Annotated in this window: 54 protein-coding genes, 1 pseudogene and 1 riboswitch (1 of these 56 cut by a window edge); of the genes and pseudogenes, 29 read left to right on the top strand and 26 right to left on the bottom strand. The window is 66.3% G+C overall.

The genetic code is table 11. The features are described 5' to 3' along the window. The 8 genes and pseudogenes from QX041_RS34400 to QX041_RS21245 all read left to right on the top strand — a co-directional run. Positions 1 to 111 (top strand): annotated as a pseudogene (locus QX041_RS34400) (response regulator); the annotation flags it as partial. Positions 112 to 137: 26 nt separating this feature from the next. Continuing rightward, complete coding sequence (locus tag QX041_RS21215; RefSeq protein WP_315714012.1) at positions 138 to 608, top strand: chemotaxis protein CheW; 471 nt, start codon at positions 138 to 140, stop codon at positions 606 to 608. Between the two features lie 68 nt (positions 609 to 676). Continuing rightward, the gene (locus QX041_RS21220; RefSeq protein ID WP_006613312.1) at positions 677 to 1,042 is read left to right on the top strand and encodes a PleD family two-component system response regulator; all 366 of its coding nucleotides are present in this window, start codon (positions 677 to 679) and stop codon (positions 1,040 to 1,042) included. Positions 1,043 to 1,116: 74 nt separating this feature from the next. Then, positions 1,117 to 2,307: a chemotaxis response regulator protein-glutamate methylesterase gene (locus QX041_RS21225; RefSeq protein ID WP_315714015.1), complete on the top strand. Its 1,191-nt coding sequence runs from the start codon at positions 1,117 to 1,119 to the stop codon at positions 2,305 to 2,307. Further along, a complete protein-coding gene (locus QX041_RS21230; protein ID WP_315752677.1) occupies positions 2,304 to 3,173 on the top strand; it encodes a protein-glutamate O-methyltransferase CheR in 870 nt (289 codons plus the stop codon). Before QX041_RS21225 ends, QX041_RS21230 begins: the two co-directional genes overlap by 4 nt. A 216-nt stretch (positions 3,174 to 3,389) precedes the next feature. Then, a complete protein-coding gene (kaiC, locus tag QX041_RS21235; RefSeq protein ID WP_316166473.1) occupies positions 3,390 to 5,144 on the top strand; it encodes a circadian clock protein KaiC in 1,755 nt (584 codons plus the stop codon). Continuing rightward, complete coding sequence (locus tag QX041_RS21240) at positions 5,141 to 5,437, top strand: circadian clock KaiB family protein (RefSeq protein WP_012046401.1); 297 nt, start codon at positions 5,141 to 5,143, stop codon at positions 5,435 to 5,437. The genes kaiC and QX041_RS21240 overlap by 4 nt, the downstream gene beginning before the upstream one ends. 11 nt (positions 5,438 to 5,448) lie before the next feature. Further along, positions 5,449 to 6,936, top strand: a complete 1,488-nt coding sequence (locus QX041_RS21245; protein WP_316166474.1) for an HWE histidine kinase domain-containing protein — start codon at positions 5,449 to 5,451, stop codon at positions 6,934 to 6,936. A gap of 13 nt (positions 6,937 to 6,949) precedes the next feature. On the opposite strand, the gene QX041_RS21250 is transcribed toward QX041_RS21245, so the two are convergent. The 6 genes from QX041_RS21250 to QX041_RS21275 all read right to left on the bottom strand — a co-directional run bounded on the left by QX041_RS21250 (position 6,950) and on the right by QX041_RS21275 (position 11,745). Continuing rightward, positions 6,950 to 8,071 (bottom strand): DUF2252 family protein, encoded by a 1,122-nt coding sequence (locus QX041_RS21250; RefSeq protein WP_315826146.1) that lies wholly within the window; start codon positions 8,069 to 8,071, stop codon positions 6,950 to 6,952. 36 nt (positions 8,072 to 8,107) lie between these two features. Continuing rightward, a complete protein-coding gene (locus tag QX041_RS21255) occupies positions 8,108 to 8,500 on the bottom strand; it encodes a hypothetical protein (RefSeq protein WP_315714020.1) in 393 nt (130 codons plus the stop codon). A 117-nt stretch (positions 8,501 to 8,617) separates the two neighbouring features. Further along, the gene (locus QX041_RS21260; RefSeq protein WP_316166475.1) at positions 8,618 to 9,781 is read right to left on the bottom strand and encodes a glutathionylspermidine synthase family protein; all 1,164 of its coding nucleotides are present in this window, start codon (positions 9,779 to 9,781) and stop codon (positions 8,618 to 8,620) included. A gap of 339 nt (positions 9,782 to 10,120) precedes the next feature. After that, a complete protein-coding gene (locus QX041_RS21265; RefSeq protein WP_315714023.1) occupies positions 10,121 to 10,513 on the bottom strand; it encodes a hypothetical protein in 393 nt (130 codons plus the stop codon). A 2-nt stretch (positions 10,514 to 10,515) separates the two neighbouring features. Next, positions 10,516 to 10,920, bottom strand: a complete 405-nt coding sequence (locus QX041_RS21270; protein ID WP_315714024.1) for a DUF350 domain-containing protein — start codon at positions 10,918 to 10,920, stop codon at positions 10,516 to 10,518. 69 nt (positions 10,921 to 10,989) lie between these two features. After that, a complete protein-coding gene (locus QX041_RS21275; protein WP_315767808.1) occupies positions 10,990 to 11,745 on the bottom strand; it encodes a GntR family transcriptional regulator in 756 nt (251 codons plus the stop codon). 204 nt (positions 11,746 to 11,949) lie between these two features. Between QX041_RS21275 and QX041_RS21280 the strand changes: the two genes are divergently transcribed. The 6 genes from QX041_RS21280 (at position 11,950) to QX041_RS21305 (ending at position 19,684) form a co-directional block, all read left to right on the top strand. Beyond that, positions 11,950 to 12,951: an ABC transporter substrate-binding protein gene (locus QX041_RS21280; RefSeq protein WP_316166654.1), complete on the top strand. Its 1,002-nt coding sequence runs from the start codon at positions 11,950 to 11,952 to the stop codon at positions 12,949 to 12,951. Between the two features lies 1 nt (position 12,952). Then, the gene (locus tag QX041_RS21285) at positions 12,953 to 13,762 is read left to right on the top strand and encodes an ABC transporter permease (protein WP_316166476.1); all 810 of its coding nucleotides are present in this window, start codon (positions 12,953 to 12,955) and stop codon (positions 13,760 to 13,762) included. Between the two features lie 2 nt (positions 13,763 to 13,764). After that, positions 13,765 to 14,541: an ABC transporter ATP-binding protein gene (locus QX041_RS21290; RefSeq protein WP_316166477.1), complete on the top strand. Its 777-nt coding sequence runs from the start codon at positions 13,765 to 13,767 to the stop codon at positions 14,539 to 14,541. A gap of 241 nt (positions 14,542 to 14,782) precedes the next feature. Further along, positions 14,783 to 15,511, top strand: coding sequence for an aspartate/glutamate racemase family protein (locus QX041_RS21295; protein ID WP_315826149.1), 729 nt, complete (start codon positions 14,783 to 14,785; stop codon positions 15,509 to 15,511). Next, positions 15,462 to 16,940 carry a dihydropyrimidinase gene (gene hydA, locus QX041_RS21300; protein WP_316166479.1) on the top strand — a complete coding sequence of 493 codons (1,479 nt, stop codon included), beginning with the start codon at positions 15,462 to 15,464 and terminating at the stop codon, positions 16,938 to 16,940. Before QX041_RS21295 ends, hydA begins: the two co-directional genes overlap by 50 nt. Positions 16,941 to 17,536: 596 nt before the next feature. Continuing rightward, a complete protein-coding gene (locus tag QX041_RS21305) occupies positions 17,537 to 19,684 on the top strand; it encodes a phospholipase D-like domain-containing protein (protein ID WP_315767798.1) in 2,148 nt (715 codons plus the stop codon). Positions 19,685 to 19,883: 199 nt separating this feature from the next. On the opposite strand, the gene QX041_RS21310 is transcribed toward QX041_RS21305, so the two are convergent. The 5 genes from QX041_RS21310 to ctrA form a co-directional block, all read right to left on the bottom strand. After that, on the bottom strand, positions 19,884 to 20,885 hold the full coding sequence (locus QX041_RS21310) for an SDR family NAD(P)-dependent oxidoreductase (RefSeq protein WP_315752689.1): 1,002 nt from the start codon (positions 20,883 to 20,885) through the stop codon (positions 19,884 to 19,886). Between the two features lie 12 nt (positions 20,886 to 20,897). After that, positions 20,898 to 22,589: an alginate export family protein gene (locus tag QX041_RS21315; protein WP_315767796.1), complete on the bottom strand. Its 1,692-nt coding sequence runs from the start codon at positions 22,587 to 22,589 to the stop codon at positions 20,898 to 20,900. 697 nt (positions 22,590 to 23,286) lie between these two features. After that, positions 23,287 to 23,691 (bottom strand): hypothetical protein, encoded by a 405-nt coding sequence (locus QX041_RS21320; protein WP_315714033.1) that lies wholly within the window; start codon positions 23,689 to 23,691, stop codon positions 23,287 to 23,289. A 50-nt stretch (positions 23,692 to 23,741) separates the two neighbouring features. Next, positions 23,742 to 24,095, bottom strand: a complete 354-nt coding sequence (locus tag QX041_RS21325) for a hypothetical protein (protein ID WP_315767794.1) — start codon at positions 24,093 to 24,095, stop codon at positions 23,742 to 23,744. 953 nt (positions 24,096 to 25,048) lie between these two features. Beyond that, positions 25,049 to 25,750, bottom strand: coding sequence for a response regulator transcription factor CtrA (gene ctrA, locus QX041_RS21330; protein WP_012046382.1), 702 nt, complete (start codon positions 25,748 to 25,750; stop codon positions 25,049 to 25,051). 423 nt (positions 25,751 to 26,173) lie between these two features. Here ctrA and fliI point away from each other — a divergent pair, with 423 nt between their 5' ends. The 4 genes from fliI to QX041_RS21350 all read left to right on the top strand — a co-directional run bounded on the left by fliI (position 26,174) and on the right by QX041_RS21350 (position 29,771). Then, positions 26,174 to 27,496, top strand: a complete 1,323-nt coding sequence (gene fliI / locus QX041_RS21335; protein WP_315714035.1) for a flagellar protein export ATPase FliI — start codon at positions 26,174 to 26,176, stop codon at positions 27,494 to 27,496. Positions 27,497 to 27,605: 109 nt separating this feature from the next. Next, positions 27,606 to 28,025, top strand: coding sequence for a flagellar export protein FliJ (fliJ, locus tag QX041_RS21340; protein WP_315714036.1), 420 nt, complete (start codon positions 27,606 to 27,608; stop codon positions 28,023 to 28,025). 153 nt (positions 28,026 to 28,178) lie between these two features. Then, positions 28,179 to 28,727 (top strand): sigma-70 family RNA polymerase sigma factor, encoded by a 549-nt coding sequence (locus tag QX041_RS21345; protein WP_315714037.1) that lies wholly within the window; start codon positions 28,179 to 28,181, stop codon positions 28,725 to 28,727. 51 nt (positions 28,728 to 28,778) lie between these two features. Beyond that, positions 28,779 to 29,771 (top strand): anti-sigma factor domain-containing protein, encoded by a 993-nt coding sequence (locus QX041_RS21350; RefSeq protein ID WP_315714038.1) that lies wholly within the window; start codon positions 28,779 to 28,781, stop codon positions 29,769 to 29,771. 131 nt (positions 29,772 to 29,902) lie between these two features. On the opposite strand, the gene QX041_RS21355 is transcribed toward QX041_RS21350, so the two are convergent. The 3 genes from QX041_RS21355 to QX041_RS21365 form a co-directional block, all read right to left on the bottom strand. Then, positions 29,903 to 30,103 (bottom strand): hypothetical protein, encoded by a 201-nt coding sequence (locus tag QX041_RS21355; RefSeq protein WP_315714039.1) that lies wholly within the window; start codon positions 30,101 to 30,103, stop codon positions 29,903 to 29,905. 372 nt (positions 30,104 to 30,475) lie between these two features. Then, on the bottom strand, positions 30,476 to 32,602 hold the full coding sequence (gene flhA, locus QX041_RS21360) for a flagellar biosynthesis protein FlhA (RefSeq protein WP_315714040.1): 2,127 nt from the start codon (positions 32,600 to 32,602) through the stop codon (positions 30,476 to 30,478). 955 nt (positions 32,603 to 33,557) lie between these two features. Further along, positions 33,558 to 33,878, bottom strand: a complete 321-nt coding sequence (locus tag QX041_RS21365; RefSeq protein WP_315714041.1) for a hypothetical protein — start codon at positions 33,876 to 33,878, stop codon at positions 33,558 to 33,560. An 83-nt stretch (positions 33,879 to 33,961) separates the two neighbouring features. Between QX041_RS21365 and QX041_RS21370 the strand changes: the two genes are divergently transcribed. The 3 genes from QX041_RS21370 to QX041_RS21380 all read left to right on the top strand — a co-directional run bounded on the left by QX041_RS21370 (position 33,962) and on the right by QX041_RS21380 (position 35,971). Continuing rightward, positions 33,962 to 34,177 carry a hypothetical protein gene (locus tag QX041_RS21370; protein ID WP_315714042.1) on the top strand — a complete coding sequence of 72 codons (216 nt, stop codon included), beginning with the start codon at positions 33,962 to 33,964 and terminating at the stop codon, positions 34,175 to 34,177. 132 nt (positions 34,178 to 34,309) lie between these two features. Then, positions 34,310 to 35,236 carry an alpha/beta hydrolase gene (locus QX041_RS21375; protein WP_315714043.1) on the top strand — a complete coding sequence of 309 codons (927 nt, stop codon included), beginning with the start codon at positions 34,310 to 34,312 and terminating at the stop codon, positions 35,234 to 35,236. Between the two features lie 219 nt (positions 35,237 to 35,455). After that, positions 35,456 to 35,971: a cytochrome family protein gene (locus QX041_RS21380; protein WP_316166480.1), complete on the top strand. Its 516-nt coding sequence runs from the start codon at positions 35,456 to 35,458 to the stop codon at positions 35,969 to 35,971. A 201-nt stretch (positions 35,972 to 36,172) separates the two neighbouring features. On the opposite strand, the gene QX041_RS21385 is transcribed toward QX041_RS21380, so the two are convergent. Then, a complete protein-coding gene (locus QX041_RS21385) occupies positions 36,173 to 37,183 on the bottom strand; it encodes an NAD(P)-dependent alcohol dehydrogenase (RefSeq protein ID WP_316166655.1) in 1,011 nt (336 codons plus the stop codon). A gap of 82 nt (positions 37,184 to 37,265) precedes the next feature. Between QX041_RS21385 and QX041_RS21390 the strand changes: the two genes are divergently transcribed. Both QX041_RS21390 and maiA read left to right on the top strand, forming a co-directional pair. Beyond that, complete coding sequence (locus QX041_RS21390; protein ID WP_315714045.1) at positions 37,266 to 37,613, top strand: MerR family transcriptional regulator; 348 nt, start codon at positions 37,266 to 37,268, stop codon at positions 37,611 to 37,613. Positions 37,614 to 37,694: 81 nt separating this feature from the next. After that, positions 37,695 to 38,366: a maleylacetoacetate isomerase gene (gene maiA, locus QX041_RS21395; protein WP_316166481.1), complete on the top strand. Its 672-nt coding sequence runs from the start codon at positions 37,695 to 37,697 to the stop codon at positions 38,364 to 38,366. Between the two features lie 21 nt (positions 38,367 to 38,387). Here maiA and QX041_RS21400 read toward each other — a convergent pair whose 3' ends face one another. The 9 genes from QX041_RS21400 to QX041_RS21440 form a co-directional block, all read right to left on the bottom strand. Next, entirely contained in the window at positions 38,388 to 39,557 is a 1,170-nt protein-coding gene (locus QX041_RS21400; protein ID WP_315752696.1) for a TAXI family TRAP transporter solute-binding subunit, read from the bottom strand. 348 nt (positions 39,558 to 39,905) lie between these two features. After that, positions 39,906 to 42,137: a tetratricopeptide repeat protein gene (locus tag QX041_RS21405; RefSeq protein ID WP_316166483.1), complete on the bottom strand. Its 2,232-nt coding sequence runs from the start codon at positions 42,135 to 42,137 to the stop codon at positions 39,906 to 39,908. A 353-nt stretch (positions 42,138 to 42,490) separates the two neighbouring features. Further along, on the bottom strand, positions 42,491 to 42,784 hold the full coding sequence (locus QX041_RS21410) for a DUF1330 domain-containing protein (protein ID WP_316166484.1): 294 nt from the start codon (positions 42,782 to 42,784) through the stop codon (positions 42,491 to 42,493). 182 nt (positions 42,785 to 42,966) lie between these two features. Continuing rightward, a complete protein-coding gene (locus QX041_RS21415) occupies positions 42,967 to 43,263 on the bottom strand; it encodes a copper-binding protein (RefSeq protein ID WP_316166485.1) in 297 nt (98 codons plus the stop codon). Positions 43,264 to 43,358: 95 nt separating this feature from the next. After that, the gene (locus QX041_RS21420) at positions 43,359 to 43,817 is read right to left on the bottom strand and encodes a cupredoxin family protein (RefSeq protein WP_315752700.1); all 459 of its coding nucleotides are present in this window, start codon (positions 43,815 to 43,817) and stop codon (positions 43,359 to 43,361) included. 47 nt (positions 43,818 to 43,864) lie between these two features. Then, positions 43,865 to 45,199, bottom strand: a complete 1,335-nt coding sequence (locus tag QX041_RS21425; protein WP_316166486.1) for a copper oxidase — start codon at positions 45,197 to 45,199, stop codon at positions 43,865 to 43,867. A gap of 13 nt (positions 45,200 to 45,212) precedes the next feature. Continuing rightward, entirely contained in the window at positions 45,213 to 46,625 is a 1,413-nt protein-coding gene (locus tag QX041_RS21430) for a TolC family protein (RefSeq protein ID WP_316166488.1), read from the bottom strand. A gap of 10 nt (positions 46,626 to 46,635) precedes the next feature. Beyond that, positions 46,636 to 46,926 (bottom strand): hypothetical protein, encoded by a 291-nt coding sequence (locus tag QX041_RS21435; RefSeq protein ID WP_315714054.1) that lies wholly within the window; start codon positions 46,924 to 46,926, stop codon positions 46,636 to 46,638. A gap of 69 nt (positions 46,927 to 46,995) precedes the next feature. Further along, positions 46,996 to 47,463 carry a hypothetical protein gene (locus tag QX041_RS21440; RefSeq protein ID WP_315752703.1) on the bottom strand — a complete coding sequence of 156 codons (468 nt, stop codon included), beginning with the start codon at positions 47,461 to 47,463 and terminating at the stop codon, positions 46,996 to 46,998. Between the two features lie 140 nt (positions 47,464 to 47,603). Between QX041_RS21440 and QX041_RS21445 the strand changes: the two genes are divergently transcribed. Next, on the top strand, positions 47,604 to 48,872 hold the full coding sequence (locus tag QX041_RS21445; protein ID WP_410051883.1) for an MFS transporter: 1,269 nt from the start codon (positions 47,604 to 47,606) through the stop codon (positions 48,870 to 48,872). A gap of 310 nt (positions 48,873 to 49,182) precedes the next feature. Continuing rightward, positions 49,183 to 50,499 (top strand): TAXI family TRAP transporter solute-binding subunit, encoded by a 1,317-nt coding sequence (locus tag QX041_RS21450; protein WP_316166492.1) that lies wholly within the window; start codon positions 49,183 to 49,185, stop codon positions 50,497 to 50,499. Positions 50,500 to 50,518: 19 nt separating this feature from the next. On the opposite strand, the gene proC is transcribed toward QX041_RS21450, so the two are convergent. Further along, positions 50,519 to 51,346 (bottom strand): pyrroline-5-carboxylate reductase, encoded by an 828-nt coding sequence (proC, locus tag QX041_RS21455; RefSeq protein WP_316166493.1) that lies wholly within the window; start codon positions 51,344 to 51,346, stop codon positions 50,519 to 50,521. Positions 51,347 to 51,508: 162 nt separating this feature from the next. Further along, positions 51,509 to 52,009 carry a YbjN domain-containing protein gene (locus tag QX041_RS21460; RefSeq protein WP_315714059.1) on the bottom strand — a complete coding sequence of 167 codons (501 nt, stop codon included), beginning with the start codon at positions 52,007 to 52,009 and terminating at the stop codon, positions 51,509 to 51,511. 394 nt (positions 52,010 to 52,403) lie between these two features. Continuing rightward, positions 52,404 to 52,597: riboswitch (FMN riboswitch) on the top strand. A gap of 77 nt (positions 52,598 to 52,674) precedes the next feature. On the opposite strand from QX041_RS21460, the gene QX041_RS21465 reads away from it, so the two are divergent. The 4 genes from QX041_RS21465 to QX041_RS21480 all read left to right on the top strand — a co-directional run. Further along, positions 52,675 to 53,280, top strand: coding sequence for a 6,7-dimethyl-8-ribityllumazine synthase (locus QX041_RS21465; protein WP_316166495.1), 606 nt, complete (start codon positions 52,675 to 52,677; stop codon positions 53,278 to 53,280). Positions 53,281 to 53,579: 299 nt separating this feature from the next. Then, positions 53,580 to 54,788, top strand: coding sequence for an MHYT domain-containing protein (locus tag QX041_RS21470; protein WP_315714061.1), 1,209 nt, complete (start codon positions 53,580 to 53,582; stop codon positions 54,786 to 54,788). 328 nt (positions 54,789 to 55,116) lie between these two features. Continuing rightward, positions 55,117 to 55,980 carry a xanthine dehydrogenase family protein subunit M gene (locus QX041_RS21475; protein WP_316166496.1) on the top strand — a complete coding sequence of 288 codons (864 nt, stop codon included), beginning with the start codon at positions 55,117 to 55,119 and terminating at the stop codon, positions 55,978 to 55,980. Positions 55,981 to 56,182: 202 nt separating this feature from the next. Beyond that, on the top strand, positions 56,183 to 56,548 hold the 5' portion of the coding sequence (locus QX041_RS21480) for a (2Fe-2S)-binding protein (protein ID WP_315714063.1). 135 nt of this gene lie beyond the right edge of the window; 366 of the gene's 501 nt are visible here — the first part of the coding sequence; its start codon is at positions 56,183 to 56,185; the stop codon falls past the right edge of the window.

Raw genomic sequence — 56,548 nt, forward strand, 5'->3', positions numbered from 1 at the left:
GCGGGCCTCTACGACTACATCGCCAAGTTCGACCGGCCCGGCCTGATCGCGGCGCTGAAGGAACAGATCGAGGAACGGGCCCGCGCCGAAGCCAACCGGCGGGCCGCGTGACAGCAAGCGGACAGGAGTAGCGTGCGATGAGCAGCAAGATCGAAACCACCGAGGGCGCCGCCGTCGAATACGTCACTGCGATGATCGGCGGCCAGCTGTTCGGCCTGCCGATCTCCCGGGTACAGGACGTGTTCATGCCGGAGCGGGTGACGCGGGTGCCGCTGTCATCGGCGGAGATCGCCGGGGTCCTGAACCTGCGCGGCCGCATCGTGACCGTCGTCGACATGCGGGCGCGGCTCGGCCTTGCCCGCGCCGAGGACGGCAAGCCGCCGATGGCGGTCGGCGTCGATCTGCGCGGCGAGTCCTACGGTCTCCTGATCGACCAGATCGGCGAGGTGCTGCGGCTGCCCGAGGAGGGCCGGGAGGAGAACCCCGTCAATCTCGACCCGCGCATGGCGAAGCTTGCCGGCGGCGTGCACCGCCTCGACGGCCAGCTGATGGTCATTCTCGACGTCGATCGCGTGCTCGAGCTCGCCGCCGACAAGATGGCGGCCTGAACACTGCAACGTGCGGGCAGCGGCGCATCATGCGTCGTTGCATTGGATCCTGATCTCGTGAGGCTGATATGAGAACGTGTCTGGTAGTTGACGATTCCAGCGTCATTCGAAAGGTGGCGCGACGCATTCTGGAAGGTCTGGATTTCCAGATCGTGGAAGCGGAGGACGGCGAGCAGGCGCTGGAGATCTGCAAGCGGGGCCTCCCGGATGCGGTGCTGCTCGACTGGAACATGCCCGTCATGGACGGCTACGAGTTCCTCGGCAATCTCCGGCGCATGCCCGGCGGCGACGCGCCGAAGGTGGTGTTCTGCACGACCGAGAACGATGTCGCGCACATCGCGCGCGCGCTGCACGCCGGCGCCAACGAGTACATCATGAAGCCCTTCGACAAGGACATCGTGACGGCGAAGTTTCAGGAAGTCGGGCTGATCTGATCTCCGTCGCGTGCGTCGGTCCCGTGGTCGTCCGGGCTTGCCGTCACCCCGTGCCTCTGTCCTGTTGGTGAACTATGAGCGTCGCGTTGGCCAGTTCTTCGATCCCAAGTTCGACCAGGCAGGAACCTCTCCGCGTGATGGTCGTGGACGATTCCGTGGTCATTCGCGGCATGATCTCGCGCTGGATCGCGTCTGAGCCCGACATGGTCGTGGCGGCGTCGCTGCGCACGGGCCTCGAAGCCGTGAACCAGATCGATCGCGTCAATCCCGACGTCGCCGTGCTCGACATCGAGATGCCCGAGCTCGACGGCATCGCCGCCCTGCCGAAGCTGCTTGCCAAGAAGAAGAACCTCGCCGTCATCATGGCGTCGACGCTGACCCGCCGCAACGCGGAGATCAGCTTCAAGGCGCTGTCGCTCGGCGCGGCCGACTACATTCCGAAACCCGAGAGCACGCGCGAGGCGTCGGCGGCCGACAATTTCCACTACGATTTGATTCAGAAGATCCGCAATCTCGGCGCCAAGGCGCGCCGCGCCGCTCCCGCCCCGCATGCGCCGGCCGCCTCGCCGATCGTCCCGCAAGTCCAGGGGCTCCGGCCTGCGTCAACGGCGCGGCCGATGGTCGCTCCCGTGGCGCCCGCCGCGCCGACCCAGCTGGCGCGCCGCTCCTTCAGCACGCAGATGCCGAAGGTGCTGCTGATCGGATCGTCGACCGGCGGCCCGCAGGCGCTGATGTCGCTGGTGACCGAGCTCGGTCCCGTGATCGACCGCTTTCCGGTGCTGATCACCCAGCATATGCCGCCGACCTTCACCACCATCCTCGCCGAGCATCTGGCGCGCTCGAGCCGCAGGCCGGCCCATGAGGCCGTCGACGGTGAAGTGGTGAAGCCGGGTCAGATCTACCTTGCCCCCGGCGGCCGCCACATGCGTGTGGCGCGCCATGGCGCCGATGTGGTGATCGCGCTGGACAACGGTCCTCCGGTCAATTTCTGCAAGCCCGCCGTCGATCCCTTGTTCATGTCGGCGATCGAGGTCTGGCAGGGCTCGACCCTGGCCGTGATCCTGACCGGCATGGGATCCGACGGCATGCGCGGCGGCAAGGACATCGTCGCCGCCGGCGGCAGCGTGATCGCGCAGGACGAGGCGACCAGCGTGGTCTGGGGCATGCCGGGCGCAGCAGCCAATGCCGGCATCTGCGCGGCCGTCCTTCCCTTGAATCAGATTGGACCGAAGCTGGTTCGTCTGTTTGCTGGAGACCGTTCGTGACACCCCTGGACTATGAGTTCTTGCGTAAGGTCCTGAAGGATCGCTCCGGCCTCGATCTGTCGGCCGATAAGCAGTACCTGGTCGAAAGCCGGTTGCTGCCGCTGGCCCGCCGCTCCAACCTGCCGGGCATCACGGAGCTGGTGCAGAAGATCAAGAGCGGCGCGGAGCAGCTCACGACGCAGGTGGTCGAGGCGATGACCACCAACGAGACGTTCTTCTTTCGCGACAAGATTCCGTTCGATCATCTCCGTGAGGGCATCCTGCCGGCGCTGATCCAGTCGCGCGCCAATCGTCGTTCCCTGCGCATCTGGTCGGCCGCCTGCTCGACCGGACAGGAGCCGTATTCGATCGCGATGTGCCTGCGCGAATTCGGTCCCGCTCTGGCGGGCTGGCGCATCGAGATCGTTGCCACCGACCTGTCGCAGGAGGTGCTGGAGAAATCGAAGGCCGGCCTCTACAGCCAGTTCGAGGTGCAGCGTGGATTGCCGATCCAGCTGCTGGTGAAATATTTCACGCAGCTCGGCGAGCTCTGGCAGCTCAGTGCCGACATCCGCGGCATGGTCCAGCATCGCCAGCTCAATCTGCTGCAGGACTTCTCGCATCTCGGCAAGTTCGACATCATCTTCTGCCGCAACGTGCTGATCTATTTCGATCAGGAGACCAAGGCCTCGATCTTCGAGCGAATGGCCAAGGTGATGGAGCCGGACGGCACGCTGTTGCTGGGAGCCGCCGAATCGGTCGTCGGCATCACCGACGCGTTCCGGCCCAACCAGGAGCGGCGGGGTCTGTACCAGATCAATCCGGTGCGCAGCCCGCGCGGCGGCGCGGCGCTGCTGCCCGGCCTCAAGGTGGTCGCGGCGCGCTGACGCCGGCCGGAGCCGTCTGTGACCGGGGGGCGCCGGTCGGGCGGTCGGCCGTTCCGTCCCGCGTGCGTCCGTCCCGCGTGGGCGGCCGGTCCTTTCTGCGCCCGCAGCCTCCTTCCGAAGCAAATCTCGCCGACCCATGGAACTTTTCGGTTCCTGACGCGTCTATTCACGCCTTGGTGTGGACTCACGCGTGTTGAATTGGTGGCGGGGGATTGGATGAAAACGAGTGTGCGTCCTCGAATCGTGACGCGGGATCTCCCTGTCATCGCCAAATCGCCGACCGGGATCGACGGCCTCGACGAGGTCACCTTCGGTGGCCTGCCGCAAGGGCGGCCGACGCTGCTGTGCGGCGCGGCCGGTTGCGGCAAGACGTTGTTTGCGATGACGTTTCTCTACAATGGCGCGGTCGCCTACGACGAGCCGGGCGTGTTCATCGCGTTCGAGGAGCAGCCCGAGGACCTGATCAAGAACGTCGGCTCGCTCAGCTACGACATCGATAGGCTGATCGAGCAGAAGAAGATCGTGGTCGATCACATCCATCTCGATCGCAACGAGATCGAGGAGGCCGGCGACTACGATCTCGACGGCCTGTTCATCCGCATCGGCTTCGCGATCGATTCGATCGGCGCCAAGCGCGTCGTGATCGATACGATCGAGACCCTGTTCGGCGGCCTCGACAATCAGGCGGTGCTGCGCTCCGAGTTGCGCCGGCTGTTCGAATGGCTGAAGAGCAAGGGCGTCACCGCCATCATCACCGGCGAGCGCGGTGATGGTACGCTGACGCGCTACGGCCTCGAGGAATACGTCGCCGACTGCGTCATCCTGCTCGACAACCGCGTGCACGATCAGCTCTCGACCCGCCGGCTGCGCGTCGTGAAGTATCGCGGCACGGCGCATGGCACCAACGAATACCCCTTCATCATCGACCAGGAAGGCATCACGGTGATGCCGATCACCTCGTCGGGGCTCGCGCATGATGCGTGGACGGAGCGGGTCTCCACCGGCATTGCCGATCTCGACGACATGCTCGAAGGCCAGGGCTACTACAAAGGGTCGAGCATCCTGATCTCGGGCATGGCCGGCTCGGGCAAGTCGACGGTGTCGGCACACTTCGCCAATTCGATCTGCAAGAGCGGGCAACGCTGCATCTATTTCGCGCTGGAGGAATCCCCGCAGCAGATCATCCGCAACATGAAGTCGGTCGGTCTCGACCTGCAGCAATGGGTCGATCGCGGCCTGCTGCGGTTCTCGGCCCGGCGCCCCAATCTGTACGGACTGGAAACGCATCTCGCCGCCATGCATCGCGAGGTCAAGGAGTTCGATCCCGCCGCCGTCGTGGTCGATCCCATCTCGGCGCTCATGGGCGCCGGCATTGCCGGCGACGTGCATTCGATGACGTTGCGCCTCATCGATTTCCTGAAGGCGCGCGGCGTCACGGCGCTGTTCACCAATCTCGGCGCCGGCAGCGCGGAGACGGCGACCACGGAGATGCAGATCTCGTCGCTCACCGACACCTGGCTGCTGCTCTACAATCGCGAGAGCAACGGCGAGCACAACCGCCAGCTCTATCTGCTGAAGTCGCGCGGCATGGCGCATTCCAACCAGGTCCGCGAATTCCTGATGAGTGCCGACGGCATCTCGCTGCGCGAGGTCTATGTCGGCCCGGAGGGCGTGCTCACGGGATCGGCCAGGGTGGCGCAGGAGGCGAGAGATCGCGTCGAGCGCCTGCTGCGCATGCAGGATACGGAACGACGCGCGCGCGAGATCGAACGTCGCCGCCGCGACCTCGCGGCTCAGATCGAAACGCTCAAGGCTCAGCTGGCCAACGAGGAGAGCGAGATGGAGCTCATCAATCTGGAAGGCGCTGCCCGCGAGGATCAGCGCGCAGCCGCTCGCCTCGCGCAGATCGAGAGCCGCTCGTCCAGGCCTCGTCCGAGCTCCCCAGCCAACCCGCTGACATCCAGCAAATGACGGCGGCTCCGATGGAACAGGATGGCTACAATCTCCGGCTCTATGTCGCCGGTCAGACGCCGAAATCGCTGGCGGCGCTCGCCAACCTCAAGAAGCTGTGCGAGACGCATCTGCCGGGCCGCTACACGATCGAGGTGATCGACCTGATGAAGGATCCGGCCCTCGCACAACGAGATCAGATCGTCGCAATCCCGACCTTGATCCGTCAACTGCCCGAGCCCCTCAAGCGAATCATCGGCGATCTCTCCAATGCGGAGAAGGTGCTGGTTGGTCTGGACATCGCACCGAGCTGAACGGAGGACGCGTGGCATCAACAGACGCGATGCAGGCGGGACGGCCGCGTAACGAGGCGGAGGAGACGGTCGAGGCCATTCATCGCGGCAACGTCGATGCCGTGGTGGTGCAGGGCCCGGCCGGACCCCAGGTCATCATGCTGCAGGGCGCGGACGCGCCCTATCATGTTCTGGTCGAGCGCATGAGCGACGGCGCGCTGACGCTCGATGCCGACGGCTGCATCGTCTATGTCAATTCCAGGCTGTGCGCGCTGACCGGCCTCGGCGTACAGCAATTGGTGGGACGCAGCTTTGCCTCGCTGTTTGCGGGAGCGGTGCCCGAGCAGCGCGCCGACGATGCGGCAACCGACGCTCAACTGTGCCGCGCTGACGGCGGCCAGCTGCCGGTGTCGGTGTGGATGCGCCAGATGGCGATGGGCGGCGTGGTGGCCACGCTCGTGACGCTGACCGACATGTCGATTCAGCGGCGCGCCGAGGAGGTCGCCAATGCCGAGCGCTTTGCGCGCTCGATCCTGGAGCAGGCGACCGATGCGGTCGTGGTGCTGGCGCTCGACGGCCGGATCACCCATGCGAGCTGGGTCGCGGAGCAGCTCGCGGAACGACCGCCGGTCGGCCAGTTGTTTTCTGAGGCGTTCCCGCTCGATGGGCAGAGCGCCAGCCAGCGAGGCACGTTGACGCGCTTCTCGCGCGAGAGCCTTGATCAGGCGCTGGCGACCAAGCCCTTCCATGGCGTCGAGGTCGCCTTGCGCAACGCGCAGGCGTCGGGGCGGTCGTTCCTGCTGTCCGGCGGGCCCCTGGTGAACGATCTCAAGGAGACGGTCGGCTCGATCGTCACCCTGACCGACATCACCGAACGCAAGCGCGCGGAAGAGCAGCAGACCGTGCTGGTCGCCGAGCTCAATCACCGGGTGAAGAACATCCTGGCGATCGTGCAGTCGGTGGCGGGGCAGACCTTGCGGACCTCACCGTCGCTGCCGGCCTTCAACAAGGCGTTCTCCGGGCGCATCCAGGCGGTCTCGATCGCGCATGACATCCTGACGCAGACCCGTTGGATCGGCATCGGACTGAACGAACTGCTCACCACCGTGCTGGCGCCCTACGGCATCGGCGAAGGGCGGATCGCCATCGACGGCCCTCCGGTGCTGCTGGAGGCACGGCTGGTGCTGCCGCTTTCGATGGTGCTGCACGAGCTTGCGACCAACGCCTCCAAATATGGCGCGTTGTCCGCCTCCCACGGCCAGGTCACGATCTCCTGGCGCCTGCGCGACGATGGCCGCCGGCTGGAGCTGGTCTGGCTCGAGCGCGGCGGACCGCTGATCGAAGGCGGCGGCGGGCGCGGCTTCGGCACCACGCTGATCGACCGCGTCGTCCGCTTCGATCTCGAGGGCGAAGCCCTGCTCGACTTCGAGCCCGCGGGCATTCGCTGCTCGCTGACCTTTGCGCTGACCGCGGAGACGACCCCCGAGCATCTGCCGGCATCGGCCGTGCAGCCGGACTGATCGGATGCCCGCCTCAGCGCGCGATCGGAACGGAGCGTGCCGCCTTGCGGCGCCAGACGTCGTGGTCCCTTTCCGTCGCCTCACGCGCGGCGCGCGCTGCTCGGCGCAGCCAGCCTGAACCGCGCTGCTTCAGGTCCGCCGCGATCCCGGCGCCGGCGCGGCGGTCGGCGGCATGGATGGAGGCGAGGTCGGTGCCCATGCCGCGCAGAAGCTCCAGCTTGAGATCGGCGCCGGCTTCCTCGCCGAGATCGATCTTGCGTGAATCCGCCGACAGGCGTCGGACCACGTAGTCCCCGTCATTGGTTCTGTGAACGTGCAGGAATGGATCGGGCGCGCGATAGGTCCCGGTCGACAGCTCGACGAATCTGTGCGGCGGCGCCGGCTTTGGTTGCATCCTGCCCTTCGTCCTGTTCTTGGCCCAGGTCCAGGCCGAAGGGACCAGCGCCTTGGCCTCGCGGACGACGCGGCCGCCGCGCCATGTCGCGACGACGACGTAGCGCGGACGTCCGCGGCTGCCGCCGCCGGCGAAGCGATGGAAGAATGCGGCATTCTTCGCCTGCTCCGGAAGGCTGGCGGTGAGCAGCTTCCGCACCGCGGATGGAATCGCATCGGCGGCCGCGAGGCCGTTGATCTCCTCCCAGAACGCGCGGCGGCAATCATCCGAGCATTTGACGTAGGGCCTGATCCAGATCTCGTGTTCGTCGAGCAGCGCCGGCCGCGGGTGTTTGAGACCGTCGCGATAGCCTTGGAGGATCGCGTCTGCGGCGTCGCGGCTGTCGATTGCCATGTCGGGCGCGAGCTCGATGCTGGTCGTGAGCCGGACCAGATCGAAGGCGTAGGGCATCCTCGCAGCCTCGTCGAAATCGTTGACGCCCCACACCCAGCGCCCGTCGGCATCACGCCACGTGCCGAAATTCTCCAGATGGATGTCGCCGACGCACAGCGCGACCGGCGCCTCGGCCAGCTCCGGGCAGATCTCCTCGATGCGCCGCGCCCAGCGATAATAGGTGGCGCGCAGCAGGGCGAACGGAGACTTTCGCATCCGCTGGTGCTTGGCGAGAAGGTCGTCCTCGACCACTTTGCATTGGCTGCGAAGCCAGGCCTCGTAGGCCGCGGTATCTTCGATGATGGACACGCGATGCCTCCCGATGCGCCGGGCGTGAGCGAGGCGTTATGAGTTGCGTTGACGCCGAACGAACGTGGCCTCGCACATCGCGCGCAGCGCGCGCTCGTCGAACGGCTTGGCGAGCCGGGCCAGGCTGCGGAACTCCGGCGGAAACAGCGTCGCATCGTCATAGCCGGAGGTGATCACGATCTTGAGCTCGCGCGCGATCAGCTGCGGCAGGACGGCGAAGATCTGCTCGCCGCGCAGGTTGACGTCGAGCAGCGCGCCGTCCAGGCCGCCGCGCTCGGCCTCGCGCAGCACGTCGCCGACGCGCGAGACGGGACCAACCACCTCGCAGCCGAATCCCTGCAACACCGTTTCCAGCTCGAGCGCGATCAGGCCCTCGTCCTCGGCGACCAGGATACGCAAGCCTTCGAGTTCGGGTTTGTCCGTCGCCATGCCTCGTCCCGGTCATGTCCCGGTCATGCGCGCCCATCGCGCAGGGAGTTCACCCTCGGTCTATCTAATCCTCTCGACCGGCGTGTCGAGGCGTTTTCGTCGGCGGTCGTTAATATCCTACAGGATTGCGTGCGGCAAAAAGCGCGAGCGGTTGCCCGTGATCGGGCTCGTGTCTTCGCGGATCGACAGGCCGCAGGGCTGATGGTCGACGAGCCAGCTGCCGATCACCGGGAACACACCGCCGAAATCCGGCAGCGGCGCCGGCGCCTGGCGGATGAAGCCTTCGGCGCCGTAGGGACCCTCCTGCGTAGAGACGGCGACGCCGTCGGACACCAGGCTGACATTGGCGCCCTCGCGCGAGTAGATCGGCTTGCGCACGAAGCTCGGGCCGAGGCCGGCGGCCTTCGGATCGTCCTCGAAATAGGCCGGCAGCAGGTTCGGATGGCCTTCGTGCATCTGCCAGAGCAGGGGCAGGATGCCCTTGTTGGACAGGATGGCCTTCCACGGCGGCTCGATCCATTGCGTCGGCGCCTGCGCGAGCTTGACGCCGAACGCATCGCGAAACATCCATTCCCAGGGATACAACTTGAAGGCGAGCGCGATGTCGCCGTCCTCGAGATCGACGAAGCCGCCGCCGCTCTCGCGCCAGCCGATGTCGGCGACGTCAAGGATGGTTGTCGACAGGCCCGCTTGGGCAGCCGTGTCGGCCAGATAGGCCAGGGTCGTGGCGTCCTCGGCGTTGGCGGTCAGCCCGGCCAGATGCACGCGGCGCCGCTTGCCGAGGGCGCGCCAGCGTTCGATCAGGCGCTCATGGATCGAGTTGTACTGGTCCGCGCGCCCCGGCAGAATGCGGCGCTCGATCGCCTGCTCGAGCCACGTCCATTGGAAGACCGCGGCCTCGAAGATCGACGTCGGCGTGTCGGCGTTGTATTCGAGCAGCTTCGCTGGCGTACGGCCGCCCTGATAGCTGAGGTCGAACCGCCCATAGAGGCTGCCGTCCCTCCGGCGCCAGCTCTCCGCCAGCAGCGGCCAGACCGCTTGCGGGATCTTCAGCCGGCGCAGCAGCGCCTCGTCACCGACGACGCGCGCGACCAGCGCGAGGCACATCTGCTCGAGCTCGGCCGTCGGCTCCTCGATGCCGAGCTCGATCTCGGCGATCGTGAATGCGTAGTAGGCGCGCTCGTCCCAATAGCGCTCGCCGTCGAGTTCGTAGAAGTCGAATCCGCATCGTGCCGCGGTCTCGCGCCAGTCGTCACGTTCGGGACAGGGGATGCGCTGCATCGGCGTCAGCCTAAGGCAGCAGCGAACAAGCCGTGCCCGTGGCAACAGGGCGCAGCACGACCGCGGCCGCCATCAATGATGCGGCCATGATCACGTCCGCGCGGTCCCGGCGCCATCCCGCGCCGGCGACCACGCGATCGCCTGCCAGCAGATTGCTGCGAGGCGGCGGCGGTCGCCGCAGCCCTCATCGTCGCCGGCACCATCAGGTGCCGACATTGCATCGGATCGCTTCCGATCAGTAGGTAGGCCAGTTTTTTATGATTTTGAGTCTGTGTCAAAGATCCGAATCCGAGATAACAGCATGAACGCGGTGTTTTCACGGCGCCGGCGCGACGAAAATCAGCCGCCGCCTCCGAAGCCGTGTCCGAACGAGCCAAAGCCGCCGCGCGAGACATGTGCGGAGGAGGCCTCGGCGACATGGCTCGATCCGCTGCTTCTGGAATCGCTGTCGCCGCTGGAAAATCCCCAGCGGCCGGAGCCGCTGCCGCCGCCACCGCCGCTCGAGCGGCGCGTCGTGCATTCGCCCGTCTGCGGCTGGCCGGCCATGGTCGGCGTCTCGGCGCCTGGCTGCGGGCAGCTCTGCTGCCGCGGCATCAGCGCATAGGCAGTGCTGCCGACGGCGAGCGTGCCCATCAAGAGCAGCGCGACATGGCCGGAGCGCTTCACCGGCGGCGTCGCGGGCGGGGGCGGCATCGGCCGGCGCTTGCCGAATTCGCGGCGTTGCTCGGCCATGGTCAGATGATCATCGAGGCGGCGTTCAGCGCGCCGGCCGAGAGCGACGCGAGACCGAGCCAGATCGCCGAAGCCAGCTCGCCGGCGACGATGCGCTGGGCGAGATCCGGCACCGGGATGCGGACGAGGTAATAGACGATCACCTGGACGATCAGCGCGACCAGCGCCCAGACCAGGCAGTCCAGCACGTTGGCGGAATGGGCGATGGCGCTGACCAGCGGCAGGGTGAAGCCGAGCAGGCTGAGGCCGAGCGCGATCGCGGCCGAGGGGTGATTGTCCCGGATCAGCTGGAATTCATTGTAGGGCGTGACGCGGGTGTAGACGAACAGGTAAGCCGTCACCGCGGCCAGCGCGGTACAGAAGTACACCAGAAAGGCCGGCAGGCCGGCGAGCGATTGCAGGATCATGATCAGGCCAAGCGTGTGGAGCTCTCATCTGTCGCGATGCCAGCATGCCCGGTTCGACGTGAACAAAGTCTATCCGCCCTTCGCCAGTTCCTGGCTGGCCTGGTCCAGCATCTGCAGCACCGAATCCCCGGTCTTGCGGGTGTGCTCGGAGAGCGCCTGCGCGAAGCCGTCGCCGTCTCGGGCCCGCAGCAACGCCATGAAGGCCTCGTGCTCCCGGATCGACTCGTCCCAGCGCCGCGCATCGTAATTGGCCACGGCGCGGGCGCGGAAGACGCTCGCGTGCAGCGTGCCCCACATGTTGAGCAGCACGGCGTTGCCGGCGAGCTTGGTGATCTCGGCATGGATCTGCTGGTTGAGCCGGAAATAGGCGGCGCGCTCGGCGGCACGATGCAGCGCCACCAGCTCGGCATGCATGGCGTCAAGCCTGGCGAGGTCGTCCGCCGTCGCACGCGCGGCCGCGGCGCGGCCCGCGGCGGCATCGAGCGACACCATCACGTCGAAGATCTCGGCGATCTCGCGGGCGTCGATCGGCGCCACCACGGGCGTGCGATGCGGCCGCAGCTCGATGAGGCCCTCGGCGGCGAGGATCTTGAATGCCTCGCGCAGCGGCGTGCGCGACACGCCGAAAGTCTCGCATAGCATGCGCTCGGGCAAGGCAGCGCCGGCGGCGAGCTCGCCGTCCACGATCATCTCGCGCACCCTGGCGACGACCTGATCGTGCAGCGACAGCCGCTCGAGCGGCCGCTTGGAGTGGTCGGACGACAGCTTCAGCCGCGCCGGCTTGAAGCGCGTCTTCAGTCTGGGCCGGGGTGCTGGTGGGGTCATGTGGGCGCGGCTGCTCCGCTGCGAGATGCCTGAAATTCGGGCGATGCGCCCGCGGATCAGGCAGGTCCTTCAAGATTTGATGGTCATTAAATACTGATTTTATTGTATAAAAGCAACATTGCATATCGCATCCAGTTGGCATGTCGCTTGCTGATGAGAGCACAAGCCATGAGAGACAAGCCCGTGGATCGACCTGCCCTGGAGATGGATGTGAAACGTTTCGTGCTGCTCATTCTCGCCCTGCTCGCGCTGCCCTCGCTCAGCTTCGCCGACGACGCCGCCAAGATCAAACTCGGCTACGCCAAATGCGCGCACTGCACGCCGATGTCGCTGACGCCGCAGTTCGCCGAAGGCGTCGCGATCGATGCCGTCAGCTTCAACACCGGCACCGATGCGCTGACCGCGCTGGTCTCGAAGAACATCGACGTCGCGCAGGTGACCTATCTGCATTACGCCATCGCGCTCGACAAAGGCTTCGACGTGGTCGCGATCTCCGGCCAGGTCAATGGCGGCTCGGCGATCCTGCTCGGCAATGATCTCGAGGTCGCGCCGGGCGATTGGAGCGCGCTGAAGGCGCTCATCGCCAAATACAAGGCCGACGGAAAGCCGTTCCGCGTCGCCGCCTCGCGCGGCAATGCGCAGGACATCCACATGCGCGGCGCCTTCGCCAAGCAGGGCATCGACATCAACAAGGACGTGCAGTTCGTCAACATCCCCAATCCGTCCGACCATCTGCAGGCGCTGCGCCGCGGCGAGGTCGAGCTGATCTGCACCGTCGAGCCGTTCGCCACCCAGATCATGCAGGCCAAGGCGGCGAAGTTCTTCGGTTTCCCCTATGACCAGGCCGCCGGCAAGCTGACCAATCTGATCCTGACCCGCTCCGACGTCATCGCGTCCAACCCGAAGGCGCTGGAGGGTGTGGTGCGCGCGGTCGTCAAGGTCGATGCGCACATTGCCGCCGACAAGCCGGCGCTGATCGAGGTCATCTCCAAGATCACCGGCCTCGACAAGGCGATCGCGACCGGCGCGGTCGAGAACCTCGATCCCGACCCGAAGATGTACCGTGCCTCGGCGCTCGCCATCGCCACGATGATGCGCGACCTGAAATACATCAACTCGGACGTCACGGCCGCCGTCGAGAAGAGCCTCGACTACCGCTTCCTGGAAGCGGCCACGGGCAAGCCGAAGACCGAGCTCGGCTACTGAGATGACGGCGCTCGCCCAGCTCAGGAAGCTCGACCGCTATATTGTCCCGGTGCTCGTGCTCGCCGGCTGGGAGGCGTTCTCGCGCTCCGGCGCGCTGCCGGCGGCCCTGCTGCCGGCGCCGTCGACGGTCGTGTGGGCATGGGCGGACTGGCTGGTCGGCACCGACGGCAACACCCAGACCTACAGCGGCCATTGGCTCGCCGACATGCTGGCGAGCCTGTCGCGCGTTGCCGCCGGCTTTGCGATTGCCACCGTGCTCGGCGTCTCGCTCGGAGTCGCCATCGGCTGGTCGCGCAAGATAGAGATCGTGATCGAGCCGACGCTTCAGATGCTGCGGCCGATCCCGCCGGTGTCGTGGATCCCGCTCGCCATCATCTGGTTCGGCATCGCCAACAAGCCGGCGATCTTCCTGGTGTTTCTCGGCGCGTTCTTTCCGATCCTGCTCAACACCATCCACGGCGTGAAGACCTGCGACCGCAATCTCATTCGCGCCGGCGCCATGGTCGGCGGCAGCGAGCGCAAGCTGCTGCGCTACATCGTTGTGCCGGCGGCGATGCCGAGCATCTTCGCCGGCCTGCGCATCGGCATCGGCTCGGCCTGGATGCTGACGGTGACGGCCGAGATGGTCGCGGTGAAGAGCGGGCTCGGCTACGTGCTGTGGGATTCCTATTACTTCCTGCGCTACGATCTGGTGTTGGCGGCGATGGCGAGCATCGGCCTGCTCGGCTTCTGCAGCGATCTCGCCATCCGCTTTGTGATGGCTCGTGTGCTGCACTGGCAGCGCAACACCACGCTTCGTGGCGGAGAATGACGATGGCCACGATCGAGATCTCCGGCGTCTCCAAAATCTTCACCGACAAGAAGCGCAACGCCGACGTCACCGCGCTCGCCGACATCAATCTGTCCATTGCGCGCAACGAGCTCGTCTGCCTGCTCGGTCCCTCCGGCTGCGGCAAGTCGACATTGCTCAACATGATTGCCGGCTTCGAGAAGCCGAGCGCCGGCAACATCACCGTCGACGGCCGGCCGGTGACCACGCCCGGCGCCGATCGCGGCGTCGTGTTCCAGCACGCCAATCTGATGCCGTGGCTGCCGGTGTGGGAGAACGTCGCCTTTCATCTCTTGCTCGGCGGCGGCCAGAAGGCCGAGCGCCGGGCGAAGGCGCAGGTCTATATCGACATGGTCGGGCTGACCGGCTTCGAGAACCACTATCCGTCCGAGCTGTCGGGCGGCATGAACCAGCGCGTCGGCATCGCCCGGGCGCTGCTGATGAACCCGCAAGTGATCCTGATGGACGAGCCGTTCGGCGCGCTCGACGAGCAGACCCGCATGGACATGCAGACCGAGCTGGTGCGGATCTGGCAGCAGCACCAGGGCACGATCGTGTTCGTCACCCATGGCATCGACGAGGCGCTGACCTTGGGCACGCATGTTGCGGTGATGAGCGCACGGCCGGGGCGCATCGTCGAGATCATCCCGATCGATCTGCCGCGGCCGCGTGATATCACGTCACCGCAGTTCAATGAGTTGAAGCGGCATATCCTGGCGTTGTTGCGTGGCGAGCGGGCGGAGCAGGGGGCGAGTGCATGATTGCTGCTCAATCGCGCCCGCCCAAGCGCTGCATGTTCAGGTCAAGCCCTCGCCACAACGGCAGCAGTGCGCCCCCTCTCCCGCTTGCGGGGGAGGGCTGGGGTGGGGGCGCCGCACGGCGCGCTGCCCGAGCGGATAGAGTTCCCCCATCCGGATCGCATCTGCGATGCGATCCGGCCTCCCCCGCAAGCGGGGGAGGCTCTCCCGCTCGCCATCCGCGATCGAACGAGGTCGTTCACCCATGACCACACGCACGCTGCTCGGCATGCTCACGCCGTCGTCCAACACCGCGCTGGAGCCGATCACCTCGGCGATGGTCGCGAGCCTGCCCAACGTCTCCGCGCATTTCTCGCGCTTCAAGGTCACCGAGATCGCGCTCTCGTCCGACGCGCTCGCGCAGTTCGACATTTCCAACATCCTGCGCGCCGCCGAGCTGCTGGCGCATGCCAAGGTCGACGTCATCGGCTGGAACGGCACCTCGTCGGGCTGGCTCGGCTTCGAGGCCGACGTGAAACTGTGCGAGCATATCACCGCAGCCACCGGCATCCCTGCGACCACCTCGATGCTGGCGCTGAACGAGATCCTGGCGGCGGCGAAGGTCACCTCGCTTGGCCTCGTCACGCCCTACCGCGACGACGTCCAGGCGCGCATCATCGCCAACTACGACAGGCTCGGCATCGCCTGCCGCGGCGACCGGCACCTCAACCTGCAGGACAATTTCTCCTTCGCGGAAGTGACGCCGTCCGAGATCGAGACCATGATCCGCGAGGTCGCGCGCGAGAAGCCGGATGCGATCGCGGTGGTCTGCACCAACATGCGCGCCGCGCCGCTGGTCGCGCGGCTCGAGCTGGAGACCGGCATTCCCATTCTCGACACCATCGCCACCGTGGTATGGAAATCGCTGAAACTGGCAGGGGTCGATGTCAGCGGCGTCAGCGGGTGGGGATCGCTGTTTCAGAAATTCGCTTGAATCTGGACTAGGGAGAGCGCGTCACATGGCTGCCTTCGACACCGTCATCCGCAACGGCACCGTCGCCACCGCGAGCGATACGTTCAAGGCCGATGTCGCCATCAAGAGCGGCCGCATCGTCGCGATCGGCGAGGCCATCACCGATGCCGACGAGATCGTCGATGCCACGGGCCTGCTGGTGCTGCCGGGCGGCATCGACAGCCATGTCCATATCAGCCAGCCCTCCGGCCCCGGCATCGTCATGGCCGACGATTTCGAGAGCGCGACGCGCGCCGCCGCCTTCGGCGGCAACACGTTCGTCATGCCCTACTGCCTGCAGGAGAAGGGCCAGCCCTTGCGATCAGCGCTGAAGGACTATCACGCGCTCGCCGACAACGCCTGCTACGTCGACCACTCCTTCCATCTCATCATCGCCGATCCCACCGACGCCGTGCTCGGCCAGGAGCTGCCGGCGCTGGTCGCCGACGGCTATTCGTCGCTGAAGATCTTCATGACCTATGAGGGGCTCGCGCTGAACGACTACGAGATCCTCGGCGTGCTGCAGGTCGCGCGCGAGCAAGGCGCGCTAGTGCAGATCCACGCCGAGAACTATGACGCGATCCGCTTCCTCACCGACCGCCTCGAGCGTGCCGGCCACATCGCGCCGTACTATCACGGCAAGTCGCGCCCGATTCCGGTCGAGCGCGAGGCAACGCATCGCGCGATCTCGCTGGCCGAGCTGATCGACGTGCCGATCGTCATCGTTCACGTCTCCAACCGCGAGGCGATGGAAGAGATCCGCCGCGCGCAGGCTCGGGGCCTGAAGATCCATGGCGAGACCTGCCCGCAATATCTGGTGCTGACGGAGGAGGACATGCAGGGCCTCAACATGGAAGGCGCCAAATATGTCTGCTCGCCGCCGCCGCGCGACAAGGCCAGCCAGGAGGCCTGCTGGGAGGGCCTGCAGCAGGGCGTGTTCTCGCTGTTCTCCAGCGACCACTGCCCGTTCCGCTACGACGACGAGGCCGGCAAGCTGACGCCGAAGGGCCGCACCAGCTTTCGCTGGGTACCGAACGGCATCCCCGGCGTGGAGACCCGGCTGCCGATCCTGTTCTCCGAAGGCGTCAGCAAGGGCCGCATCACCCTGAACCAGTTCGTCGCCTTCACCGCCACCAACCATGCCAAGACCTACGGCCTGAAGGGCAAGGGCTCCATCGCCATCGGCTACGACGCCGACATCGCGCTGTGGGACCCGGCGAAGACCGCGAAGATCAGCCAGTCCGGCCTGCACCACGGCTCCGACTACACGCCCTATGAAGGCATCGAGATCACCGGCTGGCCGGTGGCGACCATGCTGCGCGGAAAATTCGTCGTGCGCGACGGCGAGTTGATCGGCGCCAAGGGCAGTGGCCGCTACGTCACCCGCGGCAAGCCGGGCGGCCTGGCCTGAGCGGCCTGAGCGCGCTCTCTCGACGCGTCATTGCGAGCGAAGCGAAGCAATCCAGAGTCGTGAACGGGACTCTGGATTGCTTCGTCGCTGCGCTCATCGCAATGACGAGTTGGACACAGGTGCCCACCCTCCCCTGGACGGCAGGGCGATCGCATATGACGAATGCGACAATCGCGGCAGCGACGCCTGCCGGCTAGTTACTCCGTCATGCCCGGGCTTGTCCCGGGCATCCACGTTGCTCCCAGGGCGCCGGACGACGTGGATGGCCGGGACGAGCCCGGCCATGACGACGTGGAAACAGACGAGAGCAATCCGTAGGGGGCCATATGCGATCGCTCTGCCCGGGAAGTTGAGGCTACGCGCGTCGTCCATCCGGAAGGCTTCCTCGCCAATCCATCTCATTCACCTCATGTGTGGGTAGTCTGTCCCCCACCCCGGCTCTCCGGAGGAGGGTGAGCAGCGATCCGGTCGAGCCACTGCCCTCCCGCACCGCACCATCTTCCCTCGCGACCTCCGACTAGCCACTTCTTGTTCCGGATGTGTCGAACCCTTGTCACAACCGCACGACATATCCTTGTCAGACAAGGAGTGCCGCCATGCCCGCGCTTGCCTTTTCCAACAATGATATTGCCGTCATCGCCTGGACCTTCGATCGCCGTCTCGACGGCTGTCTCGGCTTCGCCATTCATCGCATCGATCTCGCCGATCACACCGACACCGTGCTGCCGGCGCTGGCACGGTTTGCCGGGCAGACCGCGGACAAGCTCACCACCGAGCAGGCGCCGATCCAGAAGTTCTGGTGGAAGGATCTGTTCGCCAAGCGCGGCGGCACCTACAAATATCGCATCGTGCCGATGGCCGGCACGCCCGGCCAGGCGCTGACGCCGCTCGAAGGCGTCGCGCCGCTGGAGAGCAATCCGGTCACGCTGACGCCGGAGCGGCCGCCGTTCCACGTCTATTTCAACCGCGGCATCACCGCGACCCAGGCGCTCAGCCATGCGCTGAACGACAAGCCGAGCGTGTCGGCGCTGGCCCCGCACATCCTCGATCCTGCCGATCCCATTCGCATCCGCCTGATGGGCCAGCTTCAAGACGGCCTGACCTCGCTGCTGGCGCGCGCCGATGCCGGCGGCGGCGCCATCCATGCCGCCCTCTACGAGCTGAACGATCCCGACGGCCTCGAGAAGCAGCTGCACCAGAACCCGAACAGCCGCACGGTCATCCTCGGCAACGAGCAGGGCAAGGACACCGACGACGCCGACGCCGAGAACCGCGCCGACCTCAAGTCCGCCGGCGTCACCGTGATCGACCGCATCCTCGGTAAGGGCAGCATCCCGCACAACAAGTTCATGGTGCTCACCGAGAACGGCAAGCCGAGCGCGGTGCTGTCCGGCTCGACCAACTGGACCTCGACCGGCCTGTGCACCCAGACCAACAACGCGCTGGTGGTGGAGAGCCCAGTGTTGGCGCAGCGCTATCTCGGCTATTGGAACGCGCTGAAGGCCGACGTCGACGCCGCCGCCGGCGACAAGTCGGCGCTGCAGTCGAAGACCTTGCGCGACTTCGCCCGCGCCAACAATGCCGACGCGATCCAGGCGCCGGTCGACCTGGGCCACGGCGTCACCGTCGAGCCGATGTTCTCGCCGAACACCCACGGCAAGCTCGGCAAGAATCCCGATACGCCCGGTGACATGGGCCGCGTGTTCGAGCTGATGCGATCGGCCAAGCACGCCGTGCTGTTCCTGGCCTTCGATCCCGGCAACAACTCGATCCTCGACGTCGCCGGCCGGTTGCTCAAGGACAAGCCCGATCTGTTCGTGCGGGGCGCGCTGACCAGCCCGGTGCGCGCGACGAATTTCTCCGCCGCGCTGCATTCCGGCGGCCATTCGGAGGTGCCGGCGGAGGAGGGAGCGGACGACACCGCGCCCCAGGTGACGGTGGTCGGCGAGGCCGGCAAGCCGAAGAAGCCGGGCGCCAAGGGCAGCATCGATTTCCGCGCCGTGCCGGCCGGCGCGGTGCAGGACGCGTTCGGCAAGTGGGAGAGGGAGCTCGGCAAATACGGCTTCGCCATCATCCACAGCAAGATCGTGGTGATCGATCCGTTCAGCGACGACTGCGTCGTCGTCACCGGCTCGCACAATCTCGGCTTCCGCGCCTCGCACAACAACGACGAGAACATGCTGATCATCCGCGGTCACCGCGGTCTCGCCGAGGCCTATGCCTGCCACGTCCTCGACCTCTACGACCACTACGCCTGGCGCTTCCTCTTGCAGCAGCACCCGGAGATCTTCGGCAAGCCGCTGCAATCCGACGACACCTGGCAGGACCGTTACATCAAGGGCGCGGATGAGAAGTCGCCGGAGCTGCGGTTCTGGCTGTCGGCGGCGGGTGGCGGCGGGGCGGTCGAAACGCCACCGACGCCGAAGAAGCCCGCCAAGCCAACCGGCACCACCAAGCCGGCCAAGACACCGGCTGCGACGACGAAGCCCGCGAGGCCGTCGACCAAGCCGGCCAAGAAGGCCCAAAAGAAGACCGCCGCTGCAGCCAAGACCTCGGCCGGCCGCAAGACAAGCACGACAAAGAAGGTCGCGAAGAAGGCGTCGAAAACGGCAAGCCAGCGTGCCGCCTCAGCGAAGAAGGCGAAGGCCAAGGCGACCAAGACGGCGGCCAAGCGTCCGGCGAAGAAGACCGCGACCAAGACCGCCAGGCGAGCCAAGACGAGCGCCAAGAGGAAAGGGCGCTGAGCGTTGCGCCCGCGCTGAACCGTCGCCGCGCAGACGAGGCCATGGGATCGTGATGCGAGTCCGCGGGATCGCATCATGATCTCGTCTCTTGCCCGAAGCGGATCGCGGGCACACGAGCGTTCCAGTCCTCAGAGCATGATCCAAAAAAATGGAAACCGGTTTTCCGAAAAGATCATGCTCTAGCCGTCTTGAAGCGGGCTCAGTAGGCCGTCCATCCGCCATCCGTCGCGTAGAACGCGCCGGTCAGGTTCGACGCCTCGGGCGACAGCAGGAACAGCATCACCGCGACCTGCTCCCACACGGTGGCCGGACGATGCCTGGGATCGGCATAGCTGAGGATCGAGTTTGTCTTCAGCCGTCCCATGCCGCCGTCGGCCGGCGACCGCTGCATCTTGGCCGCGACGGCCTGCGCGGCCCGCGCGATCATCGGCGTGTCCGTCGCCGCCATGTTGACCGAGTTGATGCGAATGCCGTGGGGCGCGTAGTCGACCGCGGCGTTGGCGGTCAATCCGTTGACGGCGTGCTTGCTGGCGACATAGGCCGGATTGCCGGCCAGTCCGGTCAGGCCGGCGATCGAGGCGACGTTGACGATCGCCCCGCCGCGCTTCTGCGCGACCATCTGCCGCAGCTCGGCCCGCATGGCGCGGAACACGCCGGTGGCGTTGGTGGCGAGGACATTGTCCCAATAGGCATCGGAGGCTTCGTGGATCGGCGCGAACAGCAGGTCCTTCTGCTTGTCGTAGTCGAACGCCTCGCCGGAAAATACGCCGTCCATGACGCCGGCATTGTTGATGGCAAAATCCAGTCCGCCGAATTTCTCGACCGCCCGCCTGACCATCATGTCGCAGGTGTCGCCCTTCGCGACATCGCCGACGAGAAATTCGATCGCGCCACCCTCGCGCTGGATCATGGCCGCCGTCTCGCGCGCCGTGTCCGGCAGCCAGTCGATCCCGACGATGTTGGCGCCCTCGCGCGCCGCCCGCAGCGCGGCGGCGCGGCCCATGCCGCGGGCAAATCCGGTGATGGCGATCGTCCGTGACTTGAAGCGATCCTTGATGAAGTAGTCCGGATCGATCGGGCTGATCGCGAGGTTGGCCGGGCCGACGGGCTCAGCCGCCTCAGCGCCTCCCGGAAGCAGTTGCGCCAGCGGAATCGTCACGGCCCCCGAACCCAGGCTCTGCAACATGCTGCGGCGATCCATCGACATCTCCCCTCAGAAGCTGATCCGGGCCAGCGACATCGCGCTGAACCACGGGCGGGTGTTGCCGGCAACGGCCTGGCTGACGCCGGACAGCGGCGCCGTCAGCGCGACGCTCGACTGGAACATCACGTTGCGGCTCATGAAATACTTCACCGTCAAATTGACCTCGTAGCCGAGCAGATGCCCGGCCAGCGTCGAGGTGGTGCCGCCGATATTGTTGAGCTGCTGCGCCTGGAACAGCCAGGCCTGCGGCACGAGCTCCCATTGCGGCGCCGGCCGCAGGATCGCCTGCAGGCGATGGGCGATCAGGTTGGTGTCCTGAAACAGCTTGTAGTGGTTCAGCCCCTGCACCCATTCCTCGCCGGTGCCGCCCGACAACAGCGGATCCCAGCGCTCATAGGTCCGCGTCGCCGGATTGTCGCCGCTGAATCCGGACAGCCGATAGCTCAAAGTGGGGCGCCACAGCGCCTCGTTGAAGGTGTAGCCCGCCTCGACATAGCCGCCCCAGGCGCGCATCGGAAACGCGTTGCGGTCGTTCCATTGCAACGCCAGCTCCGTCTTCGCATAGGGACCGGACGCGCCGATGGCCGGCGTCCAGTAATAGCGCACGTCGGCGACCTGCAGCCCCTGGCGCGTGCCCTGCGCCGTCGCCGTGTACCAGCCGTAGTCGGAGCGCGGCACGGTCAGATAGGTCAGTCCGAGCTGATGCGGCGTGCCCAGGCCCGTCTCGAGGTTCGCACCGGCGATGACGGTGTGGGTATCGATCGCCGGCAGCTCGTCGGGGGCGAGACGGAAGGCCTCGAATTTCGTGGTGTTGTAGCGAGCCTGCGCGAGGAACAAACTGTCGGCAGCCCAGCGCGGATTGAGCTGCAGCGCGGCGCGGTCAAAACCGTTGGCTGCCGTGATCCTGATCAGCATGCCGTCGGCAATCTGGAACGGCTGCCGTCCGCCGGACAGGTTGATCACCAGCCGCGAGCCGTCGTCGCCCGTGATCCCCGTGACGAGGCCCGCATAGGCGTCCTCGATCGCGCCATGGCGGCGCGGGCCGGTGACGAACAGGTCCGTGCCGGTCGAGCCGCTGGCCAGATAGGAGAGGCTGCCATAGGCATAGATGTTGTTGCCGACCGGTCCGATGCCCTGCAGCCCGCCCTCCAGCGCGGCTTCGCCGAACGACGACCAGCCGGCGCCGGCCGGTCCCTTGGCGAGTGGATTGGCGCCGACGAAGGCCTGCGGCCGGCCATACCAGGCATCGTGATTGGCGTAGCCGAGCGTCGCGGCCGTCAGCTTGAGCTTCAGCAGGCTGTCGTCGCCCTGATGAAGATAGGGGAAATCGACGCGGCCCGGATCCGCCTGCAGCCGGTCGCCGACGACGACGCTGAGCTCGACCGCAACGCCGCCGGTGTTGCCGTCGACGTAGTTGATCGAGGCCGTGGCCACGCCGGGGATGCGCTTCACCTTGCCGAGCCCGAAATCGACCATCAGGTCGTGAAGCTGCGACCCCGGATAGATGTTGAGTGCCCGCCGAATGCGATCCTCGAACGCGACCCGCTGCGCCCCACTGGGCACCACGCCCGACAGCACCAGACGCACCGACTCGATCGGCCGGTTCTCGAACGTGGGCCCCAGTGCCTGGGCGCCGGCGGCAGAAACGAGCAGCAGCGAGAACAGCCACGCCGCCAGGTGCGGACCGAGGCCTCCGCGCATTGGGAGACGTCTGCCGTCCGGCATGGCTCTGCCACCAGCTCATTGCGTGGTCCGATGATCGGCGAGGCCAAGGTAGCGCGATTGATCTTGATCAACCAGAGCGAAATGTGCCGCAGGCCACCCATCCGGTCCGCGCCGCTGCAGCGAGAGCGACCGGACGGACTCATGGACGTGCTTTTGGCGAGGCTCGCCGTTGGAGGAGGATCGCGCGGTAGTTTTCCGATAGTTTTCTGCAGCGTCACCGTAATCAAGGAGTGCCGCTAGGTCCGCGGCTCTTCCGAGACTCTGAGATCATGATGCGGGTCCGCGGGATCGCATCATGATCTCGTCTCTTTGCTCGAAGCTGATCGTGGGTGAACGATCGTTCCAGTCCTCAGCGGACTGGAAGCGGGTTCAATAGGCCGTCCATCCGCCGTCCGTCGCGTAGAACGCGCCGGTCAGGTTCGACGCCTCGGACGACAGCAGGAACAGTATCTTTGCGACTAGCTCCTACATGGCGTCCGCGCGTACGGTGCCGCCAGCGCGACCGGCCAGACTCATGGGCCCGCCGTTACACAACGACCGAGATGATAGTTTTGTGCAGTCGAGCAGCGTCACCGTAATCGCTGTCGGTCAATGCAAGGACCGCTAGTTTTCGTGGACGTGAAAGCCCGGTGCGCGGAACGCTCCGGGCCAATCACGTGGTCGCAAGAAACGACTATTGATGCACCCGCAGGGTCCCGTCCGCGTTGTAGTCACTCTTGGGATTGTAACCGGAATCGCGGTGCGTTCTACGATGTAGGGCAGCGTTGCTGCCGCTTACGCCCGGAGTTCCGCTATCAACCCGCATGGTCCCGTCTGCATTGTAGTCACTCTTCGGCCCGTAGCCGGAATCGCGATGCGTTTTTGCATGTAGGGCAGCGTTGCTGCCGCTCAGGCCCGGAGTTCCGGGATTGACCTGCATATTTCCATATTGGTCGCGATCACTTTTGCTCGCCCCGACCTGCTGAGCCGCACTGGCTTTTGCATGAGTACCTTTTGCATGATGAGTACGATGTCCTGCCAAGGCCGCAGATGTAGAGACGGCGAGAATAGCAAGACCAACAGCAATGCTTCTAGCCATAGTGAACTCCTCACGTTGAAGGACCATTGATGACGGATACGCCGTCAATGCTAGCCTGCCACGGAAATTGTTGACCGTCTTTGATGCAACTCAAGGTAATAAGGCGGGTGCGACGTCACGGTCCGCACAACTTTTGGCATCATTTCTTCGGCTCTGGTGCGGTGCCCGGCGGAGCCGATGTCGCTCCGCAACATGCCTCTGACGACGGGTTTGACCGATGCCTTCACCGTACCGCTATCGACTTCGACTTGCGAAACGCCGGTCGTCATGTCGACCAGAAGCCGATCGCCGCTCAGCACGTTCCGGCAACTGGTCGACACCACCCCGCCGAGCGTGGTGATCAGAATTGGGACCGATCTCTGCGCCGCATGGGCATCGCAGGTGACTTGCGCGAAGCCGCACATGGCAGATCGTCGATCCGAAACAGGAGCGTTCGACAGAGTCTCGATCGGGAACGCAAGCCTTGACGGTGGCCGTTCGAACGGCTGGAAGAAATATGATTTCTGTTTATCGAAATTCTATTTTGTTTTTACGAAAAATGTGCTTTACTCCGCGCGTCCCGCCCCAACGAGGGGACGCTTCGCGGTCGTCACGGACGTCGGGTGTGGGATGCGATGGGCGCTTGGGATCGCAGCATGGTTCGCCGTGCCGACGAACGATCCCGGGCGCACGGTGAAGTCGCGTGGTCCTGGCCTCCCGGTGCTGAGGTCGAGCCTGTGGGCGTTGCTGATGAGCTGCCTGCGGGTGATGGGGGCAAGACAGCCGGTCCCCAGGGAGATCGCGTATAAATCGTAAAGCCATCGCGCAGGGAGGGCCGGGTGTTTCGGCCAGACCTGTGGTGACTGCCGCCTGCTTTCTTTTCTGCAGGCGGGCCACGGGCGCGGCCAGCGCCCGGCCTTCCCTGCGCCCTCGGTTAGGAGAGGGCGGTGAGAATGGCACATAGCTCGGGCGCTGGGCGCCGCGAGATCGCGAGGGTTTGTCCGCAGGGTCGCATAAGGTGCATCCGTAGATGTCGTGCGTGCTTCTCGGGTTGAACGTCGCCCCCGGGCGTCATTGCGAGCGCAGCGAAGCAATCCAGGGGCCAGGGTGGTACTCTGGATTGCTTCGTCGCTTCGCTCCTCGCAATGACGGAGATGGGGGGCAGCAGATCGCGCCCGACTGCCAGGCTTGCCCTGCCGGGACAGGCGATGCGCCGCAACCGCCGGAGAAGGGAGCGCAATGTTCGCGAAGCCGCAGCCTGTGCGCGACGTTCTTCGCCTCGATCGACCCAGCCCACAAACAAAAACCCCGCCATTCGCGGCGGGGCCCAGTCTGGGAGGAGCAAGCCGTGAGGCTCGCCGGTGGACCCAGTGAAAGCTCAGGCGGGGATGCGCTCGTCCATGTCGTGCGGCTCGCGCAGCACGTAGCCGCGGCCCCAGACGGTCTCGATGAAGTTGCGGCCTTCGGAGGCGTTGGCGAGCTTCTTGCGCAGCTTGCAGATGAAGACGTCGATGATCTTCAGCTCGGGCTCGTCCATGCCGCCGTAGAGATGGTTGAGGAACATCTCCTTGGTCAGGGTGGTGCCTTTGCGCAGCGAGAGCAGCTCCAGCATCTGGTATTCCTTGCCGGTCAGATGCACGCGCTGGCCGCCGACTTCGACCGTCTTGGTGTCGAGGTTGACGACGAGGTCGCCGGTCTGGATGACCGACTGGGCGTGGCCCTTGGAACGGCGGACGATCGCGTGGATGCGGGCGATCAGCTCGTCCTTGTGGAACGGCTTGGTCATGTAGTCGTCGGCGCCGAAGCCGAGACCCTTGACCTTGTCCTCGATGCCGGCGAGGCCGGACAGGATGAGGATCGGCGTCTTGATCTTCGAGACACGCAGCTGCTTCAGCACGTCGTAACCGGACATGTCGGGCAGATTGAGGTCGAGAAGGATGATGTCGTAGTCGTACAACTTGCCGAGGTCGACGCCTTCTTCGCCCAGGTCAGTCGTGTAGACATTGAAGCTTTCGGACTTCAACATCAGTTCGATCGACTGCGCGACGGCGCTGTCATCCTCAATCAGCAAAACGCGCATGCCAGTTCCCCATAGTCGCCGCTCCGGGCGTCAGGTCGGCCGCCATCTGCGGCACTCAAAACGCCTTTGAACAACTGATTCGGATCCTGACGAGAGATGGTTAACAAATCCTGATTCCCCTCCGCAAGCTCTATCCGTGCAATTTTTATCGAATCGCCGTAAGGTGTTGCGATGAAGCAGTTTTTCTTAGCCGCTCTCGTTCAAGCTCCATGTTAAGAGATGGACCTAACCGACTCTCGGATCTCACCGCTTTTTGAGGGCGGCAAAGCGAAGCACGTCAGTCACTCCAGACCATGACGTAATGATTAATGATGCGAGTAAACACAGAGTTAAGCCGACGACGCGAATCTGCCCCTACTTAAGGTTTTCGCAATGAAGGCTCTGGCCCAATGACAGCTCTCTCGCAATGAAGGCGCTTTGGCAATGAAGGCTCTGGCCGAGCAGATCAGCGACATCGACGCCGTGAACACCTATGGGCGTGTCGTCGGCGTGAAGGGACTCATGGTGGAGATCGCCGGGCCGATTCATGCGATGTCGGTCGGCGCGCGCATCGTGATCGAGACCGGCAACAATTACATCCCTGCCGAAGTGATCGGTTTCTCCGGCAAGAATGCCGTGGTGATGCCGTTCGCCGGGCTGGAGGGCGTGCGCCGCGGCTGCCGCGCCGTGATCGCCAATGCCGCCAATCAGGTGCGGCCGTCGCCGGCCTGGCTCGGCCGAGTCATCAATGCGATGGGCGAGCCGATCGACGGCAAGGGGCCGCTGCCGCAGGGCGCCTCACCGGTTCCTTATCGGAACAATCCGCCGCCAGCGCATTCGCGCCGGCGCGTCGGCTCGCCGCTCGATCTCGGCGTCCGCGCATTGAACACCTTTCTCACCTGTTGCCGCGGCCAGCGACTCGGCATCTTCGCCGGTTCCGGCGTCGGCAAATCGGTGCTGCTGTCGATGCTGGCGCGCAACGTCGACGCGGCGGTGTCGGTGATCGGGCTGATCGGCGAGCGCGGCCGTGAGGTGCAGGAGTTCCTGCAGGACGATCTCGGCGAGGAGGGCCTCGCGCGCTCGGTCGTCGTGGTCGCGACGTCCGACGAGCCGGCGCTGATGCGAAGACAGGCGGCGTATCTGACGCTCGCGATCTCGGAATATTTTCGCGACGAGGGCAAGGATGTCCTTTGTCTGATGGACTCGGTCACGCGCTTTGCGATGGCGCAGCGCGAGATCGGGCTGTCGGCCGGCGAACCACCGACCGCGAAGGGCTACACGCCGACGGTGTTCACCGAGCTGCCGAAGCTGCTCGAGCGGGCGGGGCCGGGCAGCGGCGAGGGCACCATCACCGGGATCTTCACGGTGCTGGTCGATGGCGACGATCACAACGAGCCGGTGGCGGATGCGGTGCGCGGCATTCTCGACGGCCACGTGGTGATGCAGCGTTCGATCGCCGAACGCGGCCGCTATCCGGCGATCAACGTCCTGAAATCGGTATCGCGCACGATGCCGAAATCGGCCGACCCCGTATTCTTGCCGACGATCATGCGCGCGCGCCAGGTGATGGCGACCTATGCCGACATGGAGGAACTGATCCGGCTCGGTGCCTATCGCGCCGGTTCCAGTCCGGAGGTCGACGAGGCGATCCGGCTGCACGAGCCGCTGGAGGCGTTCCTGCGCCAGCGCAAGGACGAGGTCTCGACGCTGCAGAACGGGTATCGGGAGCTGGAACAGATCCTGGGGCGCTTGGAAACGGAAAGCTAACTTTGTCGGGTAATCATCCCCTCCATGTAATGAGCCTAGTCGGCGAGCCCAGCAAGGGCGGCCGGCCCTGTCCCGCGCCGTACACGGGACTTCTGGGGAGTATGAGTCGATGAAGTCGCGCGAAACGCTGATCCGTCTGAAGAAATTTCAGGTGGATGAGAAACGCCGCCGGGTGACGCAGATCGAGGGCATGATCGCTGACTTCCAGCGCATGTCGGCCGAGCTCGAGCGGGAGATCCAGACCGAGCAGGAGCGGGCCGGCATCAACGACCCGACCCATTTTGCCTATCCGACCTACGCCAAGGCCGCGATCCAGCGCCGGGAAAACCTGACGCGCTCGGCCGACGAGCTGCGCACCCAGCTCGAGGACGCCAAGGCCGCGTTGTCCGAGGCGTTCGAGGAAATGAAGAAGGTCGAGCTGCTCGACGAGCGTGACCAGGCCCGCGAGAAGGCCGAGGAGAGCGCCCGCGAGCAGGCCGACATGGACTCTATCGGCCTGATGCGCGCCCGGCTCGGCGTCATCGCCTGAGCCTGTCGCCGTCACGGCTGTCGCTTTCGAAAACCCGGGCCGCGAGGTCCGGGTTTTTCGTCGTGCCCACCCCGGTGGAGAGTTGCCCAGGACTTGTGCTACGGGAGGACGTAGGCTCGAACGAGGGAGTGGGACGATTTTCGGGGACGCTGAATGCTGACGCCGGCAGAGCTGGTCTGGTTGCTTGCCGCTGTTGCCAAAGGGGACGAGGCTGCCTTCGAGCGCCTCTACGCGGCGACGCGCGCGAAACTCTATGGCGTCGTGCTCCGTATCTTGCACCGACAGGACCTCGCCGAGGAGGTCGTCCAGGAGACCTATGTGAAGGTCTGGAACAACGCCGCACAGTTCAACCCGGCCGTTTCTTCCCCGATCACCTGGATGGCCGCCATCGCCCGCAACCGCGCCATCGATCTGGTGCGCAAGCGCGGTGAGCTGTCTTTGGAGGATGAGCCCTCCGCGCTGGAGGTTGCGGCCGAGACGCCGGATCCGCTGGCGCGCCGCGAGATGTCGGAGGAGCTCAAGCGTCTTTTGGAATGCGTCGGCCAGCTCGAGCCCGACCGCCAGAAGCTCGTGCTGCTTGCCTACTATAACGGCTGGAGCCGCGAGCAATTGGCGACCAAGTTCGAGGCGCCGGTGAACACGGTGAAGACCTGGCTGAGGCGGAGCATGATGGACATCCGCCAATGCCTCGGTCTCGGATGAGGTGCTGTTCGGACTGGCGAGAGACCTTGTAGGACGTGACCTGGACCTGTGATGGCGTATAGCGAAGACCATATCGCGCTGGCGGCGGAATACGCGCTCGGGACGCTCGACGCCGCCGAACGGGCGCAGGTCGAGACCATGATGGCGGTCGACAAGGATTTTGTCGCGCTGGTCCACGCGTGGGAATTTCGCCTCGGTCCGCTCAATCAGATGGTCGGGCTGGTCGAGCCGCGTCCCGAACTGTGGGAGCGCATCAAGGCCGAGATTGCGCGGTTGCGCGCGAACGCCGAGAGCGCGCCGGCTGCACAGGTGACGATCGTCGAGGCTCCGGTCGTTGCCGCTCAGCCCGAGCCCGCGCCTCCCGAGGTCCCGCTTGTCGAAGCGGAAGCTGCGCCGATCCATGCGTCTCCCGTCAGCGAACCAGAGCCTGAGGTCGCGGCGCCGGTCATCACGCCGACACGCAGCACGTCCGCGGCTGGCGAGATCGCGAACGACGACACCAATGTCGTTCAGCTCTCGTCCAAGGTCCGGCAATTGCGCGCGGTCGCCAACATCATGACCGCGCTCGCGGCCGTGCTGCTCGCGCTGGTCGTTGTCCAGGTTTACCGCCCCGACCTCCTGCCGCGGCCATTGCAGCCGAAGCCGCGGATCCAGACTGTCGAGGTCAAGGTGCCGGTCGCGCAACCCTCCGCCCAGTTCGTTGCCCTCCTGCAGAAGGACGCGGCGTCGCCGGCGTTCATCCTGACCGTCGATGCCGCCAGCAAGAGCTACACCGTGCGCCGGGTCGGCGCCGCGCCGGAGCCGGGCAAGAGCTTCGAGCTGTGGCTCGTGTCCGACAAGCTGCAGAAGCCGCGCTCGCTCGGCGTGATCGGCGGCAGCGACTTCACCAGCCGTCCCGTTCTCTCGTCCTACGACGCCGACACAGTCAACCGCGCGACCTACGCCGTCACGGTCGAGCCGGAGGGCGGGTCGCCGACCGGGCAGGCGACCGGGCCGATCGTTTTTACCGGCAAGCTGATCGAGACGGTGCCGTCGGCGCGGTGATTCAACGCCCAAAAGAGAAAACGCCCGTGGGGAGCGGGCGTTTTCAGTAGTCGACTTGGGGTTGGGTCTACTACATATCCACGCGGCCAGTTGGGGGGCTGTGAGAACCGCGTGAATTCCGGGAATTCCTGTCAGCGAACCACCGACATCTCCGAGCTCGTCACCACGACCGGCTTGCCGGCCTTGAGGACCTTTGCCGTCTGCGCGTAGTTCGGCTCCGCATTCAGTCGGGCGGAGATGCCGAGGCCGGCCACTGCGATGCCAGCCACGAGCGCAACCACCACAATCTTGAGGTGGGTCGTACGATCCGCGCTGTAAATCGAGTGGTTCATGGAAGCCTCCTGCCGTCTTCCGTCCTTCGCTGATTCGTGTGAGCCGGGGGCTTTCCGGTTCATCGTCTCGCGTGAACTAACGTAGGAAACCTCAATTCTGTTTCGTAGACCACATCACAAGTGTGTGATAAGGCGTGATGTCTCGCGATCGAAAGTCGATGAAATCCAAATTCATGTAGTTATATCAAAGGTTTGATTGGTTGTTCGGTATGCGGATGAAATTTCAGCCACCTAACGCAAAATTAAGAATTCGTTTGCCTGTGGCGGTAAAGCAAGGGGTGGTCCGCCGGTAAAAACGGCAAAAGCCGACGCCTCGCGCCGGCCCCGCCGATCAAACGCGCCCGGAATTCTGCGGTTCCGCAACGTCAGCCGTCACACGCTCCCCACCGTCTTCAGCCGCGCGCGCGGATGGATCTCGGCCTGCGACAGCACCGTGGTCTGGGCCCGGAAGCGCTCGACCAGCGAGCGGACGAACGGCCGGATCGCCGCCGACGTCACCAGCACCGGCGATTCGCCTTCGCGTGCGGCGCGCTCGAAGGCATCGCGCGTGGCGGTCATGAACTCCGACAGCTTCGACGGCTGCATCGCGAGGCTCCGCTCCTCGCCTTGGCCGATCAGCGATTCCGCAAACGCCTGCTCCCACCTGGCCGACAGCGCGATCAGCGGCAGGTAGCCCATCGGCGAGGTGTTCTGGGCGCAGATCTGGCGGGCGAGGCGGGCGCGCACGTGCTCGACGATCGTTGCCGGGTTGCGCGAGAACGCGAGCGCGTCGGCGATGCCTTCGAGGATGGTCGAGAGGTCGCGGATCGAGATGCGCTCCGACAACAGCAGTTGCAGCACGCGCTGGATGCCGGAAATCGTGATCTGCGTCGGCACGATGTCCTTGACCAGCTCGCTCTGCTCCTTCGGCAGCTCCTTCAGGAGCTTCTGCACCTCGCCGTAGGACAGCAGGTCGCTCATATTGGCCTTGAGCAGCTCGGTCAGGTGCGTCGACAGCACGGTCGCCGCGTCGACGACCGTGTAGCCCTTGAGCGTCGCCTCTTCCTTCAGGCCGGCGTCGACCCAGGTGGCGGGCAGGCCGAAGGTCGGCTCCGTCGTGTGGATGCCGGGCACCGCGACCTGGTTGCCGCCGGGGTCCATGACCATGAACTGGCTCGGCCAGATCTTGCCGGAGCCGGCGTCGACCTCCTTGATCTTGATGATGTAGGTGTTGGCCTCGAGCTGCACGTTGTCGAGGATGCGCACCGACGGCATCACGAAACCCATCTCGATCGCCAGCGACCGGCGCAGCGCCTTGATCTGGTCGGTCAGGCGGTCGGTGCCGTCGGGTGCGTTCACGAGCGGCAGCAGCGCATAGCCGAGCTCGATCTTGAGGTCGTCGATCTTGAGCGCGGCCGAGATCGGCTCCTCGGCGGCCGCGGCGGTGGCAGCCGCTGCCGGCGCTGCAGCCGCGGCGACCTCCTCGGCCTTCGCGACCTCCTTCTGCTTGCGCGCCTTGAGGGCGAGCGCGGCGGCGCCGCCGCCGAGCGCCAGGAACGGAAGGGTCGGGATGCCCGGCAGCAGCGCCAGCACCAGCATCACGGCAGCCGACATGCCGAGCGCCTGCGGATAGCCCGAGAACTGCTTGATCAGCGCCTTGTCGGCGGCACCGCTGACGCCGGCCTTGGAGACCAGGAGGCCCGCGGCGGTCGAGACGATCAGCGCCGGCACCTGGGTCACGAGGCCGTCGCCGACGGTCAGCGTGGTGTAGGTGCGGGCGGCCTCGGCAAAGCCGAGACCCTGCTGGGCGACGCCGATGATGATGCCGCCGATGATGTTGATGAAGACGACGAGCAGGCCGGCGACCGCGTCGCCGCGGACGAATTTGGAGGCACCGTCCATGGCGCCGAAGAAGCCGCTTTCGTCCTCCAGCTCCTTGCGCCTGATCTTGGCGACCTTCTCGTCGATCAGGCCGGCGGAGAGGTCGGCGTCGATCGCCATCTGCTTGCCGGGCATGGAGTCCAGATGGAAGCGCGCCGCGACCTCGGCGATGCGGCCCGAACCCTTGGTGATGACGACGAAGTTCACCGTCACCAGGATCGCGAACACGATGATGCCGATGACGAAATTGCCGCTCATCACGAAGTTGCCGAACGCCTCGATGACGTGGCCGGCGGCATCGGTGCCCTCGTGGCCACGCGACAGGATCAGCCGGGTCGAGGCCAGGTTGAGCGACAGCCGCAGCATCGTGGAGATCAGGAGGATGGTCGGGAAGGAGGAGAATTCCAGCGGCGCCTGGATGAACAAGGCGGTCATCAGGATCAGGATCGACAGGGTGATCGAGATCGCCAGGAACAGATCGAGCACCAGCGAGGGCAGCGGCAGGATCAGCACCACCAGGATGGTGAGGATGCCGAGCGCCAGCGCGATGTCGCCGCGCAGGACGGCTGTCTTGAGGTCAGCGAATGAGAACCCGCCGGCCGGAGATCCGACCCCCTGACCCGCCGTGACGTCGACCATGGCTTTCGCCCCTTCCCGCGGGCCGCGTGTGCCGGCCCCAAACGACTGCGCGACGGCCGCAGGGCCGCCGTTCCGAAACTGAGGTACCGCGCCGGCGTCCACGGAAGGTCTCCTCCGTCAACTGCACCCAACCACGACACGCACATTCCACCCGGCAATTTTTGCCCGGTGGTTGGTTAGCGTTCGGTTAATGGCGGTTAACAAAGGGTTGCGGGGGCAGGAGAGCGGGCGCACTTGGCAAGCTAGGCGCTGGTCTGCATCGGTCGGTCTCCTGCATCGGCTTGGTTGGCGTGCGCCTGCGGTCTCGCGGCGCCGTGCGCCCGAGCTGTGCGTCAGGTCCGCCCTCGAAACAGATGGAGGGCGCAGGGAAGGCCGGGCGCTGGCCGCGCCCGTGGCCCGCCTGCAGAAAAAAAGCAGGCGGCAGTCACCACAGGTCTGGCCGAAACACCCGGCCTTCCCTGCGCGACGGTTGGAACGGCTTATACGTGGTCTCCCTGGTGCGCCGGGCTTGTTGGCCACCATCCCCACGCGAAGCGAAGCTTCGTCGTGAGTTGACACCAGCGTCGGGGTGTCGGGACCGCACGATTTCGCCGTGCGCAACGAACCGTTCGTCCGCGCGGCACGAGGCCACGCTGCGATTCGCTGCGCCCATCGCATCCCACCTCCCACGTCTCGTGACGGTCGCGACACGCCCCTCCGGCGGAAGCAGGACGGGAAGAGATATACACGGTTTCGGAAAAAATGAAAGAAGAAAATTCGGCAAACCAAAAAGTATGATCGATACGGGCTGCGGCGCGCCTTGAGGTCAGCCGGCCTGTTGTCGACGAGCCCCATCCGAGCGCGACGAAGTCCGGCGTTCGCCAGGCGCGCGTCGAGAGATGATTGGCCGAGTCAATGGGAGGAGAGTTTTCGCTACAGTCCGCAGACGTTAGACGGGGCGAGGGATGTGTGCGTGTCAGTGTGTCCGGCGCTGCTTCAGGACGAAGGCATCATCGATATAGTGCAGTTCTTGTCCATCGAACAGCCGCTCATCGTCCCGCGCGACGGCGAGCACGAACGCGAAGCCATCCTCCACGGTGATGTCGTCGATGATGTCGGCCCGATTGTCATAGAAGCCAATGACGACGCGGGATGTCGCGATATCTGGGTTCAAGTCGGCGTCGAGCCACATCACGGCCGGGATCACCTCGGGAAGTCCGTTCTGTCTCTTGAGCGCGTCGACCAGGGCCTCGATTCGACGTCTTGCGCTGGCTGCGATCGAGAATGCAATCTTCATGGTCGAAGCTTAGCCGTCGCTCAGGGCTGGGACAACCAACCTGGCTCGTTCGCTGTGACGTATCGAAATCGAGGAATACACGAATGCGTACGGTCTTTCTACTTTGGCACGCCCGCCCGTTCGATGATGACGAGAGGGAAGACAAGCTCGTCGGCGTCTACAGCAGCGCCGAAGAAGCCATTGCCGCCAAGATACGCAAGCTTCAGTTTCAAGGCTTTCGCGATTATCCTGATGGCTTCTTCGTCAGCGAATACGAAGTTGACAGGGATGCCTGGAGCGAAGGATTCACTGTACGGTAGGTTGGGATTATGCGCGCAAGACTGCCCCGTAGTTTCGCGGGCGTCACCGTTCGTGACATTTTGTAACGACGCCACATGCGGCCTTCTTTAAGCAACGCTTGCTGCTATCGTCTCACGACGATGGAGCTCTCGATGTTGCGTTCGATACCTGCTGTTTTGTTAGCTGCCGGCCTGTGGCTGCAGCAGCCCTTCTTTCTTTCACCTGCACTCGCAGGTCCCTTTCTGGCGCGGCTGCAGGCGCGCATGGCGGCGCGCGAGGCCGAGCGCCAAAGCGGGCCGGCCACCGAATATGCTTATGGCGCCGATCCGCTGCAGAAGCTCGACTTTTGGCAGGCGAGGGGAGGCAAGGCCGCGCCGCTGGTCGTGTTCGTACACGGCGGCGGATGGAAGCGCGGCGACAAGCGCAACGCGACAGGGGCCGCGAAGGTCGAGCACATGCTCGCGCAGGGTTACGCGTTTGCCTCGATCGACTATCGGCTGGTACCGGCCGCGACCGTCGAGCAGCAGGCGGCTGACGTCGCCGCGGCGCTCGCGTGGTTGCGCTCCAATGCCAAGCGTCTGGGCATCGACCCCGCGCGCATCGTGCTGATGGGGCACAGCGCCGGCGCGCATCTGGTGGCGTTGGTCGGGACTGATCCGCGCTACTTCACGGCGGCCGGGCTGTCGTTGCGGGACGTCAGCGGCATCATCGCGCTGGATGGCGCCTGCTACGACGTGGCGCGCCAGCTCGCCGACAGCGGCCGTTTCATGCTCGATACCTACATCCAGGCATTCGGCACCGACCCGGTGCGTCAGCGGGCGCTGTCGCCGACCCTCCAGGCCGCGAAGCCGAACGCGCCGGCGTTCCTGATCCTCCATGTCGACCGCGCCGACGGCAAGGCGCAGTCCGAGGCGCTCGGCGCCGCCCTGATGCAGGCGGGCACGCCGGCCGAAGTCCAGGGCGTCGGCGGCACCGGCCTGCGCGGCCACATGGAGATCAACCGTGAACTCGGCGATCCCAGCCATCCGGCGACCGCGATCGTCGACGCCTGGCTGCGCCGAAGGATCGGCGCCGAATGACGATCGGCGACTCGCCGCTGTCCGCAGGACTGCAGCGCCCACCGCACCTTCGTGTCGCGCCGGGGTCGCTGGCGTGACGCCAGGCAATGTGTCCGTATCGTGCGCGCCGCGCGGCGGATGGCATCAAGTTTTTCTGATCGCCGCGATCAGCGATTGCGATTGGCGATGCAGGATGTCGCTCTTTAGAAGGTTTCTAAATCTTTCTCAGGAGAGCCCAAGATGCATCGACCAAAGCTCCGCCATGGTTTGCGGCTGACAGCGACCGCCGCTGGCCTTGCCGGGCTTGCATCGCTCATCGCGGTCGCCGCGCCCAGGGCGGAGACGCCGACACCGACCCCGGCGCCAGCCTACCTGCCGACCGTCAGCGACCTGATGATCGCGACCATCCAGCCGCGCCATCTCAGGCTCTGGATCGCCGGCCATAGCGGCAACTGGGCGTTCAGCGCCTATGAGCTCGGCAATCTCAAGGGCGCGTTCAACCGCGTCAGCCGGGCGCAGCCACTGGTCGAGGGCAATTCGTTTGCCGACATGACGACGGCCGTGACGCAGCAGCCGTTCGACGAACTGGCGCAGGCCATCAAGCAGAAGGACATCGGCCGCTTCGAGCGCTCCTATGCCGACCTCACCGCCGCCTGCAATTCCTGCCACCAGGCGCTCAATCGCGCCGCCGTGGTCATCAAGGTGCCGCAGACCGCCAGCGTTGCCGACCAGGACTTCACGGCCGGTGCGGAGTGACAGCAGGCGGACGGTGAGGCACGATCGGTCACGCGCCGTCCGGCGCTGCTGCCGGCCGGGGCCACGCGTGCGGATTAGCGAGGCGTGATCGACCCCTCGGTTTGTTGCGTGGGTTGATTCCAACCCGGAGAGATTGTGCCAACTCCGGGGGGGGGGCGCTTTCCGGCGTCGCAGATCGGCGAAGTGCTCACATCCTCTCGCCTATAGCTTCACAACGATCTTGCCGAAGTGCGAGCCGGACCGGAGAAGGGCGAACGCTTCGGGAGCGTCGTCAAAGTCGTAGACCCGATCGACGATCGGGTGGATCGCGTGTTCGGCCAGGAATCGATTCATGGCCGTGAAATGTTCGACCGAACCCACGGTGACGCCGATGATGTCGGCATTCTCCCACTGCAGGCGGGCGAGGTCGGGCTTGGGGCCGAACCCCGTCAAGACACCGATCTGGACGATCTTGCCACCCGAAGCGACCGACCGCAGCGATCGGTCGTAGGTGCCGGGGCCGCCGAGCTCGAGGACATGCGTGGCGCCTTCGCCATCCGTCGCTTTCATCACGGCGACATCCCAATCGGGCGTGTCGCGGTAGTTGATCAGGATCGAGGCGCCGAGCGCCTGGGCGCGGGCGAGCTTCTCATCCGAGGACGAGATGACGATCGCGCGCGCGCCCAGCGCGGCCGCGAACTGAAGGCCGAACAGCGCGACGCCGCCGGTTCCCTGGACCAGCAGCGTGTCGGCCTTGCCCATTCCACCACGGGTGATGAGGCCGTGCCAGGCCGTCACGCCGGCACAGGGCAGGGTCGCGGCTTCGATCGACGTGAGGTGCGCCGGCACGGGGACCAGCGCCGTCGCCGGCAGCACCACGTACTCCGCCAGCATGCCATCCATCGTGCTGCCGCCGAGGGCTGACGGAACATAGCTCGCCTTGAACGGCCCGGAAATCCAATCGCGAAAGAACGATGCGGCCACACGGTCGCCCGGGCGCCATTGAACGACATCGGAGCCTACGGCATCAACGATGCCTGCGCCGTCGGAGAGCGGGACGCGGCGGTCGAAACCGCCTTCACCCGCTCGGTCGAGGATCAGGAGGTCGCGATAGTTGAGACTTGCCGCCTCGACCTGAATGCGGACCTCGCCAGGGGCGGGTTCGGGTTTGATGACGTCGGTGCGCACCAGGCGACCCGCGCCCGCATGGCCATTCAAATGATAGGCTTTCATCGTCGCTCCTTCACAAGGGACTCCACTTGGATGAGCACGATCTGTAAGGTCTGACAGCGCTGTCAGGGTCAAGAGGTTTTCAGTGAAGATCGGCGAACTTTCCCGGAGGACGGGAGTCAGCATCCGGATGCTGCGTTACTACGAGGACGAAGGCTTGCTTGCGCCGCACCGAACCTCGTCCGGTTACCGCGACTACGGGCCGGCGGACGAGGAAGCCGTGCGCCGGATCAAACTGCTCGGCTCAGCCGGCATGACGCTCGAGACGATCAAGCAGTTGCTCCCCTGCGTGCGCAACAACCGTCCAGATTTCAGGCCTTGCGACAATTTGCGAAGAATACTGGCGCAGCAGGTCGGCCTCATCGATCAACGCATCGAGGCACTCAGCCAGAGCCGGACGATTCTCGCAGGCTTCATCTCGAGCGTGAACTGATCGCCGGATATCGAATGTCGACCGTGGGCGACGGATCGATCGAAGACGTCGACATTCACTCGCCCGCCCAGGGGGACCCGCATGAAGCTCTATTCGTTCTGGCAGTCGCTGGCGAGCTTTCGCGTGCGCATCGCGCTCAACCTCAAGGGCATCGCCTATCAGCAGGTCGCGGTCGATGTCGACCGGCAGCAGCATCGCGACGAGGCCTATGCCGCGCTCAACCCGCAGATGGCGCTGCCAGCGCTGGTGCTCGACGACGGCACCGTGCTGACGCAGTCGCTGGCGATCCTCGAATATCTCGACGAAGCCTGTCCGGGCGCGGCGCTGCTGCCTGCCGATGCCAAGGGGCGCGCGCGGGTGAGGGCGCTGGCGGCGATGATCGCCTGCGATGCGCATCCGCTGACGACGCCGCGGGTGCAGCGCTATCTCACCGAGGTGCTGCACGTGGACGACGCGGCGCGCGCGGCCTGGCTCAGGCACTGGGCGTCGGAGATGCTGGTCGCGATCGAGGCCCAGCTTGCAGGCCATGTCGCGACCGGCCGGTTCTGCCATGGCGATGCGCCGACGATGGCCGACATCTGCCTCGCCGGCCACGCCGTCTTCGCGCGCAATAAAGGCCTCGACCTCGCCGCGGCGCCGACGGTGCAGCGCGTCGTCGAGGCCGCGATGGCGCTGCCGGCGTTCGCGTCCGCCCATCCGCTGGCGCAACCCGATACGCCGGCGGCGCTGCGCCGCAAGCCGGCGGTGTCGTAGTCGACGCCACGACCATCGGCGCTATCGCGCCGGCTGGCCGCCGTCGCGCTTCATCCAGTCGCGGAACTGCTCGAACAGGACCCTGGTCTCGTCCTCGCTCATCCGCCGGCCGCCGGTCGGCGCCCGCGTGCTCATCCACTCGTCGAACTGCTGCTTGACGGCGGCGCCGTCGGCCTGCGGCGGGCGCGTGCTGGCCAGCAGCTCCTCCGCGGCGCGGAAGCGGGTCCAGCCGGGCAGCGAGGAGGCGAGGTTGATCTCGTTCCATTTCGGATGGAACGGCGGCTGCTTGAACTGGTCGAACCGCTTGAACAGATAGTCAACGAAGCGCGCGACGCGGCGGTAGCGCTCGGTCTCCGGCGGCCAGTTGTAGACCGCCAGCACCTGCGGCACGCCGATGGTCTCGACGCTCTCGCCGGGCTTGAGCAGATTGGGGTAGTCCTGCGAGGTCAGCTTGGTCGGCACGTAGTAGTCCTGCAGGCTGCGCGCAAACGGAATCGGCAGGAAGTGGAAGCCCGGCTCGGGCTTGAACTTGGCGAACAGGTCGGTCGGCTTGCCCGTGACGTGGACGACGCCGGCGATCTCGCCACTGCGCATCTTCTCCAGCGCCACCGAATTGTTGATGAACACCTTTTCCGCGCCGATCTTGAGCCGGTCGAACACGATGCCGCCGGTGAGGTTGGCGGCGCTGCCCACGGTGTTGAAGGAGACCTTCTTGCCGGCGAGATCCTCCAGCGTCCTGATCTCCGGGCGGACGTAGACATGCATCTCGTTGATGTAGAACGAGCAGATGTAGCGGATCCGGTTCTTGATGTTGGCGAGCGTGCCGTTGCGGACGAACTCGTCGAGCACGTCCGCCGAGGTGATGGTGACGTCGACGCCGCGCAGATACAGCAGGTCCTCGATGTTGCCGAGCGCGCCGTAGGTCACCATCGGCAGCACGCGCAGGTTCGGGCGGTCGTCGAGCACCTTGGCCATCTCGGCGGCAAAACGGATGTTGGTGCCTTCGAGCAGGCCGCCGGCGACGCCGACCGTCCATTCGTTGGACTCCTGCAGCTTGCCGCCTTCGCCGGCCGCAGCGGCCGTTGCCGCCGCCGGCCTTCCGGTCCGCGCCGTCTGTGCCATGGCCGGCAGCAACGGTGCCGCCAGACTCAATCCCGCCGCAACGACGCAACTCAACAACGCCACCCGCATGCCCCAAATTCCTCCGTTGCCGGCCACACGGCGATCGTGAGGCGCGGCCGATTTTCGCGCATTATCTCCTTGGTTGAGGAATGAGGTCTACTACTCGCCGGTTGGGCGCAACCGGAGCTGCTGCGAGGCGCATCCTCGCCACCAAAAAGCCATGGGCTTGATTGCGCCTTGGTCTGGACGGAGAAACGCCGTGGTATCAGTCCGAGAGTCGCGCGAGATCGCACGCGGCCAAAATGGCATAGCGGAAATCGACGCAGCTTGCGGTTGCGGGGGCGGTCGAAGCCGGAAGTTCGTGCGATCGGGCGTCGAGGGCTGCTGCGAGATCGAGGCCTTGGCACGCCGGCGCGATCAGGCGCCGGCCTTGCCTCCCTTGGCGCAATAGTCCCGCCAGAACTGCCGATAGCCGGCTTCGACGCAGCGCGTGTAGTTGGCGACGTCGCCGGCCGGCGAGCGCGCGACCAGGCCGGGTAGTTCGGGCCGCAGCTTCGCCAGCAGCTCGGGCTGCGCGGCAAAGCTCTTGGCGATCCGGATGTAGCCGTCATCATCGCCGGCGACCCAGTCGGCGAGGCCGGCCGCGGTCAGGATGCCGCCGGCGGCGCGCGAGGCCGCGCCAGCGCCGAGCTTGGCGACGACCGGCACGCCCATGTAGAGCGATTCGAACGTCGAGATGCCGCCGTTCTGCGGGAACGGGTCGAGCGAGATGTCGATGCGCTCGTAGGACTTGAGATGCTCGACGCGCTCGCTGGCGCCGAGGCAGAGGATGCGCGCCTCGGGCACGCCGTGTGCGACGAAGCGGGCGAGCAGCCCGTCGCGCACCGCGGGATCGTTCAGCGCGAGATGCTTGACGACGAGCTTCGCGTCAGGGATCTCGGCGAGCAGCCGCGCCCACAGCGCGATCGCCGCGTCGGAGATCTTGTCGATGCGGTTGTAGACGCCGAAGGTGACGTGGCCGTTCGTCAGCATCGGCAGCGGCGACGGCGGAACGTCGAGCACCGGATCGATCGTGATCACCGAGGGCAGGTCGTGGACGTGCTCGGCGAACAGCGGCCGGACGCTCTCGGGCACCGTGACCGGATCGGCGAAGAAGTAGTCCATGGTGGCAAGGCCCGTGCCGGTGCCGCTGCCCCAGGCCGTGACCTGGATCGGCGCCGGCTTGCGCGCGAACACCGGCATGCGCGTGCCCGTGGTGTAGCCGGAGAGATCGACCAGGATGTCGACGCCGTCGGCCTGGATGCGGTCGGCGAGCTCGTCGTCGGACAGGCTCGAGGCCTCGACCCAGACGTCGGCGATCGACTGGAACTTCGCGGTGTAGGAATCGTGCCGCGGCGAGGTCGAGTAGCAGTTGACCTGGACCTGCGTCTTGTCGTGGCCGCGCAGCACGGGCAGGAAGGCGAAGGCCGCCGAATGCATGCGGAAGTCGGCCGAGACGTAGCCGACGACGATGCGCCGGTCGGGATCGAGCGAACGCGGCGCAAGTTTGCGGCGCGGGAATTTGGAGCCGACCGCCATCCACCAATATTGCCGCGCCGCCTGCTGGACCGCGAAGTCGGCGCCGGGCAGGAAGTCGAGATAGAAGATCTTCTTGGTGATCGCCTCGTCATAGTCCGGCTGCACCGCGAGCGCCTGGTCGAACTGGGCGATGGCGCCTGCGACGTCGCCGAGCCGGCCGCGACAGGCGCCGAGCAAAGTGAGCGCGACCTGCGCCTTCGGATTGGTGTCGAGCACGCGCTTGCAGGCGGCCATCGCCTGCGCGACGTTGCCGTTGAGGATGCAGATCTGCGCCTTGCCCTGCCATCCCAGTTGCAGATTGGGATCGAGCGTCACGGCGGCGTCGAAATCGGCTTCGGCTTCCGCCGTGCGTCCGGAGATCATGTAGAGCCGGCCGCGATGCGCCCGCAGCTCGGCGTGGGCCGGGCGTGCCGCCAGCGCCGCATTGAAGGTCGCTTCCGCCAGCTCGAAATGGTGCAGCTCGAGATGGGCGAGGCCCTTGTTGACCGTGGCCTCGAAATGGTTCGGGTTGAAGGCCAGCGCGCGCTCGGCGCTGGCGGCAGCGGCGTCCCACCGCCGCAGCATCAGCTCGGCGACGCTGCGATTGCACCAGGCATCGACGTCGTCCGGCTTGAGTTCGAGGGCGCGGGTCGCGGCCGCGAGCGAGGCCTCGCCCTGTCCGAGCCGCAGCAGCGCGATCGCGAGGTTGCGCAAGGTGATCGGCGCATTCGGGCGCAGCGCCAGCGATCGCTCCAGCGCGGCGCGCGCCTCCTCGTAGCGCTCGCAATTGATCAGCGCCCAGCCGAGATTGGACTGCGCGTCGGCGGAATTCGGCTCCATCGCGACGGCCTGCGCCAGGAAGGCGGTGGCCTCGGCGAAGCGCGCCGACGACACCAGCGACACGCCGAGCAGATGCATGGCATCGAAGCAGCCCGGGACCTCCTGCAGCAGCTTCGCGCACAGCGACTGCGTCTCCGCCTGGCGTCCGGCCTGGAAGGCTTTGTACGCCGTCGTCAGCTGCGTCTCGACGAGCTTCTTCTGCTTCTTTTCCTGCCGCGCCTTCTGGAAGGCGCGCGAACCGACGGTGCTCAAGGACTTGGGTCTCCGGACAGACAGGACGGCATGGCGTCGGACGCCGCAGCGACGCGCTGCGGCCGGCAACCGGGCCGCCGCCATGCCCGGCGGCAGCAAAGCCCAGGATGTCCTGTGGTCGTCCGGTCGCCGGCCACGCGCAGCGCGACGCGGCAAAGCTTGCCCGCGCCATGGTTAGCAAATGGTTAACGGGAGGACGGAGGGAACTTGTCGCGCCCGCGAATGCCCAGGGAGCGACGGGGCAGTTCGCGCAGGGCGGATCAGCGCCGCGTGATCCGCCAGCTGCGGATGTCACGCCGACGATAGGGCGCCTCCTTGGCTCGGCACAGCCTTCCGGCACAACATTGCAGCGCTCACTCCGCGCAGCCGTCGACCAGCACCAACCGGCTCGACGTGGTGCGGTGACGGATCGCGAACAGGTCCTGGATCTGGGGATCACCAAGGAAGTCGGTGGCGTTCTGGCGCGACGGGAATTCCAGGATCACGATGCGCTCTGGCGTCCAGCCGCCTTCGACCGGCGTGGGCACTGCGCCCTGGACGATGTAGCGGCCGCCATGCCTCGCGATGAAGGCGGGGATCCGTTCGATGTAGACCTTGAACGCTGCGAAGTCGTGAACGGCGAGATCGAGGACGAGATAGGCTTTCATGACATGCTCCGCGCAGGGAGCCGCGATCATACGATCCGAACTTGGAATGCAAACCCATCCGGCCGCCGGTTCGTGGCCTGATCCATCCGCACGTCATTCCGGGCTCGCGCTGTCCGGCGACGTCGTCGCCGCGCGCGCCCCGGAATGGCGGTGGAGAAGGGGACGGCTCGAAACGCTGCCGCCTACTTGCCCTTCTCGATCTTGGTCACCGAGTAGCCGGAGGCGTCCTCGACCGCCTCGAACTTCACCTTGTCGCCGGCCTTGAGGCCTTTCAGCAGCGCGGCGTCCTTGACGCGGTAGACCATGGTCATGGCCTCGTCCATGCCAAGACTCTTGGCCGGGCCGTGGTGGAGGGTGATCTTGGCGTTGGCCTCATCGACCTTCTTGACGTCGCCGCTGATCGCCTCGGCGGCGAGGGCAGGGGTCGCGAGAGCGAGAACCAACGCGGCGGCGGTCGTGAGCTGAGAGAACGTCTTCATGATGTGTTTCCTTCTACTGGTGAACTCATGGCGAGGCGTAGGGCGAATGACGCGGCGATGATCCGCCCTACGCGTTGTCAAGACGGCTTCATCCGTCACTTCACGGCAACGTGGCCGGTCATGCCGAACTCGCGATGATCTGGGATCAGGCAGGAATATTCGAACGTGCCGGGCTTGGTGAACCGCCACAGCAGCTCGGCGGTCTTGTTCGGCGCGAGCCGGGCGCCGTTGGGCTCGTCGTGCTCCATATGCGGGTGCTTCTTCATGACCGCGGCGTGCTTCAGGTTCTCGGCCTTGGTGGCGAGCAGGAACTCGTGATCCTCCTTGCCGGTGTTGCGCAGCACGAAGCGGATCTGCTCGCCGCGCTTCACCTCGATGCGCGCCGGCGTGAACTCCATCTCGCTCAGCAGCACCTCGATGGTGCGTGACGGCTGCTTGGGATCACCCGGCTCACCGGCGGAATAGCCGCGCGATCCGTGCTGCTCATGGCCACGGGCCGGTGCGACGATCAGAGCGGCCGCCGCCATTGCGCTGATCGCGAATGCAGTCTTCATGGAGATCTCCTGATGGTGGTCGTCGGTTGATGCGGTGTTTGGTGAATTCAGCGCTGGGTGCGGACCTGCGTCGGTGCGCCGTCGCTTCGCCGCACCGGCTCCGGCGCGCTTGCGACCTCGTAGGCCACGGTGCCCTTGGGGAACTGATACGGGCCGGGATCGCGGTAGTCGTCGCGGGCGAGGCCCTCGCGCACCTTCACGGTCGTGAACATGCCGCCCATCTCGATCGGCCCGAACTGGCCGCTGCCGGTCATCATCGGCAGCGTGTTGTCGGGGGCCGGCATCTCCATGTTGCCCATCGCCATGCCGGTGTTGCCCATCACCATGCCGTCGGGCGCGAGCTTGCCGACGGCGGCGGCCAGCTCCTTGCGCGGCACGCCGATCAGGTTGCGCATGTCGTGGCCCATGGCATTCATCGTGTGATGCGACTTGTGGCAGTGGAATGCCCAGTCGCCGGGGTTGTCGGCGGTGAAGTCGAGCACGCGCACCGCGCCGACCGGCACGTCGGTCGTGGTCTCCGGGAATTGCGCCGTTTCGGGAAGCCAGCCGCCGTCGGTGCCGATCACCTTGAACTTGTGGCCGTGGAGGTGGATCGGATGGTTGGTCATGGTGAGATTGCCGATGCGGATGCGGACGCGATCGCCGAGCCGCACCGGCAAGGAATCGATGCCGGGAAACACCCGCGCATTCCAGGTCCACATGTTGAAGTCGGTCATCTCGTTGACCTTCGGCAGATAGCTGCCGGGCTCGATGCGGTAGGTCGACATCACGAACACGAAGTCGCGGTCGACCGGCGGCGGCAGGTTGTCGCGCGGATGCACGACGATCATGCCCATCATGCCCATCGCCATCTGCACCATCTCGTCGGCGTGCGGGTGATACATGAAGGTGCCGGCGTGCCTCATCTCGAACTCGTAGACGAAGGTCTTGCCGGGCTTGATGTGCGGCTGCGTCAGTCCGCCGACGCCGTCCATGCCGCAGGGCAGGATCACGCCATGCCAATGTACGGTGGTGTATTCCGGCAATTTGTTGGTGACGAAGATGCGGAGCCTGTCGCCCTCGACCGCCTCGATGGTCGGGCCCGGCGATTGGCCGTTGTAGCCCCACAGATGCGTGGTCATGCCGGGCGCGAACTCGCGCGTGACCGGCTCGGCGACGAGATGGAATTCCTTCCAGTCGCCGTTCATGCGGAACGGCAGCGACCAGCCGTTGAGCGTGACCACGGGCTGATAGTCCGGGCCGGCGCTGGGATGCAACGGCGGCTGCATCACGGCCTTGTCCATGGTCGGCGCCTCCGGAATGGAGGCAGCCTGGACGCGGCCGGAGACGGCGGAGGCGCCGGCCAGCGCCGCGGAGCCGAGCAGGGTTCGGCGGGACAACATGTTGGCTCTCCTCTCAGTCGTTGCTTGGCGCGAGCGCGCTCGCGGTCTGCTGTGCGCTGTCTTCGCCGCTCGCGACTCCGCCGTTGACGGCGGCCGACAGCTCGGCCTCGGCGAGGAAGAAGTCTCTGACGGCGTCGATCGCGGCGCGGCGCGAGGCCAGGCGCTGCCGCGCCTCGAGCAGCAGCGCGAAGATGTCGACCTGCATGCTGGAATAGCGCAGCTGCATCTCCTCGCTGATGATCCGGCGCAGCGGCAGCACCTCGCGGGCGTAATGGCCGGCGATGTCGAAGGCCGCGCGGTAGCTGCGATAGGCGTCGCGCGCCTCGGAGCGGACGGTGACGGCGCGCTCGGTCAGGCGGTTGAAGGCGATGTTGTAGGTCTCGGCCGCCTGCCGCACGCGGACCTCGCCGCCGTCGAAGATCGGGATCTGGAACTGCACGTCGTAGCCGCGTTCGCGGATGATGCGGCCGTCGGGCTCGACGGTCTTGCGGTCGAGACCGGCGAGATCGAGCAACGTGACGAAGCGCGTCGCCTCGCTGAGCTGCAGCGCGGTGGCGAGCGCCGTGAGCTCGAGGCGGGCGACCTGCAGATCGATGCGATGGCCGACGGCATCGGCCTCGACGAAGGGCTGGCTCAGCGGGCGGCGCGGCAGCGCCGGCAACCGATCGGGCAGGCGGAAATTCAGATCGTCGCCCCACAGGCCCATCAGACGGATCAGCCGCTCGCGGGCGCTTCCGGCGGCACGGCGGGCGGTGGCGAGCTCGGCCGTGGTCTCGGCATAGAACACCTGCTCGCGCGCCTGATCGAGCCGGTTGAGCGCGCCGGTCTCGCCGAGCTTCGAGGCGAGCTTCGCGGTCGCCTCCGCGGCCGATTGCGCCTCGACCAGCAGGGCCACCAGCTCGTTGGCGGCGACGACGCGCACATGCGCGTGGCGCACTTCCGCGGCGAGCCGCAGCGTCGCCAGCGCGGCCTTCAATTGGGCCTGGCGAAACCGCTCGCGCGCGATCTCCGAGCGCAGCGGCAAGGTGGCGAGCGCCAGGATGTCGCCGGCGACCTGACGCTCGGCCTCCAGCGCGCCGTCGCCGCTGATGCGCATCAGGGAGAAGGTCGGGTTCGGCGGCAGGCTGGCCTCGACCATGTCCGCCTCGCTGAGCGCGAGCGCGTTGTAGGTCGCCTGCAGGCCCTTGTTGTTGAACAGCGCGACCTGCACGGCGGCATCAGCCGACAAGGGCCGGGCGAGCAGGCGGCGCGTCGCAGCGCGGACGCGTTCGGCGTCGTCATTGCCTCTCACCGAGGCGACCTCCTTGCCGGTGGTGTGGCCGGCGATGTCCGCGACGGCGCTCATGCCGCCGTCCGGCGAGAACGAGGCGCAGCCTGCGAGCGCAAGTGCTGCGGCGAGCGCCGCGAGCCTGATGGTCCCCTGCATGTGGCGCTCCTTAGCGGCTCGGCTCAGGGCGCGGTGCGCCGGGGTCGGTGCGCTGGCCCCAGGCGGCCGGCGCGGCCGGGCGCAGTGGCGTGTAGGGTCCGACGACGCCCGACATGCGCACGGGCGCAGCGTTCGCCGCCGGATCGGCCGGATCAGCCCCGGCTAACGCGACCGTGCGCGGCTGGCAGGCGGCGAGGCTCGTCGCGGCAAGCAGCGTCAATGCGCCGGCGACGACGGAGAATGGCAGGCTGCGCCGCGCCGGACATGCGGCAGCGGGCGTCGCCCTGGATTGCGACAACATGAGGTATCCTTGGTCTGATGAAACGCGAGCGGCCGCGCGTCATTTGCGCGCGAAGCCGGGGTCGTTCGCTCAGGCCAGGACGATGGGGGGACGGTACAGGCGCGGCGGCGTGCGGCTGGGCAGGCCTTCGTCGCGCGCAACGACGCCGATGGCAGCGAGGCGGGCGGGGAGGGCGACTGCCGGCAGCGTGGCGGCCAGGCCCACGGCGCACATCATGGCGCAGCACGGGCCTGGCATCTTGCCATGATCGTGGTGCGACGGCGAGGAAGCTGGAGCGTGCATTCCGGCGTCGGCGACAGGATGAGCATGATGATGGGCGTGCGCCGCAATTGTCTGCGGCATCGCAGTCATGACCATCTCGTGGCGAGCCGCGTCGTGAGGCGAGACCACAGCGCCAACGACGGTCTCGTCGAGACAGGGCGCCACCCCCGCGCCGAGCGCGAGCGCCACGCCGGGGCTGACCACGCAGACGAGGTAAGCAAGGACGAGCAGCCGTCCTGCCACCATCAGCATCTTTCGTGTCAGTCCCAACGACATGCGCGGCCAATCACTCCAATCCGGCGCGCAACCTAATGATAAAGCGTTGCGCCGCCAAGAGGGCCGAACCGTGATCGTGCAGATCCCTCCTGTTGCGCTGCTTCTGCATGCCCATTGCCGCAGCAATGTGGCTTGACCTGATGCGGTGCGGCAACGAAGTTGCTGAAATCGTGCACGGACCCAATACAAGATTCGAGGAAGCGCCTCATTTCATTCCGGACTCGCGCCAAGCCTGGGCGCGGCTGGCGCTTGCGCTTGTCATCGGTTCCATCGGCGGCGCCGGGATGTGGACCGTCGTCGTCGTCCTGCCGGTCGTGCAGGCCGAGTTCGCCGCCAGCCGCGGCGCGGTCTCGCTGGCCTACACGCTGACGATGTTCGGCTTCGGCGTCGGCGGCGTCATCGTCGGCCGGATCACCGACCGCTTCGGCATCGTCACCGCAATGGCGCTCAGCATCGCGACGACGGCCGCGGCCTATCTGCTCGCCGGCGCCTCGGTGACGCTGTGGCAGTTTCAGGCGGTGTATTTCCTCGTCGGACTCGGCTCGTCCGTCACCTTCGCGCCGCTGATGGCGGAGGCGTCGCACTGGTTCGTGCGCTATCGCGGCCTCGCCGTCACCATCGTCGCCTCCGGCAACTACGTCGCCGGCACGGTATGGCCGCCGCTGGTGAATTGGGGCGTGCAGCAGATCGGCTGGCGCGCCAGCCATGTCGCGCTCGGTGTGTTCTGCGCGGTGACGATGAGCGCGCTGCTCCTGGTGTTGCGCGCCCGCATGGATGGCGCCGGCGCGCAGAATCATGCCAGCGCGGCGCCGCCGCAACTGGAGCTGCCGATCTCCACCAATGCGCTGACGGTGCTGCTCAGCGTCGCCGCGATCGCCTGCTGCGTGGCGATGGCGATGCCGCAGGTGCACATCGTCGCCTATTGCGGCGATCTCGGCTACGGCGTTGCCATCGGCGCGCAGATGCTGTCCTTGATGATGGCGCTCGGCATCGTCAGCCGGATCGGCTCCGGCTTTCTCGCCGATCGCATCGGCGGCGTCAGGACCTTGCTGATCGGCTCGCTGGCGCAGGGTTTTGCGCTGCTGTTCTATCTGTTCTTCGACGGCCTAACGTCGCTCTATCTGATCTCGGGCATGTTCGGCCTGTTCCAGGGCGGCATCGTACCGAGCTATGCGATCATCGTGCGTGAGGCGATGCCGGCGCGCGAGGCCGCCACCCGGGTCGGCATCATCATCTTCGCCTCGGTGTTCGGCATGTCGTTCGGCGGCTGGGTCTCGGGCGTCATCTTCGACGCCACGGGGTCCTATTCGGCGGCCTTCGCCAACGGCGTCGCGTGGAATGGTCTGAACCTGGCCATCGTCGTGACGCTGCTGATCCTGGCACGACGGCAACACCGGCTGGCAGCCTGAAACAAGAGGCGTTGCACGAGAGCCACAGCCGGAGCCCAATATCCGGCTTATATGCACGTCGTCATACAAAATCCCGGCGGCCGCCGCAAATCGATCGAATCACGTCACGCAACTATGGAACTCGATCGGAGCCGATCGCGGCCATTTGGCCTCGGGCGCGCTCCGCATCGCGAGGTTGGTTGTCGCGAGGTCTCAGCCGAGGCCGCGGTCGCCCGTCGCATGCCTGACGCAGGCAGGCCTCGAGGTGAATGCTCCGGACGGGTCGAGAACGCTGCGGCGGCATCGCGATGGTGCAGGAGGCCGTTGCGCTATGTCCATCGTCACGAAGGCAGCTTCGCAAGTCGCGCTCGCCGCGCTCGCAGCCGGACTCATGCTGAGCCAGGCATCGGCGCAGGCTTGGCCGCAGCTGCAACAACAACCGCCGCAGCCGCCGCGCCCGGCAGCGACCCGCTCCATCATCGTGCCCGTCGCCCCGGCCGTCCGGCCGAACGGCGCGCCCGTGATCCCCGCGCCGCCACGTCCCGCCGGCCTGCCGGCGTCGCTGTCGCCCGCGCCCGGCAGCGGGCCGGACGTGTGGCGGCTGCCCAACCCGACCGACGTCAACGACGGCACCGTCACCATCATCACCGCGCCGGCCGGCGGCGCCACCTCCGTGTTCGGCTCGGACATGGCGCGCGTGCTCGATGATCAGACCAACGTCCGCGTGCTGCCGGTGCTCGGCAAGGGACCGGTGCGCAACGTCTCGGATATTCTGTTCCTGAAGAGCATCGACATGGGCGCGGTCGCCGCCGACGTGCCCGAATTCTACCGCCTGCAATACGGCATTCCCGACATCACCTCGCAGCTCCGCTACATCGCGCGGCTCTATCACAACGAGATCCATGTCATCGCGCGCTCCTCGATCCGCTCGATCTTCGATCTCAACGGCAAGCGCGTCATCGCGCCGACCGATGTCGGCTTCTATTCCGCGCGCGTGATCTTCAACCGGCTCGGCCTGACGGCGTCGTTCGACTACGCGACCGATGACGCCAAATCGATCCAGAAGCTGATCGATGGCGACGCCGACGCCTACATCGTCTCCACCGGCAAGGTGTTCCAGCTCGCCCGCAACATCAGGAACGACAACCGCGCGCTGCACCTGGTGACGATCCCCTACGACCGCCGGCTGCAGGACCTCTATCTGCCGACGACATTGTCCTCCGAGGAATATCCGAACCTGCTCAACCCCGGCGAGACGATCGAGACGGTGGCGATCGGCATGCTGCTCGTCAGCTACAATTGGCCGGAGAATACCGAGCGCTACCGAAAGGTGGCGCGCTTCGTCGAGGCGTTCTTCGCCAACTACGACGAGTTCATGAAGCCGCCGCGGCATCCGAAATGGCGGGAGTCGAGCATCGTCGCCGCCATCCCGAACTGGAAGCGGTTCAAGGCCGCGGAAGAGTGGCTGCTGGCGCACAACATGGTGCCGCGACCGCAGGTCGCCGACGTGCGCCAGACCCAGTTCGAGAGCTTCGTGCGCCAGAGCGGGGGACAGCTGTCGAACGATCCGGCTGAGCGCAGCGCTCTGTTCCGCCAGTTCCTGCAATGGCGCCAGCAGCATGGCGGGCCGCCGACGCCGTCGCGCTGAGCTGTCAGCTCGCGGTTGTCTACTTCGCGAGCTCTTTCGAACGCGCCGTGGCCGCCGCGACCGCCTTGGTCAGCAGCGGCTGGAAGCCGTCGGCTCCCATCAGCACCGACAGCGCCGCGGCGGTGGTGCCGCCCGGCGAGGTGACGTTCTGGCGCAGGGTGGCGGACGGCAGGTCCGATTGGCGCAGCAGCTCGCCGGCGCCCGACACGGTGTGGCGCGCGAGCTTCGTCGCCAGGGACTCGGGCAGGCCGGCGGCGACGCCGGCGCGGGCGAGCTCCTCGGCGAGCAGGAACACATAGGCGGGACCCGAGCCGGACACGGCAGTCACCGCGTCCATCAGCGCCTCCTCGTCGACCCATTCCACCGCGCCGGTGGCCCGCAGCAGCGCGTCCGTCAGCCCGCGCTGCGCGGCGCTGACGTTGCCGGCCGGCACGGCCACGGTGATGCCCCGGCCGATCGCGGCGGGCGTATTCGGCATCGCGCGCACGACCGCGCCGCCGATCGTTTGCTGCAGGCCGGCGATCGTCGTCCCCGCCATGATCGACAGCACCAGCGTCGCGTCGCCGACCCACGGCTTCAAGGCGGGGCCGGCGTCGAGGAACATCTGCGGCTTGACGGCAACGATGACGACCTCGGCCGGCGCGGTCGCCGTCGGATTGAGGCGGACGCCTTGGGCCTTTAGCGCCGTGATCTCGGCCGACGGCATCGGCTCGATCACGACGACGCGCGCGGGATCAAGGCCGCCGGCCAGCCACCCGGTCAGCATCGCCCCGCCCATCTTGCCGGCGCCGGCCAGCACGATGGTGCCGGTGAGCTGATGAAGCAGGTTGTTGTCCGCTGATGTCACGACGCACTCCGCTGTCGTCCCTGCGAAAGCAGGGACCCATAACCACCGGCGGTTCTAGTGGAGCAGGGGCAGAGCGACAAGCGTCGCGCGCCACAGGGACATCACGCGGTATGGGTCCCTGCGTGCGCAGGGACGACACCGCGTGTCAGGAAGCGGCGGCGGCTACGCCTCGCCCTCTGTATCGAACAGCGCCGCCGCCATGGCCTCCTGGGTCGACTTGCCGGCCCAGACCACGAACTGGAAGGCCGGGAAATAGCGCTCGCAGGCGTGGATGGCGCCCGCCAGCATGCTCTCGCATTGCAGTCCCGACGCGGTGATCCCGCCGGGCAGCACCAGGGCCTGGCGGTGCATCACCATGCCGGTGTGGGTCCAGATGTCGAAATGACCGAGCCAGAGCTGCTCGTTGATCGCGGCGATCAGCCGCTGCACCTCGGCGCGGCGCGCCTCGGGAATCTTCATGTCGAAGGCACAGGCCAGATGCAGCGCCTCGATCTCCGCCATCCAGGTGAAGGAAAGCTGATAGTCGGTCCACTGGCCCTTGGAGGCGATCGTGATCTCGTCCTCGCCGGAGCGCTCGAACATCCAATTGTTGTCGGCCGCAATGGTCTCGACCACGCTCAGCGGATGATCTGCGGAATCGATAGTGCTTTCGAGCAGGGACATGCCGTCTCGACCTCGTCTTCTTGATCTCGTTGGTACATACGCGGCGACCCGGCCCACGCCCTCTTGGCGCTTCGCGACCCGGCTTGCAGTCCCGGAGGTACCCCGAGGCGTGCGAGGACAAACTGATGTGATTTGCGGAATCTGCGCAACGGGGGGGCGAGTCCGTCCACAGCCAAACACCGCTTCGTCCACAACTCCTGTCCGGCCTGTGGAATCATCGGCGAACGAGAACAAAACGGAATCGGACTCGCCGCAGCCGCTCGGTCTGAGGTGATTTGGCCGCGGGAACGGCCGTGAGCGTCTGCATGGCCGCCCGTCGCGGACCGCGGGCGTGAGGCCTTGCCGCAGCCGCCGACCGCCTGCATAGTTCATTCAGGCCGTCCATCCGGGCGGCCGATGTTCTCAGGGCGGGGCGAAATTCCCCACCGGCGGTAAGCGTTCTCGGTCGAGCGCGAGCCCGCGAGCGCCTTCTCGGCAAGGCACGGTCTGGAGAATTCTGTTCTCCGGAACGCGTCGCGCAGAGAAGGGTCAGCAGATTCGGTGCGATTCCGAAGCCGACGGTCACAGTCCGGATGAAAGAGAACGGGTCCCGGCACCCCGCGCAATCCAGCGTGGGGGCGTCGTCGTTCCGTGTGCCCTGATTCTGGTCTCTGACGAGGACAACCATGAATCAGATGTTGCAAGACGCGCCTACTGATACGCCCACCGACACCATCACCGCAGGAACGTCGCCGCCGGCGGATACGCCGGTCGCGTCACCGCCCGACGAGTCGCCACCGGCGCCGTCGCATCCGCGCTTCAGCAAGCCGCAGCGCGTCGCCTTCGTGCAATCGGCCTGGCATCGCGACGTCGTCGCCGAATGCCGTCTCGCCTTCCTCGACGAGATCGAGGCGCACCACATCCCGCGCGATCGTGTCGACATCTTCGAGGTGCCGGGCTCGTTCGAGATCCCGCTGCATGCGCAGCTCCTGGCCAAGACGCGGCGCTATACCGCGATCGTCGCGGCCGGCCTCGTCGTCGACGGCGGCATCTACCGCCACGAATTCGTCGCCGACACCGTCATCAAGGCGCTGATGGACGTGCAATTGCGCACCGAGGTGCCGGTGTTCTCCGCGGTGCTGACGCCGCAGCAATTCCACGAGACGCAGGCGCATTTCGAGTTCTTCCGCAAGCATTTTGCGACCAAGGGCATCGAGGTGGCGACTGCCTGCGCCGAGACGCTGCTGAGCCTGGAGCGGCTGCGCAGCCAGGTCGCGGCGGGGATTATCTGAGGCGGACGGTGTGTGGCCGGTCACGGCCGGCCACACATGCTTCAGTGTCGGGAGCCGAGGTCTCACCGCGACGGCGGCCTGCTCCCCTCCCCGCAAGGGGGAGGGGAACTCACCGCGTTCGCCGCTCCAGATCGAATCCAACGTCTGGCGCCACGCCAATCAAGCTTGCCGCCCTCGCTTGTCCCCCAGCGACACCAAGCCCCCTCACGCTCCCCGCCTTGTGTTGTCAATTTCCTCGCCACCCCTGTAAAATCTCCCTTGGGAGGAGGCTGGCCCGTGGCGACGGGCGGCCGACAAGGATGATCGAAGGATACGATCCTTATCTCGTCGCGCTCTCGGTCGTGATCGCGAGCCTGGGTGGCTATACCGGTTTCAGTCTCACCGCGCGCATCCGCAGCGGGCCGGGAGAGAATGCGCGCGTGCTGCTGTCCGGCGCCGCCGGGATTCTGGCCGTGGGCATCTGGACCATGCATTTCGTGGGCATGATGGCGGCGCCACTGCCGCCTGATGCCGTCTATCTGGTGCTGCCGACCATCATCTCGTTCCTGATCTGCGCGCTCGTGATCGGCATCTCGCTGTTCTTCGTCAGCATCGGCGATCCCTCCCCCCGGCGCGTCGTCCCTTCCGCGCTGCTGCTCGGCGCCGGCATCGCCAGCATGCATTATGTCGGCATGCACGGCCTGTCCGGCTCATTCGGGTTGACGCATGATCCGGCGCTGGTGGCGCTGTCGGTGGCGATTGCGATCGGCGCCGCCTATGGCGGCCTGCGCATCTTCCTGGCGCGGCAGGACGGGCTACGGCTCGCCATCAGCGCGGTTGCGTTCGGCATCGCCGTGTCCGGCATGCATTACACGGCGATGCTGGGAATGCATGTCGTGCCGATGGGCGAGGGACACCACCACGCCGCACCGGGACTTGCTGCGTCGCCGCAAGCGCTCGCGATCGTCGTCGCCGTGCTGTGCTTCGTCATCGCCGCCGGATTTTTGCTGTCGCTGGTGCCGGACCCGCGCCGTCAATCGCAGCCGATGCCGGCCGTTGCCGAGGCTGCGCCGCAATTGGCGCCGGAGCCGGCCGCGACGGCGGCCGAGCCGGTGGTCGAGGTCGCCGCCATGAGCCGGGCGACGGCGGCGCCGCTGGGGGGCATCGGCCAGCCGCCGCGCGCGACCGCGGCGCGATTGCCGCTGGAGGGCGCCAACGGCACCCATTTCATCGATGCCGGGGACGTGCGCAGCGTGCGCGCCGATGCGCACTACACGCGGATCCACGACGGCACCCGCGAGCGGATGTGCCCATGGTCGATCTCCGAGGCTGAGGCGCAGCTCGATCCCGGCCGCTTCATCCGCGTGCACCGCAGCCACATCGTCGCGATCGAGCACGTGATCTACGTCGGTCGGGAAGGCGAGGGCGCGATCATCGAGCTCGATGGCCCCTCGAAGCCGCGCGTGCCGGTGAGCCGCGCCAAGGTCGCCGAGGTCAAGGCGCGGCTCGGGCTGCGGCGGCCGGCCTGAGTTCAGCGCTCGTTTCGCTGCTGCAACAGAGCGCCGCCATTCTCCCCAACGCATGCAACACCGCGCGCGCGTCTTGCGCGGCCGCTCACGCCGTCACTCGCGCGATTGGGTCGCCCTCGCTGACGCAATTCGTGCGCGATCAGCCGCAATTCGTGCGATTTCGCCGCTCTCCGTGCCGGCTTCGTTGCGCGACCATCGATCCCGATCGACGCTCCGCGCCAATCCGCGATGCGTCCGCGTTCGCACTTCGCTCTCGCAGCACGAACGCCCGCCGCAACAACGCGACGGCCTTGCCGATAAGGCAGGCCAGCACAGGAGAGGAAATGTCATGATTCCTGGCCCGTTCGACTATCACCGGCCGGCGAGCGTCAGCGATGCGATCAAGCTGCTCGCCGACCTCGGCGATGACGCGCGACCGCTCGCCGGCGGCCACAGCCTGCTGCCGATGATGAAGCTGCGACTGGCGACCCCGGCGCATCTGATCGATCTGCACGGCATCGCCGGGCTCAAGGGCATCCGCCGCGATGGCGACCGCATCGTCATCGGCGCGATGACCACGCAGGCCGAGCTGCTGGCCTCGACCGAGATCGGAGCCAGCCTGCCGATCCTGCACGAAACGGCGCTTTTGATCGCCGATCCGCAGGTGCGCTACCGCGGCACGCTCGGCGGCAACGTCGCCAATGGCGATCCCGGCAACGACATGCCGGCGCTGATGCTGGCGCTCGATGCAAGCTACCGTCTGGAGGGGCCGAACGGCGCCCGTGAGGTCGCGGCGCGGGAGTTCTACCAGGGCGCCTATTTCACCGCGCTGGAGCCGGGCGAGATCCTCACCGGGATGAGCATTCCCGTTCCGCCTGCGGGACACGGCTACGCCTATGAGAAGCTGAAGCGCAAGGTCGGCGACTACGCGACCGCCGCGGCGGCCGTCGTGCTGACCATGGCCGGCGGCAAGGTGGCGAGCTGTGTGATCGCGCTCACCAATCTGCACGAGACGCCGCTGCTCGCGACCGACGCGGCGAACGCCGTGATCGGCACGGCGCTGGACGATGCCGCGCTGAAGGCCGCCGCGACGGCGGCGCGCGCGATCATGCAGCCGGCGTCCGATGCGCGCGGCCCGGCCGAGTACCGCATCCATGTCGGCGGCATCATGGTCATGCGCGCGCTGCAGCGCGCGGCGAGCCGGGCGACGTAATCCGCTTTTCGCATTGAAGCCGCCGCGAGGGCGGTCTTCTCCCTCCCCCCTTGTGGGGGAGGGTCGGGGAGGGGGGTAACCCCACGAAAGGTCTGTGTTCGTGGCACCCCCACCCCCGACCCCTCCCCGCAAGGGGGAGGGGAGCGCACCGATGCTGTGGCCTTAGTGAGGCCAATCCCACAATCCCACGAGGGAGCAACCAATGCCCAAAACCCATATCACGATGAAGGTGAACGGCAGCGAGGTCGAAGGCCTCGCCGAGCCGCGCACCTTGCTGGTTCATTTCCTGCGCGAGCAGGCGCAGCTCACCGGCACCCATATCGGCTGCGAGACCAGCCATTGCGGGGCCTGCACCATCGACATCGACGGCATGAGCGTGAAGAGCTGCACCATGCTCGCCGTGCAGGCCAACGGCTGCGAGATCACCACGATCGAGGGCATGGCCAACGCCGACGGCACGCTGTCGCCGCTGCAGGAAGGCTTCCGCATGATGCACGGCCTGCAATGCGGCTTCTGCACGCCCGGCATGATCATCCGCGCGCATCGGCTGCTGCAGGAGAATCCGTCG

Origin of the sequence: Bradyrhizobium sp. SZCCHNRI2009 (assembly GCF_032485115.1) — a bacterium.
Classification (GTDB): Bacteria; Pseudomonadota; Alphaproteobacteria; order Rhizobiales; family Xanthobacteraceae; genus Bradyrhizobium.

Coding starts and splice junctions, on each gene's coding strand:
- QX041_RS21415 (WP_316166485.1), bottom strand. CDS start 43,263: ATGAAGACGTTCTCTCAGCTCACGACCGCCGCCGCGTTGGTTCTCGCT.
- QX041_RS21370 (WP_315714042.1), top strand. CDS start 33,962: ATGCGTACGGTCTTTCTACTTTGGCACGCCCGCCCGTTCGATGATGAC.
- QX041_RS21255 (WP_315714020.1), bottom strand. CDS start 8,500: ATGGCGACGGACAAACCCGAACTCGAAGGCTTGCGTATCCTGGTCGCC.
- QX041_RS21420 (WP_315752700.1), bottom strand. CDS start 43,817: ATGAAGACTGCATTCGCGATCAGCGCAATGGCGGCGGCCGCTCTGATC.
- QX041_RS21400 (WP_315752696.1), bottom strand. CDS start 39,557: ATGCGGGTGGCGTTGTTGAGTTGCGTCGTTGCGGCGGGATTGAGTCTG.
- QX041_RS21350 (WP_315714038.1), top strand. CDS start 28,779: ATGGCGTATAGCGAAGACCATATCGCGCTGGCGGCGGAATACGCGCTC.
- QX041_RS21430 (WP_316166488.1), bottom strand. CDS start 46,625: ATGCAGGGGACCATCAGGCTCGCGGCGCTCGCCGCAGCACTTGCGCTC.
- QX041_RS21295 (WP_315826149.1), top strand. CDS start 14,783: ATGACCACACGCACGCTGCTCGGCATGCTCACGCCGTCGTCCAACACC.
- QX041_RS21240 (WP_012046401.1), top strand. CDS start 5,141: ATGACGGCGGCTCCGATGGAACAGGATGGCTACAATCTCCGGCTCTAT.
- fliI (WP_315714035.1), top strand. CDS start 26,174: ATGAAGGCTCTGGCCGAGCAGATCAGCGACATCGACGCCGTGAACACC.
- QX041_RS21275 (WP_315767808.1), bottom strand. CDS start 11,745: ATGACCCCACCAGCACCCCGGCCCAGACTGAAGACGCGCTTCAAGCCG.
- QX041_RS21285 (WP_316166476.1), top strand. CDS start 12,953: ATGACGGCGCTCGCCCAGCTCAGGAAGCTCGACCGCTATATTGTCCCG.
- QX041_RS21215 (WP_315714012.1), top strand. CDS start 138: ATGAGCAGCAAGATCGAAACCACCGAGGGCGCCGCCGTCGAATACGTC.
- QX041_RS21365 (WP_315714041.1), bottom strand. CDS start 33,878: ATGAAGATTGCATTCTCGATCGCAGCCAGCGCAAGACGTCGAATCGAG.
- QX041_RS21315 (WP_315767796.1), bottom strand. CDS start 22,589: ATGCGCGGAGGCCTCGGTCCGCACCTGGCGGCGTGGCTGTTCTCGCTG.
- QX041_RS21385 (WP_316166655.1), bottom strand. CDS start 37,183: ATGAAAGCCTATCATTTGAATGGCCATGCGGGCGCGGGTCGCCTGGTG.
- hydA (WP_316166479.1), top strand. CDS start 15,462: ATGTCAGCGGCGTCAGCGGGTGGGGATCGCTGTTTCAGAAATTCGCTT.
- QX041_RS21460 (WP_315714059.1), bottom strand. CDS start 52,009: ATGTCCCTGCTCGAAAGCACTATCGATTCCGCAGATCATCCGCTGAGC.
- QX041_RS21475 (WP_316166496.1), top strand. CDS start 55,117: ATGATTCCTGGCCCGTTCGACTATCACCGGCCGGCGAGCGTCAGCGAT.
- QX041_RS21320 (WP_315714033.1), bottom strand. CDS start 23,691: ATGGCTAGAAGCATTGCTGTTGGTCTTGCTATTCTCGCCGTCTCTACA.
- QX041_RS21280 (WP_316166654.1), top strand. CDS start 11,950: ATGGATGTGAAACGTTTCGTGCTGCTCATTCTCGCCCTGCTCGCGCTG.
- QX041_RS21290 (WP_316166477.1), top strand. CDS start 13,765: ATGGCCACGATCGAGATCTCCGGCGTCTCCAAAATCTTCACCGACAAG.
- QX041_RS21450 (WP_316166492.1), top strand. CDS start 49,183: ATGTCCATCGTCACGAAGGCAGCTTCGCAAGTCGCGCTCGCCGCGCTC.
- QX041_RS21380 (WP_316166480.1), top strand. CDS start 35,456: ATGCATCGACCAAAGCTCCGCCATGGTTTGCGGCTGACAGCGACCGCC.
- QX041_RS21465 (WP_316166495.1), top strand. CDS start 52,675: ATGAATCAGATGTTGCAAGACGCGCCTACTGATACGCCCACCGACACC.
- QX041_RS21220 (WP_006613312.1), top strand. CDS start 677: ATGAGAACGTGTCTGGTAGTTGACGATTCCAGCGTCATTCGAAAGGTG.
- QX041_RS21270 (WP_315714024.1), bottom strand. CDS start 10,920: ATGATCCTGCAATCGCTCGCCGGCCTGCCGGCCTTTCTGGTGTACTTC.
- QX041_RS21375 (WP_315714043.1), top strand. CDS start 34,310: ATGTTGCGTTCGATACCTGCTGTTTTGTTAGCTGCCGGCCTGTGGCTG.
- QX041_RS21310 (WP_315752689.1), bottom strand. CDS start 20,885: ATGGATCGCCGCAGCATGTTGCAGAGCCTGGGTTCGGGGGCCGTGACG.
- QX041_RS21440 (WP_315752703.1), bottom strand. CDS start 47,463: ATGTCGTTGGGACTGACACGAAAGATGCTGATGGTGGCAGGACGGCTG.
- kaiC (WP_316166473.1), top strand. CDS start 3,390: ATGAAAACGAGTGTGCGTCCTCGAATCGTGACGCGGGATCTCCCTGTC.
- QX041_RS21470 (WP_315714061.1), top strand. CDS start 53,580: ATGATCGAAGGATACGATCCTTATCTCGTCGCGCTCTCGGTCGTGATC.
- fliJ (WP_315714036.1), top strand. CDS start 27,606: ATGAAGTCGCGCGAAACGCTGATCCGTCTGAAGAAATTTCAGGTGGAT.
- QX041_RS21410 (WP_316166484.1), bottom strand. CDS start 42,784: ATGAAAGCCTATCTCGTCCTCGATCTCGCCGTTCACGACTTCGCAGCG.
- QX041_RS21355 (WP_315714039.1), bottom strand. CDS start 30,103: ATGAACCACTCGATTTACAGCGCGGATCGTACGACCCACCTCAAGATT.
- QX041_RS21305 (WP_315767798.1), top strand. CDS start 17,537: ATGCCCGCGCTTGCCTTTTCCAACAATGATATTGCCGTCATCGCCTGG.
- QX041_RS21345 (WP_315714037.1), top strand. CDS start 28,179: ATGCTGACGCCGGCAGAGCTGGTCTGGTTGCTTGCCGCTGTTGCCAAA.
- QX041_RS21445 (WP_410051883.1), top strand. CDS start 47,604: ATGCGGTGCGGCAACGAAGTTGCTGAAATCGTGCACGGACCCAATACA.
- QX041_RS21265 (WP_315714023.1), bottom strand. CDS start 10,513: ATGGCCGAGCAACGCCGCGAATTCGGCAAGCGCCGGCCGATGCCGCCC.
- QX041_RS21435 (WP_315714054.1), bottom strand. CDS start 46,926: ATGTTGTCGCAATCCAGGGCGACGCCCGCTGCCGCATGTCCGGCGCGG.
- maiA (WP_316166481.1), top strand. CDS start 37,695: ATGAAGCTCTATTCGTTCTGGCAGTCGCTGGCGAGCTTTCGCGTGCGC.
- ctrA (WP_012046382.1), bottom strand. CDS start 25,750: ATGCGCGTTTTGCTGATTGAGGATGACAGCGCCGTCGCGCAGTCGATC.
- flhA (WP_315714040.1), bottom strand. CDS start 32,602: ATGGTCGACGTCACGGCGGGTCAGGGGGTCGGATCTCCGGCCGGCGGG.
- QX041_RS21260 (WP_316166475.1), bottom strand. CDS start 9,781: ATGCAGCGCATCCCCTGTCCCGAACGTGACGACTGGCGCGAGACCGCG.
- QX041_RS21425 (WP_316166486.1), bottom strand. CDS start 45,199: ATGTTGTCCCGCCGAACCCTGCTCGGCTCCGCGGCGCTGGCCGGCGCC.
- QX041_RS21325 (WP_315767794.1), bottom strand. CDS start 24,095: ATGTGCGGCTTCGCGCAAGTCACCTGCGATGCCCATGCGGCGCAGAGA.
- QX041_RS21225 (WP_315714015.1), top strand. CDS start 1,117: ATGAGCGTCGCGTTGGCCAGTTCTTCGATCCCAAGTTCGACCAGGCAG.